Origin of the sequence: Paraburkholderia sp. GAS42 (assembly GCF_050436565.1) — a bacterium.
Classification (GTDB): domain Bacteria; phylum Pseudomonadota; class Gammaproteobacteria; order Burkholderiales; family Burkholderiaceae; genus Paraburkholderia.
The window spans coordinates 1-57,671 of record NZ_JBNDML010000027.1 but is presented as its reverse complement, the minus strand read 5'-3'; the positions used below and the strand labels follow the sequence as shown (position 1 = coordinate 57,671).

Annotated in this window: 46 protein-coding genes and 1 pseudogene (1 of these 47 running past the window's edge); 27 read left to right on the top strand and 20 right to left on the bottom strand. The window is 61.0% G+C overall.

Translation table 11 applies throughout. From position 1 onward, the window contains the following. Together P3T16_RS30150 and P3T16_RS30145 are read left to right on the top strand one after the other, a co-directional pair. Nucleotides 1–900, top strand: partial view of a Gfo/Idh/MocA family protein gene (locus P3T16_RS30150; RefSeq protein WP_429345027.1) — the 3' portion only. Its footprint begins 120 nt before the window's first position; only the last 900 of its 1,020 coding nucleotides appear in the window; its start codon lies beyond the left edge, outside the window; it ends in the stop codon at nt 898–900. A 23-nt stretch (nt 901–923) separates the two neighbouring features. Then, nucleotides 924–1,952 (top strand): alpha/beta fold hydrolase, encoded by a 1,029-nt coding sequence (locus tag P3T16_RS30145; RefSeq protein WP_429345026.1) that lies wholly within the window; start codon nt 924–926, stop codon nt 1,950–1,952. A 333-nt stretch (nt 1,953–2,285) separates the two neighbouring features. Here P3T16_RS30145 and P3T16_RS30140 read toward each other — a convergent pair whose 3' ends face one another. From P3T16_RS30140 to P3T16_RS30120, 5 genes are all read right to left on the bottom strand, one after another. After that, entirely contained in the window at nt 2,286–3,857 is a 1,572-nt protein-coding gene (locus tag P3T16_RS30140) for a UxaA family hydrolase (RefSeq protein ID WP_429345025.1), read from the bottom strand. A 100-nt stretch (nt 3,858–3,957) separates the two neighbouring features. Further along, the gene (locus P3T16_RS30135; protein ID WP_429345024.1) at nt 3,958–4,653 is read right to left on the bottom strand and encodes a hypothetical protein; all 696 of its coding nucleotides are present in this window, start codon (nt 4,651–4,653) and stop codon (nt 3,958–3,960) included. Nucleotides 4,654–4,682: 29 nt separating this feature from the next. Next, a complete protein-coding gene (locus P3T16_RS30130) occupies nt 4,683–5,576 on the bottom strand; it encodes a fumarylacetoacetate hydrolase family protein (protein ID WP_429345023.1) in 894 nt (297 codons plus the stop codon). A 12-nt stretch (nt 5,577–5,588) separates the two neighbouring features. Continuing rightward, complete coding sequence (locus P3T16_RS30125; protein ID WP_429345022.1) at nt 5,589–6,398, bottom strand: 2-keto-4-pentenoate hydratase; 810 nt, start codon at nt 6,396–6,398, stop codon at nt 5,589–5,591. Then, nucleotides 6,395–7,204 (bottom strand): IclR family transcriptional regulator, encoded by an 810-nt coding sequence (locus tag P3T16_RS30120; RefSeq protein ID WP_429345021.1) that lies wholly within the window; start codon nt 7,202–7,204, stop codon nt 6,395–6,397. Before P3T16_RS30120 ends, P3T16_RS30125 begins: the two co-directional genes overlap by 4 nt. An 86-nt stretch (nt 7,205–7,290) precedes the next feature. Between P3T16_RS30120 and P3T16_RS30115 the strand changes: the two genes are divergently transcribed. The 4 genes from P3T16_RS30115 to P3T16_RS30100 all read left to right on the top strand — a co-directional run bounded on the left by P3T16_RS30115 (nt 7,291) and on the right by P3T16_RS30100 (nt 13,074). Then, the gene (locus P3T16_RS30115) at nt 7,291–8,724 is read left to right on the top strand and encodes an MFS transporter (RefSeq protein WP_429345020.1); all 1,434 of its coding nucleotides are present in this window, start codon (nt 7,291–7,293) and stop codon (nt 8,722–8,724) included. 388 nt (nt 8,725–9,112) lie between these two features. Continuing rightward, on the top strand, nt 9,113–10,345 hold the full coding sequence (locus tag P3T16_RS30110; RefSeq protein WP_429345019.1) for a porin: 1,233 nt from the start codon (nt 9,113–9,115) through the stop codon (nt 10,343–10,345). Between the two features lie 68 nt (nt 10,346–10,413). Then, a complete protein-coding gene (locus tag P3T16_RS30105) occupies nt 10,414–11,598 on the top strand; it encodes a fumarylacetoacetate hydrolase family protein (RefSeq protein WP_429345018.1) in 1,185 nt (394 codons plus the stop codon). A gap of 33 nt (nt 11,599–11,631) precedes the next feature. Further along, the gene (locus P3T16_RS30100) at nt 11,632–13,074 is read left to right on the top strand and encodes an aldehyde dehydrogenase family protein (RefSeq protein WP_429345017.1); all 1,443 of its coding nucleotides are present in this window, start codon (nt 11,632–11,634) and stop codon (nt 13,072–13,074) included. Nucleotides 13,075–13,793: 719 nt separating this feature from the next. Here the strand turns inward: P3T16_RS30100 and P3T16_RS30095 are convergent. The 4 genes from P3T16_RS30095 to P3T16_RS30080 form a co-directional block, all read right to left on the bottom strand. Next, entirely contained in the window at nt 13,794–14,663 is an 870-nt protein-coding gene (locus P3T16_RS30095; protein ID WP_007588883.1) for an AraC family transcriptional regulator, read from the bottom strand. A 662-nt stretch (nt 14,664–15,325) separates the two neighbouring features. Then, a complete protein-coding gene (locus P3T16_RS30090) occupies nt 15,326–16,249 on the bottom strand; it encodes a 3-keto-5-aminohexanoate cleavage protein (protein ID WP_429345016.1) in 924 nt (307 codons plus the stop codon). 620 nt (nt 16,250–16,869) lie between these two features. Further along, a complete protein-coding gene (locus P3T16_RS30085; protein ID WP_429345015.1) occupies nt 16,870–18,201 on the bottom strand; it encodes an MFS transporter in 1,332 nt (443 codons plus the stop codon). Between the two features lie 293 nt (nt 18,202–18,494). Further along, nucleotides 18,495–18,866: a tautomerase family protein gene (locus P3T16_RS30080; protein ID WP_429345014.1), complete on the bottom strand. Its 372-nt coding sequence runs from the start codon at nt 18,864–18,866 to the stop codon at nt 18,495–18,497. 559 nt (nt 18,867–19,425) lie between these two features. Between P3T16_RS30080 and P3T16_RS30075 the strand changes: the two genes are divergently transcribed. After that, complete coding sequence (locus P3T16_RS30075; RefSeq protein ID WP_429345013.1) at nt 19,426–20,586, top strand: IS30 family transposase; 1,161 nt, start codon at nt 19,426–19,428, stop codon at nt 20,584–20,586. A 265-nt stretch (nt 20,587–20,851) separates the two neighbouring features. On the opposite strand, the gene P3T16_RS30070 is transcribed toward P3T16_RS30075, so the two are convergent. Then, complete coding sequence (locus P3T16_RS30070; protein ID WP_429345012.1) at nt 20,852–22,078, bottom strand: MFS transporter; 1,227 nt, start codon at nt 22,076–22,078, stop codon at nt 20,852–20,854. A gap of 97 nt (nt 22,079–22,175) precedes the next feature. After that, nucleotides 22,176–22,352 carry a hypothetical protein gene (locus tag P3T16_RS30065; protein ID WP_429345011.1) on the bottom strand — a complete coding sequence of 59 codons (177 nt, stop codon included), beginning with the start codon at nt 22,350–22,352 and terminating at the stop codon, nt 22,176–22,178. An 81-nt stretch (nt 22,353–22,433) separates the two neighbouring features. Between P3T16_RS30065 and P3T16_RS30060 the strand changes: the two are divergent. Beyond that, nucleotides 22,434–22,967: pseudogene (locus tag P3T16_RS30060) on the top strand (peroxidase family protein); the annotation flags it as partial. A gap of 117 nt (nt 22,968–23,084) precedes the next feature. On the opposite strand, the gene P3T16_RS30055 reads toward P3T16_RS30060, so the two are convergent. Beyond that, on the bottom strand, nt 23,085–23,366 hold the full coding sequence (locus P3T16_RS30055; RefSeq protein ID WP_429259591.1) for a XapX domain-containing protein: 282 nt from the start codon (nt 23,364–23,366) through the stop codon (nt 23,085–23,087). 285 nt (nt 23,367–23,651) lie between these two features. Here P3T16_RS30055 and P3T16_RS30050 point away from each other — a divergent pair, with 285 nt between their 5' ends. From P3T16_RS30050 to P3T16_RS30020, 7 genes are all read left to right on the top strand, one after another. Continuing rightward, a complete protein-coding gene (locus P3T16_RS30050) occupies nt 23,652–24,338 on the top strand; it encodes a hydrolase (protein WP_429259592.1) in 687 nt (228 codons plus the stop codon). Between the two features lie 169 nt (nt 24,339–24,507). After that, a complete protein-coding gene (locus tag P3T16_RS30045; RefSeq protein ID WP_013092658.1) occupies nt 24,508–24,675 on the top strand; it encodes a DUF1427 family protein in 168 nt (55 codons plus the stop codon). Nucleotides 24,676–24,703: 28 nt separating this feature from the next. Next, on the top strand, nt 24,704–26,593 hold the full coding sequence (locus P3T16_RS30040) for an amidohydrolase (protein ID WP_429259593.1): 1,890 nt from the start codon (nt 24,704–24,706) through the stop codon (nt 26,591–26,593). A gap of 1 nt (nt 26,594) precedes the next feature. Continuing rightward, a complete protein-coding gene (locus P3T16_RS30035; protein ID WP_429259594.1) occupies nt 26,595–27,041 on the top strand; it encodes a DoxX family protein in 447 nt (148 codons plus the stop codon). 40 nt (nt 27,042–27,081) lie between these two features. Beyond that, nucleotides 27,082–27,996 carry a glyoxalase gene (locus tag P3T16_RS30030; RefSeq protein ID WP_429345010.1) on the top strand — a complete coding sequence of 305 codons (915 nt, stop codon included), beginning with the start codon at nt 27,082–27,084 and terminating at the stop codon, nt 27,994–27,996. Continuing rightward, nucleotides 27,993–28,688 (top strand): YoaK family protein, encoded by a 696-nt coding sequence (locus tag P3T16_RS30025; protein WP_429259596.1) that lies wholly within the window; start codon nt 27,993–27,995, stop codon nt 28,686–28,688. The genes P3T16_RS30030 and P3T16_RS30025 overlap by 4 nt, the downstream gene beginning before the upstream one ends. Before the next feature lie 92 nt (nt 28,689–28,780). Further along, nucleotides 28,781–30,295, top strand: a complete 1,515-nt coding sequence (locus P3T16_RS30020; protein ID WP_429259597.1) for an alginate export family protein — start codon at nt 28,781–28,783, stop codon at nt 30,293–30,295. Nucleotides 30,296–30,414: 119 nt separating this feature from the next. On the opposite strand, the gene P3T16_RS30015 is transcribed toward P3T16_RS30020, so the two are convergent. The 3 genes from P3T16_RS30015 to P3T16_RS30005 form a co-directional block, all read right to left on the bottom strand. After that, nucleotides 30,415–31,845, bottom strand: coding sequence for an ATP-binding protein (locus tag P3T16_RS30015; protein WP_429259598.1), 1,431 nt, complete (start codon nt 31,843–31,845; stop codon nt 30,415–30,417). Between the two features lie 69 nt (nt 31,846–31,914). Continuing rightward, nucleotides 31,915–32,931: an alpha/beta hydrolase gene (locus P3T16_RS30010; RefSeq protein WP_429345009.1), complete on the bottom strand. Its 1,017-nt coding sequence runs from the start codon at nt 32,929–32,931 to the stop codon at nt 31,915–31,917. A 194-nt stretch (nt 32,932–33,125) separates the two neighbouring features. Further along, nucleotides 33,126–35,726: an ATP-binding protein gene (locus P3T16_RS30005; RefSeq protein WP_429259600.1), complete on the bottom strand. Its 2,601-nt coding sequence runs from the start codon at nt 35,724–35,726 to the stop codon at nt 33,126–33,128. Nucleotides 35,727–36,025: 299 nt separating this feature from the next. Between P3T16_RS30005 and P3T16_RS30000 the strand changes: the two genes are divergently transcribed. Beyond that, nucleotides 36,026–36,928, top strand: coding sequence for a LysR substrate-binding domain-containing protein (locus P3T16_RS30000; protein WP_429259601.1), 903 nt, complete (start codon nt 36,026–36,028; stop codon nt 36,926–36,928). Between the two features lie 17 nt (nt 36,929–36,945). On the opposite strand, the gene P3T16_RS29995 is transcribed toward P3T16_RS30000, so the two are convergent. Then, entirely contained in the window at nt 36,946–37,200 is a 255-nt protein-coding gene (locus tag P3T16_RS29995) for a type II toxin-antitoxin system VapC family toxin (protein WP_429345048.1), read from the bottom strand. 88 nt (nt 37,201–37,288) lie between these two features. Between P3T16_RS29995 and P3T16_RS29990 the strand changes: the two genes are divergently transcribed. Further along, a complete protein-coding gene (locus P3T16_RS29990; RefSeq protein WP_429345008.1) occupies nt 37,289–38,995 on the top strand; it encodes an FAD-dependent oxidoreductase in 1,707 nt (568 codons plus the stop codon). A gap of 53 nt (nt 38,996–39,048) precedes the next feature. Here the strand turns inward: P3T16_RS29990 and P3T16_RS29985 are convergent, their stop codons facing one another. Continuing rightward, nucleotides 39,049–39,933, bottom strand: coding sequence for a pirin family protein (locus P3T16_RS29985; RefSeq protein WP_429259603.1), 885 nt, complete (start codon nt 39,931–39,933; stop codon nt 39,049–39,051). Nucleotides 39,934–39,974: 41 nt separating this feature from the next. Continuing rightward, on the bottom strand, nt 39,975–41,555 hold the full coding sequence (locus tag P3T16_RS29980; RefSeq protein ID WP_429259604.1) for a cation:proton antiporter: 1,581 nt from the start codon (nt 41,553–41,555) through the stop codon (nt 39,975–39,977). A gap of 492 nt (nt 41,556–42,047) precedes the next feature. Here P3T16_RS29980 and P3T16_RS29975 point away from each other — a divergent pair, with 492 nt between their 5' ends. Together P3T16_RS29975 and P3T16_RS29970 are read left to right on the top strand one after the other, a co-directional pair. After that, nucleotides 42,048–43,043, top strand: a complete 996-nt coding sequence (locus P3T16_RS29975) for an alpha/beta fold hydrolase (protein WP_429259605.1) — start codon at nt 42,048–42,050, stop codon at nt 43,041–43,043. A 373-nt stretch (nt 43,044–43,416) separates the two neighbouring features. Then, a complete protein-coding gene (locus P3T16_RS29970) occupies nt 43,417–43,743 on the top strand; it encodes a hypothetical protein (RefSeq protein WP_429259606.1) in 327 nt (108 codons plus the stop codon). A gap of 856 nt (nt 43,744–44,599) precedes the next feature. On the opposite strand, the gene P3T16_RS29965 is transcribed toward P3T16_RS29970, so the two are convergent. Both P3T16_RS29965 and P3T16_RS29960 read right to left on the bottom strand, forming a co-directional pair. After that, on the bottom strand, nt 44,600–45,808 hold the full coding sequence (locus P3T16_RS29965) for an acetyl-CoA C-acyltransferase (protein WP_429345007.1): 1,209 nt from the start codon (nt 45,806–45,808) through the stop codon (nt 44,600–44,602). A gap of 152 nt (nt 45,809–45,960) precedes the next feature. Further along, on the bottom strand, nt 45,961–46,728 hold the full coding sequence (locus P3T16_RS29960) for an SDR family NAD(P)-dependent oxidoreductase (RefSeq protein ID WP_429345047.1): 768 nt from the start codon (nt 46,726–46,728) through the stop codon (nt 45,961–45,963). A 367-nt stretch (nt 46,729–47,095) separates the two neighbouring features. Here P3T16_RS29960 and P3T16_RS29955 point away from each other — a divergent pair, with 367 nt between their 5' ends. The 8 genes from P3T16_RS29955 (at nt 47,096) to P3T16_RS29920 (ending at nt 57,555) form a co-directional block, all read left to right on the top strand. Further along, nucleotides 47,096–48,112: an AraC family transcriptional regulator gene (locus P3T16_RS29955; protein WP_429345006.1), complete on the top strand. Its 1,017-nt coding sequence runs from the start codon at nt 47,096–47,098 to the stop codon at nt 48,110–48,112. 554 nt (nt 48,113–48,666) lie between these two features. Next, complete coding sequence (locus tag P3T16_RS29950; protein ID WP_429345005.1) at nt 48,667–50,355, top strand: tannase/feruloyl esterase family alpha/beta hydrolase; 1,689 nt, start codon at nt 48,667–48,669, stop codon at nt 50,353–50,355. A 624-nt stretch (nt 50,356–50,979) separates the two neighbouring features. Further along, nucleotides 50,980–52,338, top strand: a complete 1,359-nt coding sequence (locus P3T16_RS29945) for an MFS transporter (RefSeq protein WP_154564013.1) — start codon at nt 50,980–50,982, stop codon at nt 52,336–52,338. 82 nt (nt 52,339–52,420) lie between these two features. Then, the gene (locus P3T16_RS29940; RefSeq protein ID WP_429345046.1) at nt 52,421–53,185 is read left to right on the top strand and encodes a nitroreductase; all 765 of its coding nucleotides are present in this window, start codon (nt 52,421–52,423) and stop codon (nt 53,183–53,185) included. Nucleotides 53,186–53,199: 14 nt separating this feature from the next. Continuing rightward, nucleotides 53,200–54,852: an AMP-binding protein gene (locus P3T16_RS29935; protein WP_429345004.1), complete on the top strand. Its 1,653-nt coding sequence runs from the start codon at nt 53,200–53,202 to the stop codon at nt 54,850–54,852. A 1,550-nt stretch (nt 54,853–56,402) separates the two neighbouring features. Beyond that, nucleotides 56,403–56,735, top strand: coding sequence for an IS66 family insertion sequence element accessory protein TnpA (tnpA, locus tag P3T16_RS29930; protein WP_429345003.1), 333 nt, complete (start codon nt 56,403–56,405; stop codon nt 56,733–56,735). Next, on the top strand, nt 56,729–57,076 hold the full coding sequence (tnpB, locus tag P3T16_RS29925; RefSeq protein WP_429345002.1) for an IS66 family insertion sequence element accessory protein TnpB: 348 nt from the start codon (nt 56,729–56,731) through the stop codon (nt 57,074–57,076). Before tnpA ends, tnpB begins: the two co-directional genes overlap by 7 nt. A 74-nt stretch (nt 57,077–57,150) precedes the next feature. Continuing rightward, the gene (locus P3T16_RS29920) at nt 57,151–57,555 is read left to right on the top strand and encodes a hypothetical protein (protein ID WP_429345001.1); all 405 of its coding nucleotides are present in this window, start codon (nt 57,151–57,153) and stop codon (nt 57,553–57,555) included. Nucleotides 57,556–57,671: the final 116 nt, after the last annotated feature.

Here is a 57,671-nt window from a genome sequence, read left to right as displayed (position 1 = left end):
ATTGCCGCACGCTTCGGAAGCAAGTTGTATTCGTCGGCCTATGAACTGCTAGAGCGCGAGGAAGTCGATTTCGCATTTGTGTTCGGGCGGCATTCCGAAATGCCGGCGCTCGCTGAGGCCGTGATCGCAAAAAACATTCCGTTCGCGCTGGAGAAACCGTGTGGCACCAACATGTCGCAGGTCACCCGGCTTCGTGCACTGACCGAGGAAGCCAATCTTTATTGCGCAGTACCGTTGATCTTTCGAATGAGCGAATTGCTGAGCTCACTCGAAGATGCCGAGGGGCGCATACCGTCGGATTTCAATTACATGTCCTTCCGTTTCATCGTGGGACCACCCAGTCGGTACGAAGCGGCAGGCGCCGGCTGGGCGCTCGATCCCGAGTATTCCGGAGGCGGATCGACGATCAACGTCGCTACTCATTTCATCGACTTGTTCAGATTGCTCACTGGCAAGGAGATCGCCCGAGTCTCCGCGACAATGAACTCAAGAACGCATCGAGGCGCCGTTGAGGACTATTCCCTGCTGACCATGCAGACCGAAGACGGCGTGATCGGCCTGGTGGAAACGGGATACAGCTTTCCCAGTACCGCCGACGAGCAGCGCGAATTCTCGTTCACTGTGGCATCCGATCGTATGTACGCGAAATCCGGCCCGGACCGAATCGAGATACGCGACAGAAACAATCTTTCCGCAGGCACGCGAAGCCGCCGCCTCCAGCTTGAAACTGACATCTACTACCCCTTGTTCGTCAAGCGGGTACTCGCCGAGTGCCGTACTGGCGCAAGGCCAATCGCGTCATTGCGCGATGCAGAGCTGATGATGCAGGTCATGGATGCGGCCTACGCATCGGCCAGGCAAGGGGGTGCGCTTCAAACTCTCGAGCCGATTCCCAAGTGACGGATTGCCCGGATCGCAAGCTCATGCTGCAAACAAGTCATTGCAACGCGGGCAACTACCCTTCGCCGAAGGAAGGGGATTGGATCGCGCGCGATTTCCGCTTCAACACCGGCGAGGTGATGCCGGAGTTGAGGCTACACTACCGTACCATCGGCGAGCCGTCCGGTGACCCGGTCCTGGTCCTGCACGGCACGACGGGCACTGGTGCCAGTATGCTGACACCTGATTTCGCGGGAGAGCTGTTCGGTCCCGGACAGCCGCTCGATGCCGACAAGTATTTCATCATCCTTCCGGACGCGATCGGAGCCGGTGGATCGTCCAGGCCGTCCGACGGACTGCGCACACGATTTCCGGCTTACAACTATGACGACATGGTGCTCGCGCAGCATAGGCTACTGACCGAGCACCTTCGAATTCGGCACCTGCGCCTGCTGATCGGTAACTCGATGGGCGGCATGCACGCATGGATCTGGGGTGTGCGGTATCCGGACTTTATGGATGCGCTCGTGCCAATGGCGTCGCAACCGACGGAGATGTCCGGTCGCAACTGGATGCTGCGCCGCATGCTCATCGAGATGGTCCGAAACGACCCGGAGTACCGGGACGGTAATTACACCGGCCAGCCCAGTGCCTTGCGCTTTTACAACGCCTTTTTTGCACTGGCCACTAACGGTGGGACGCTTGCCTGCCAGAAGGCGGCGCCGACGATCGACCTGGCCGACAAGTACGTCGACGCAAGGTTGGCTCAGCCGTTCACATTGGATGCCAACGACTTTCTATATCAATGGGGTGCTTCGCGCGGCTACAATCCGGCACCCGGCCTGAAAGACATTAAGGCGGCGGTCCTGGCCATTAACGCTGCCGACGACGAACGCTATCCGCCGGAGACCGGCCTGATGGAGCGTGCGATGCAACTTATTCCCAACGGATGGCTACATCTTATTCCTGCGAGCGAGGACACGTGCGGCCACGGCACCAATGGGCTGGCTCGCTTCTACAAGCGTGAGTTGCACGAACTGCTACAAACGACGCCGCGCAGAATCGGTGAGTGACGCCCTTATGGGCTTACAGATCACCGCGCCTGCTCCGAGACGTCTTTCTCTCCCGTATTGAACGCAGGCAGTCTAAAAAAGACGGTTGCCGCTATGACACTCTCCACGTGGCATCGACCGTCTCCGAATGGCCGAACCCGCACGACGGCCATTGCACCAAACAGACCCGATGCAGACGGTTATACCTCCGGGTGCCCGGCGGCAGATGTGCGATGCGGAGCAGCCTTTCAGTCGCGCTTACTTGCTTACACCCACCGGTCCAGGCAAACACAGCGCGGGGAAGTCACTGTCTCCTTAGCAGCATTGCGAGGCTCGAATGATATGAATGTGCACTCACATGATTGCGCTAATTTGCCAAGGTACGAATTCGTTCTGTCCGTAACCATGCAGCTCACTGCGAGTACGGTTCCCCGAAGCGACATCTAGCAGCAATTCGAAAAGCACTCCGCCCAGTTGCTCGATCGTCGTGCTCCCTTCCAACACCTCCCCGCAGTTCAGATCCATATCGTCGGACTGTCGTTGCCAAAGTGCTGTGTTCGTCGCAAGTTTGACGGACGGCGCGGGGGCGCAGCCGTATGCTGAACCACGTCCCGTCGTGAAACAGATCAGATTCGCACCGCCGGCTACCTGGCCGGTAGCCGACACCGGGTCATAGCCGGGCGTGTCCATAAAAACAAGGCCGCGTGCCGTGACCGGCTGGGCGTACTCGTACACTTCGACCAGATTGGTAGAGCCGGCTTTCGCGATGCCTCCCAGCGATTTTTCAAGGACGGTTGTCAAGCCACCTGCCTTGTTGCCCGCAGACGGATTGTTGTTGATTTGCGCCCCTTGCCGCTGCGCATAGGCCTCCCACCACTTGATGCGATCAACCAGCTTCTGACCCACCTCGGGCGTTTCGGCGCGGCGCGTCAGTAAGTGCTCCGCGCCATAGATTTCGGGCGTCTCCGAGAGAATCGCGGTGCCGCCGTGCTGCACCAGCAGATCAACCGCCGCGCCGAGCACCGGATTGGCGGTAATGCCGGAATACCCGTCCGATCCCCCGCATTGAAGACCGACCGTGAGATGGCTTGCGCTGACCGGCTGCCGCCTCACGTTGTTTGCTTCCGGCAACATGCGGCGAACCAGTTCGATACCCTTCGCGATCGTCAGTGTGGTCCCACCGCTGTCCTGGATCGTGAACGTTCGCAAGCGGTCGTGTTCCCGGAGTCCCTGCGTCTCAAGAAGTCGCGGGATCTGATTTGTTTCACAACCGAGACCGATGACCAGCACGCTTGCGAAGTTCGGGTGGCATGCATAGCCTCCAAGCGTGCGCTGCAGGATCGCCAGACCATCGCCTTCAGAGTCGATCGCGCAACCCGAACCGTGTGTGAGTGCCACGACGCCATCGACGTTCGGGAACGCGGCCAGTTCATCTGGATGAATGTCGCGGCGAAAATGATCAGCAATGGCCCGCGCAACCGTAGCCGAGCAATTTACCGAGGTGAGGATCCCGATGTAGTTGCGTGTGGCAACTCTGCCGTCTGCGCGGACAACGCCCTGGAATGTCGCGGGCCCGTTCGAGCGCACAGTCTGACGCGCGGCCTGCCCGAATGCGTAGTCACGCGCAAAGTCGCCCATAACGAGGTTGTGGGTGTGTACATGCTGCCCCGCGCGAATCGGCTGACTTGCAAAGCCGATTACCTGGCCGTACCGGTGCACCGCCTCACCCTGACCGATGTCACGTGTCGCCACTTTGTGTCCGGGTGGAATCAGTCCCGACACCGTCACTGCTTCCTTGTCGAGCACCGTGCCGGACACAAACTGTTCGAGCGCGATAACAACATCGTCCACAGGATTGAGCCTTATGATACGAGCCGACATCGAGGCGGTGGATGGCTCGGGCGTGTCGGCGATATTCAACGACATGGCACTACTCCTACGTTTCTCAGGGTGAGGGCCGGTCGCGCGTGGCCACGTGGGATTCGCGCGAAGGGCCGTGAAGCGGTGATCGACGACGCTTAACCGCTTAGCCAGCGCTCCAGGGTGTTTTGCAGCGCGTGTACTCAAGTTGATAGAGCGTCGTGTCCGGTGCCGTCGCGCCAGCCTCAGGCAATGCCGCAAGTCCCGAGACAAAACGGCCCACCGCTGAACGGACATAGTCTGCCCGGCACCCTTCGACTAACACGATCCATGTGGGTACCTGCGTGCCCTCTGAACGCGCCTTCTTTTCCGCCGTTTCCACTTTGCTGATTGCTTCGTCTGCAAGGCACAGGTGCACGCCCGTGATCCCTGGCAGATCCGCGAGGGGCGGCAGCACGCGCTGACGCAAACCCTTCACGACGTCTGCACGTGCATCCGAAGGCACGTCGAAGCGCACAGTCACAAGATAGGCACCTTGCCCAACGCCGTCCGAGTAGGCGACGTGACAGATTGAGCGCGCGACGCTCCGGAAAGAGGCGACAACCTGCCTGGTCCACGGCGTCGGCGTATTCAGCCGGGTAACGTAGTCTTGCGCGCCAAGCACCTCAACGGTGTCGGCCTCGTACAGATTGAAGTACTCGGGACCTGCGTCCAGTGCTATGAAGCGCCGACCGCGCCTGAACCCGGGGATGCCGGCGCGTTCCGGCATGTGCTCGCGGTTATGCCACTCGTAGAATTCATCTTTCGCTTCCGGCAGCAGGTCGTGCCAGATTGCGACTACGCCCGTTCCAGCAAGGCTCATATCTCCTCCCGTTGACAAATCGGATCGTCTTAAAGTGCCGATGGATACTCGCCGCGGCCCCAGGCTGCGCCAAGAATGTTCACGTACTGCACAACCTTTTGTGTCTGCTCGCCGAGTCCGCTGCCGCCGAGCGTCATGGTGTCGCCTGCTTTGAGAAAGACTGGCGGTTTCTGACCGAGGCCTACGCCAGGAGGCGTGCCCGTAATAATCACGTCGCCCGCCATTAAAGGCATGAAGCGGCTGAGATACGCCACGATGTGCGCGACGTTGAAAATCATCGTGCGTGTGTTGCCCGTCTGACGACGCGTACCGTTCACGTCCAGCCAAAGGTCGAGCACCTGCGGATCGGGAACTTCGTCGCGTGTTAGCAGCCACGGACCAAGCGGAGCGAACGAGAATCCGCTTTTACCCTTGGTCCACTGGCCTTCGCGTTCGAGCTGATACGCGCGTTCGGAAACATCATTCGCAAGGCAGTACCCCGCCACATGGTCTAGCGCGTCTGCTTCGTCGATCTGCCAGGCGGGTTTGCCGATCACCACGCCGAGTTCGACCTCCCAATCCAGCTTTTGCGCGTCTGCGGGCAAGACGACCGGATCGTTCGGGCCGCTGATGGAGCCCGTATGCTTGTTAAACACGACCGGTTCCCGTGGGATCGGCGTGTCGGTTTCAGCAGCATGATCGGAGTAGTTCAGGCCAATGCACACGAGATTACGGACATTGCCGACGCAGGCGCCGAGACGCGTGCCCGTTTCAACGACTGGCAGACGATCTAAATCGAGTTCCCTCAGTTTTGCAAGGGCGACTGGCGAGACAGTCGTCCCATCAATGTCATCCACGATGCCGGTCAGATCGCGGATCGCGCCGCTCGAATCGATGATACCGGGGTGCTCTTGACCAGGCTGGCCAAAACGGACGAGACGCATCTAGTACTCCTATCAGGACAAAAAAGTAATCGGCAATGTGCCGAGGTCGCCGAAGCCGATACGCAAATCACGACCAACAGGCAACTCCAGAACGCCCGCGTAAGACCCGGTGATCACAGCCTGGCCGGCATGCAGCCCGAGGCCGCGGACGCGAAGGAAATTGGCGAGCCACACAATCGGCGCGAGCGCGCCCCGGTCAGGGTGGCGTCCCGCACACATGACTGCTTCTTCGCCGACGCTGGCTAGGCTGACCTCGAATTCGACGGGGAGATCGGCCGGCGTCGCGCCCTCGATCGAATTAACGCGGGGTCCGATGACAAGGCCTGCATTGAACAGGCCGTCTGCCAGTAGTTCAGGGAACGTCAGCGTTTCGGGATGCGAATAACGACTGCCTAGCAATTCAAGCGCGAGGTGCGTGTGCCCAAGAGCGCCGAGCACTTCAGCCTCGCTATAGACGTCGCGCCGTGGGGGAAGGTCGCGGTTCAGCAGACAGGCCAGTTCCGGTTCCGCCCGCACAACGGCACGCGGAGGCCCACTCATGCGACATACACCGCCTCGATGGATATCAGCGTCATAGATCGGCGCGGCGATGACTTTGCCTTGCTGCGGAAGCGCGCATTTCCATGCGGCGATCCGCCCACCTAGCTGATGGCTGACCTCCTGCTGGATTGCAAAGCCGTCGCGCACATTCGCAGGCAACAGTTCGACAGGCAGCCGCTCGACGAGCTCGCCTTTTTGGCGCGCTGTCACAAGAATGCGTGCTGCCTCTTCTCGCGGACTGGCGATAGCCTCGGCGGCCTGTGTTGCTGCTGGCGCGTTCATGCCGCCTCACTTACGTTGCCACCCGCGCTTTCACGCGGCCATACCGCATCTAGCTTCGAAGCTCCTTCTTTCAATAGCGCGTAGAAGTCGTCGTAACGCTCGGGCCGAACTCGCATCACCGGTCCAGCAGCGCTCATCGTGCCGACCACCGTACCGTCGGTCAGCGACCGCACAGGCACCGCCAACGCGGCCACGCCTGGTTCGGCCTCTTCCACTACAAGCCCATAGCCGCGCTGTCTGGTCAGATCCAACTCGGGAATCAACTGCTCGATGCCGGTAATTGCCCTGGGCCCGCATAAGCTGGCGACAGCTTTTCCGAGTCCACCACGCAATGCACATTCGAGCGCCCGGTCATTTGACATCGACGGTAGCCATACCTTCCCGTTCACCGTTGCATGCACGGTAATAGGGCTATCCATGGACGGCGAATACATGAGACCCGGTGCCTCGCCTTGGGAGGACGCCAGCCAACCAAACGTCGAGTCCCATACGACGATTAGGCGAACCAGTTCCCGGCACTGCGCCGCCACCGCATCGAGGATCGGCTGCACCAGCGCCGGCAAGCCGAGCCCACGCAAGTACCGCTGACCGAGCACGGAAAGCTTCAAAGTCAGACGGTATCGTGATGTGTGTTTGTCCTGTCCAGCCCAGCCCTGCTCGCGCGGCTGCCCAGGCACTCGACGGGGCAGGCCGTTCTCAAATTCGAGTTCAGCGCCGAAGTCAGGCATGCGTATCCAGCCTGCTTCACATGCGAGCAACTCGATGATTTGCAGTGAACGGTCAACTGCGCCCTTGACAACTCTCATAGCGTTGGTAACATTGTTCTTGATGGAACGTTGTTACAACAATAAAGAACGCGAACGGAAAAGTCAATCGAAGACGGAGACAAGTTATGAATCGAAGCACCCCGGCTGAGCCGAATCGCCTGCGCCAATCGAAAACAGCCGCGGCCAGCGGCTGGATTGGATCAGCACTTGAGTACTACGATTTCCTCATTTACGCGACCGCAGCGTCATTGGTCTTTCCGCAACTTTTCTTCCCCTCTGGCAATCCGACGGTCGCGATCATCGCATCACTGGCGACTTTCGGTGTTGGCTATGTCGCCCGTCCGGTAGGCGCTATGGTGCTCGGCCACGTCGGCGATCGGCACGGTCGAAAGACGGTGTTGATTTTCTGCATGTTCCTGATGGGCATTTCGACGATGTGCGTGGGACTTTTACCCACGTATCGGCAGGTCGGCATCTGGGCTCCGGTGCTGCTCGTCATTCTCCGGCTCGTTCAAGGGTTCGCCGTTGCAGGAGAGCTCTCCGGTGCCAGTTCCATGATTCTTGAACATGCACCGTTTGGTCGGCGCGGCTACTTTGCAAGCTTCACCATCCAAGGGTCTCAGGCTGGGCAGCTTCTGGCGTTCGGGGTCTTCCTGCCCCTCGCGCATTTCATGCCGAAGGACCAGTTCGCTTCCTGGGGATGGCGGATTCCGTTCCTGTTCAGCGTTGTCGTTATCATTGTCGGTTACATCATCCGCCGCCAGGTTCAGGAAACCCCCACTTTTGCCCAGGAGCGAGCTCAGGGTCAGGTTCCCGCCTCACCGGTCGCCGAAGTCCTGCGGCAGAATTGGGGCGATGTTTTGCGCGTCGTCTGCATGGCGCTCACCGCCGTCGTCGTGTTTCTCGCTACGGTGTTCGGCACTGCGTACGCGGTACAGCCGGCGTACGGTATCGGCTTTCCTGCCGGCGTCTATCTCTGGATTCCGGTTCTCGGTAACGTCTGTTCGGTCATACTGATTCCTTTCGTCGGCAGTCTCTCAGACAGGATTGGCCGCAGGCCGCCAGTACTTGTCGGCGTCTTGAGCGCCGGCCTGCTTTCCTTCGGCTTCCTCTACGCGATCAGCATTCACAGCCTCTGGCTCTCGCTGATTTTTTCCACGCTCATGTGGGGCATCGCCTACCAAGGCTTCAACGGTGTGTTCCCGAGCCTGTTCCCAGAACTCTTCCGACCGCGGGTGCGCGTGACGGGAATGGCCATCGGACAGAATGTCGGGACGACCTTATCGGCCTTGATCCCCGCACTTTTCGTCGCAGTCGCGCCCCCTGGGTCCACCAACATCCCATTGAAGATCGGTTTTCTGACATTCGGCATTTGTCTCGTCGCCGCGTTCGCCGCGTTCACCACTCGGGAAACGTACCGTATCCGCCTTGACGAGCTCGGCGACCGCAACGCTATTCCCGTACCAACGGCCGAATATGAACGCCTGCGCAGTGAATCGTTGGTCGCGACGAGCAAGAATGCCGCTGAATCCGGGTTTGTCCACAACGTGCGATCTTAAGCCGTCGCCGGCCGGCTGCTCCGCGTAATCGCTCCTTGGGCACAACGCAAATCGGACATCCATGCAAACGTGTAACTCGGCGCCGGACGCCGGTTCGAACGTGCACGAGTTCCTCGCCTCGTCGTGCGCCGACGGATCGTCATCGATTGGCGCAGCTTGGGTCACGCGTGCATTCACGCCAACTCAGGTATGTCGTTCTACTGATTTATCGCGTGCCCGAATTAATTCGCAAGTTCATATATATCCGGGGACGTGCAGGCTGGCGAATGCGGCTTCCATGTAATCGAGAAATCGAGACGTAACCGGCGACTATTAGCAGCGCACTTAAGGCGTCGGTGCCGACCTCGTTAAACAGACGTAACTCGCTTTATCCACAATAGGAGACGCAATGAGGACTTTAGACGTGACCAAGGCCGCTGTCGTCGCGGCAACGGCATTCGCGGCCGCAGCGCCGGCGTTCGCACAAAGCAGCGTCACGCTGTACGGCATCGTCGATGATTCGATCGTTTATCAGAGCAGCCAGACGTCGCTCGGCTCGACGAGCGGTGGTCGCTCGAACGTCAAGATGGCATCGGGCATCTGGGCGGGCAGCCGCTTCGGCCTGAAGGGCGCAGAAGATTTGGGTGGCGGCACCAAGGCCATCTTCCAGTTGGAGTCGGGCTTCAACATCAACAACGGTGCGCAGCAATACGCCAACGCGATGTTCGGCCGTCAAGCCTGGATCGGTCTGACGAACCAGACCTTCGGTACACTGACATTGGGTCGCCAGTACACGTCTTACTACGCACTGATGGCGCCGTACAGCCCGACGAATTGGCTGACCGGCTACTTCGGCGCGCACCCGGGCGATCTGGACGCATTGGATACGATCTACCGCGCGAACAACTCGATCGTCTATACGTCTCCGAAGCTCTACGGCCTGACGGTCAGCGGCTCGTACTCGCTCGCAGGCGTGCCGGACAGCGTGTATCGCGGTTCGACGTGGTCGGCGGCGATCCAGTATCAGCAAGGCCCGATCGGCGGTACGGTTGCGTTCTCGCGCATCAACAACTCAACCGTCGGCGGCGGCGTCTACGGTGCGGATTCGACGATGAATACGGCTGGCCAATCGGGCGTGTCGGCGGTGACGAACGGCTATCAGGGTGCGCAGGCGCAGAATCGCTTCGCGGTCGGCCTTGGCTATGTATTCAACAGCGCGTGGGATCTCTCGGCGACGTACACAAACGTTCAGTACATCCCGGGCGTGCTGTCGAAGTTCACCGACGAGCAGGTTTTCAACACCGCCGGTACCGTGCTGCACTGGAAGCCCGCGACGGCATGGGACTTCGCTGCCGGCTATAGCTTCACGTGGGCGAGCAAGGCGAACGGTGTCGACGACGCAGCGTCGTATCACCAGTTCAACCTGTCCCAGTACTACGCGATATCCAAGCGCACCGGCTTCTACGCGCTCGAAGCATTCCAGCGCGCGAACGGTCGGACGCTCGGCACGCCGACGTTCCCAGGTGGCCCGACCGACCGCTCGATCGCCGCAACGGCATCAATCGGAGACGGCTTCCAGTCGGCTCCGTCGTCGTCGCGCAGCATGTTTGCAGCAGGCGTGGGTATCGTCCACCGCTTCTAGCATCACCAGAGTTTTATCCTTATTCCGGCTACGATCGCCAACACTTTCAATGCACATTGGATCCGTTCATGACCTCATATTCCAGCTATCTGCCTGACGATCTCGACGGTGCCCTGCTCGTTGGCCGCGTGTGGCGTCAAACAAAAAACGGCGCGGGACCGTGCGTCGTTGCGGTTCGCGGCGGCGAAGTGTTCGATATCTCCCGCATCGCACCAACCGTATCCGATCTTTTCGATCGCCAGGATCTCGTAGAACTCGTCCGGCAGGCTTCTGGCGAATCTCTGGGTCATGTCGGCAATCTGATCGAAACCACCGTCGCCGCACAACGGAAAGAGGGTCAACCCTACCTCCTGGCTCCCTGCGATCTGCAAGCCATCAAAGCCTGTGGCGTGACGTTTGCCGTCAGCCTTCTTGAACGCGTCATTGAAGAGCAGGCAGGCGGCGACCCTGCGAAGGCTGAGGAAGTGCGCGCTGCGATCACGCGTCTGATCGGCACCGATCTGTCGAAGATCAAGCCCGGCTCAGAAGCTGCCGTCAAGCTCAAGGAAGAACTGCAGCGACGCGGTGCATGGTCGCAGTACATGGAAGTCGGAATCGGCACCGATGCAGAGGTATTTTCGAAGGCGCAGCCTATGTCTTCAGTCGGACTCGGTGCCGATATCGGCTTGCTGCCTGCTTCAAAGTGGAACAACCCTGAGCCGGAGATCGTCCTCGCAGTCAACAGCAAAGGCGAGGTGGTGGGCGCCACACTGGGTAACGACGTCAATCTGCGCGACATCGAAGGCCGTTCCGCGCTGCTGCTGGGCAAGTGCAAGGACAACAACGGCTCGTGCGCGATCGGTCCGTTTATCCGCCTGTTCGACGGACGGTTCACGCTGGACACGATCCGAGAAACGAGTGTTTCGTTGCGCGTGGAAGGTACCGACGACGGCTTCGTGCTCGAAGGCGTCAGCCATATGCAAGAGATCAGCCGTGACCCTCTTGACCTGGTAAGTCAGACCTGGGGCAAGCACCATCAATATCCCGATGGCTTCATGTTGTTCCTCGGCACGATGTTCTCTCCGATCAAGGATCGCGATGCGCCGGGTGGCGGCTTTACGCATCACCTCGGCGACCGCGTGACGATCAGCGCCCCTCCGCTTGGCGCGCTCGTCAACACCGTGCGGCTGTCGACCCAAATCGCTCCGTGGACATTCGGCGTGCGTGCGCTGTACGCCAATCTCGCCGAGCGCTCGCTGCTGAACCTCGGTTGATCAAGCAGATATTTACTCACTGACGGATTTACGATGACGCAATTCCAGAACTTCATTGGCGGCGAATGGGTCGATGGCAACGACTTCGCTCCTAATGTGAACCCTTCGGACACGAGCGACGTGATCGGCGATTTCGCACGGGCCAGCACAGATCAGACACAGAAAGCAATCGCGTCTGCACGCTCAGCCTTTCGCACCTGGTCGCTCAGTACCCCACAGCAGCGCTTTGACTTGCTCGACCAGGTCGGCGGTACCATCCTTGCGCGCAAAAACGAACTCGGTAAGCTCCTGGCACGCGAGGAAGGGAAAACGCTCGCCGAAGCAGTCGGCGAAGTGGGACGCGCCGGACAGATTTTCAAATTCTTCGCGGGCGAGGCATTGCGGGGCGGCGGCGAGATTTTGCCGTCCGTCCGCCCGGGACTGACGGTCGAAGTCACACGCGAACCGCTAGGCGTCATCGGTCTGATCACGCCGTGGAACTTCCCGATCGCTATTCCCGCCTGGAAGATCGCGCCTGCGCTCGCGTATGGAAACTGCGTGGTCATCAAGCCGGCGGAACTCGTGCCGGGCAGCGTATGGGAACTTGTCAAGATCATCGCCGAGGGCGGTGCACCGGCGGGAGTTATCAATCTGGTCATGGGTAAGGGTTCGATCGTCGGCGAAACACTCGTCAAGTCAGCCGACGTGGATGCCATCAGCTTCACCGGCTCGGTTGGGACCGGCCAGGCGATCGCCGCGAAATGCGTCGCGACCGGAAAGAAGTTCCAGCTCGAGATGGGTGGCAAGAACCCAATGGTCGTGCTCGACGACGCGGATCTCGACGTCGCCGTCGAAGCGTGTATCAACGGCGCGTTCTACTCCACCGGCCAGCGTTGTACCGCGTCCAGCCGCCTGATCGTGACGAGCGGCATCCACGACCGCTTTGTCGGGGCCATGCAGGCGCGCATGCGCAGTCTCAAGATTGGTAACGCGCTGGATGCGTCGACGCAGATCGGTCCCGTTGTCGATGCCAAACAGCTAGAACAGGACGAGCGTTATATTGAACTCGCACGCACCGAAGGTGGCTCGGTGTTTGGCGGGGGTCGTGTTCCCTCGGCAACCGAAGGATTTTTCCTGGCACCCGCTCTCGTGACCAACACGACCCCGGCGATGACGATCAACAGGGAGGAAGTGTTCGGCCCTGTCGCTTCCGTCATCAAGGTCGCGGATTACGAGGAAGCGCTTGCCGTAGCCAACGACTCGCCATTCGGCCTCTCCGCTGGCATCTGCACCATGTCGCTGGCTCATGCGAGCCATTTCAAGCGTCACGTACAGGCCGGTATGGTGATGATCAATACGGCGACCGCGGGCGTCGATTACCACGTTCCGTTCGGCGGGCGCAAAGGTTCGAGCCTGGGTCCCCGTGAACAGGGCACCTATGCGCGCGAGTTCTATACGACCGTGAAAACCGCATACGTCGCTCCCGGGAACGTTTGAGCAAGCGATGAAAGAGTGAGCGAGAACTGGCAGCCTCGTAAGATGTGCTCGAGTCCTCCCTGCATTTAACACGACTGCACGGCCGACGTGAGCGGTACCCGGCGACCCGTCAGCCGATTACCCGACAGTTGACACGCGCAAACAAACAGTTCCATCGAGAAAACGTTCAACGGCAGCAGGTTACCGAGTGGATGGCCACGTTGAAGGTCCGTTGATCGGTATGAAGCAGCCACTGAACGACGATCTTTGCGCCTCCGCGAAAGGCCGTTTATGGCCCAGATTGTGTCAAAACGCACGCCGCTTCGGCTCAGCGCGAAAAGCGGCTTGTCAGAACACCTTATATCGGCCTCGCGGCACTCCGGGAGGGGTAAAGCAACCCCCTAAAACCTAGTGATTTTGAGTTTTGACACGGCCTCGGCCGACTACTGCCCGACGCGGCCGGCGGCAGTCGACCCCTCGCCGCCTTTTATGTTCAAACGCCACGCGGCTGCATTCGAGCGGATTCGCGTTGAAATTGCACAATGCGATAAAACTTGCGGCAGCCGCCGCGTAAGCGCAAAACGGCTGCTTCTGACTAGGTGTATTTCAGCAGCCTGTTAAGGGCGGCAGAGAGGGGGTGGGAAGGGCTACCCTTCCCTTTAAAGAGAAGATTCAATGGCGAATCGACGATTCGCTATTGAGAGCGATCGAAGCCAATTGGCCCTGGGGCCGCGTGGCCATCAGCGCGTCGCAGCCCTGCGGAAATCGGACGGCGTCACGCCGGTCGCCTTCTTGAATGCGGTGCTGAAGTGCTGAGCATGGCTGAAGCCGCACTCCAGCGCGACTTCAGTTGCGGTGCGACGGGGATCCAAGAGGAACTCCTTGGCCCGCTCGAGACGCAGACTGTACACAAAGCGCAAGGGTGTCTGCCCGGCACTTTCCCGAAAAGCCCGCATGAAATGCCGGGGACTAACACCGGCTACTTGCGCCAAGCCCTCGATCGTGAACGGCCTCGACAAGTCGGCCTCGATGTAGTCGATAACGCGCCGCAAGCTGCCAGGTGCGAGGCCACCGCACCGGCGAACGGTGGCTGCCTGGCTGCCGTCGACCCGCGCCAGTAGGGCGAGTGCTTGCATTGCCCAGCCCTCGGCGAACAACCCGTAAAGGCTGTCTGCATTGCGCGCCTCACGGCAAAGCACCGAAAGGCTACGTTGCAGATCTTCGTTGCCGAAGGCAATCAGCGGCCGATTGAAGTGGCAGCCGGCGTCGGACGCAACGGTCGGGTCGAGGAAGACTACCGTGTAGTCGAAGGACGCGGCTACGTCGAACTCGCCTTCGACTGAAGTCGAGGCTGGGAACAGCGCAAAGTTTGTTCCTCGTTTTATTCCCGAGTGAATGCGGCGTCCGTCGAGCTCCAGATGCAACTCTTTGAGGCCGTTCCGAAACCAGAATAGCGCGAGCCGCGGTTGACGAAAACGCCACGAGATCGGCCCGGTCGCTCGGCGCTCGAGGACTTCGAGATGGGTGGTGCGCGAGTCAACAATGGTGCCGGCTACGAGTTCGCCCCCAACCTCGCGATATTCAGCTTGTAAGTCCAGGTGACCATCCATTGCTTACCTCCGCTTCCACCTTGCGTCCGGCCTCATTGTGCGCGCGGACTCTCCCTTTACTCAGCAAGCGAATCAGTCGCTGATGAATGCCCTTATGGGGAGGGTCGCCGACGCATGGACGTCAACCGCGTCGCTTCGTCCCTGCCTATCGTACACCTCAGCTCCTCCTGCTGTGGCGCAACGGCGATGCGATGAGCCGAGACAACGGGCCTGCAAGGGGCCCGTTGCATAGTTCAGATCACCGACGCGTCCGGCGGCCGGCCCACGCTTTTGGCCGCCGGCGCAGTGGCATTCAATGGTGCTATGGCCAGCGCGTTCTGACTTGCTGCTGACGCCATCCAATATGGCGAGTTAAACGTTCGTCGAAATTTAAGTGGCGCGCATAGCCGGCCGTTCTCGACTGGGCGGGAATATGCTCCATGTGCCGTCTTGGTGACGAAAGAAGAACATGGCAACCGGACATGTCCCTCTGAATGTCTCGACGCATACGTAGCATTCGTGCCTGGACCGTCTGTTTCGGAACTTAGTGACGCGAACCATCGTCGAGGGGTCCGGGGCGAGCCAATGATCGATCATCAAGCGCAGCGATATTCCCGCACTAGCCATCGTCTTCTTCCTTTAGTCTGACGCCACAGTCCTGTCGCCAAGGTGCGGAGCAACGTTCAGAACTTGACTTTCCCAATGCCCTTCAATTGCAGGATTTCCCGGGCTTCGTTCGGGCTGGCGATTTCGAGTCCAAGCCCCTCGATAATCTGGCGCGCCTGCCTCACCTGCGCTGCACCGCTCTCGGCCAGCGTACCGCGTCCAAGCCACAGGCTGTCTTCCAATCCGACGCGCACATTGCCGCCCATACTCGCGGACATTGCTGCAAGGCGAAGCTGATCCTTGCCTGCCCCCAGCACCGACCAGCGATAGTCATTGCCGAACAGCCGGTCGGCCGTCCGCTTCATGTGCAACACGTCTTCTGGATGGGTGCCGATGCCTCCCAGGATGCCAAACACCATCTGGACAAAGAACGGCGCCTTGATCAGACCGCGCTCGACGAAGTGCGCCAAGTTGTAGAGGTGGCTCACGTCGTAGCACTCGAATTCGAAGCGCGTGTCGTTGGCGGCGCATTGCGCCAGGGCGTATTCGATATCCTTAAAGGTGTTGCGGAAAATCAGGTCGCGACTGGCTTCGAGCGCTTCGCGCTCCCAGGCATGTTTGAACTCCTTGAAACGCGCCAGCATCGGGAAAAGCGCGAAGTTCATGGAGCCCATGTTGAGAGAGGCCACCTCGGGCGCAAAGCGCATTGACGGCAGAATGCGCTCCTCGATCGTCATGTAGGGCGAGCCGCCGCTGGTGATATTCAACACCGCATCGGTGCGTGCCTTGATCTGCGGCAAGAATTGGCCGAATGCATCGGGGCTCTGGTCCGGCTTGCCCGTGACAGGATCGCGTGCATGAAGGTGAATGATCGCGGCGCCCGCTTCGGCCGCGCCGACCGAGGCTTCGGTGATCTCTTCCGGTGTAATCGGTAGATACGGCGACATCGAGGGGGTATGAATCGCACCGGTCACAGCACATGTGATGATGACTTTGCTCATACTATGAACCCGGAAATTCGCATCAGGTGGCCAGTTCGGCAGCCAGTGCGCCTGGCGAGCGAGTGCTTCGATGCTTGCAAGCTTGAATCTGCTGTTGCCGGCTTAGAGCGGGTTGACTTCATTGACTTGTCTCCTTTTATCTTCGGTATGAGTTTCACGATGCGGCGCAGGTAACCACATTCGGGGCTGAGACCTCACGGGCCAAGGACCGCCCTTGCATAGACAAGATCGCTCCCCTTAGTCCGAGCAGACTGCACCACCCTCTGTTGAGGCTCCTCAGTCTCTCGCAACGTCGCCGCTGGTGATTGCAACGCGGCGCCACCCTTGCTTGGAAGTGCCATGACATGGCGTCGTGCCGCCGGTCCGGGCCAAGCTCGTTATCGGTGGGCCTGCCGCCCAGTGCGACGTATGTAGTGCCCCAAACAGTGCTCACGCGTTGGCACCCGCCAGATCGCTTCAGAGAATTGGCCCTGGCGGAGTCAACGGCCAGGCGGACTCACCGCACTACGCGGGTAACTAAAAAAGATGCTTGACTCCGAGCATCGCACCGGTCTGGCCGACGCCTGCCCCGGGCGCAGTGCCGCCGCCGGCGCTGACCGAGTAATGCGCCATCAAGGCCGCTACCCGACCGCGCTCGCGTCATGACTGTGCAAAAAGGCCGACGTCTTGTGCTTGATCAGAGCAACCGCGACACCGCCGATCACCGCGGCCATTGCAATGGCGAGGAAGTTCTGCACCAGCGGCAGCTTCATCGAGACCAGCAGCCCGATCACGATCGGCGCCGCGATCGCGCCGATGCGCCCGACCCCCGAGGCAAAGCCGAGTCCCGTCGAACGGATCGACGTCGGGTAGAACTGCCCGGCATACGCGTACAGCATGATCTGCGTGCCCAGCGTCGACGCGCCGACGACGGCAACGATCAGAAACAGCGGCTGCGCGCCGTAGCCGAGCAGCGTCAGCGAAACCGCGGCGACCGCGAAGAAAGCGGTCGTCACCCACTTGATGTGCAGCTTGTCGGCGAGCCATCCGCCACCGACGGCGCCGACGACTGCACCGGCGTTGTAGGCGACCAGGAAGTTCAGCGCGGAACCTAGGCTGTAGCCGGCCATGCCCATCAGCTTGACCAGCCAGGAACTGAGCGCATAGAGCATGAAAAGGCAGGTCATGAAGGCGACCCAGAACATCACCGAGCTGAAGCCGCGGCCGTCCAGGAACAGCCTGCCTGCGGTCGGGCCTACGGCCATGTCCTCGGCCGGAACGAGGAACTCCTCGTGCGGCTCGAGCCGCATGTCCGGCCGGATCTTCCGGACCACTTCGCGCAGATGCGTGTCGTCGTGTTGCTTGATCAGGAACGGCAGCGACTCAGGCATGTACTTCAGCATGAACGGGATCAGCACCACTGGGGCGCCCGCGGCGACGAACACCGATTGCCAGCCGTAGGTCTCGATGAACTGCTTGCCGAGCAGCGCGGCGAGGATGCTGCCGGCCGCGTAGCCGCAGCACATCAGCGTGACCATCACGCCGCGCACCTTCTTCGGTGAGTATTCGGTCATCTGCGCCGCCGCATTCGGGATCGCGCCGCCGATGCCGAGCCCGGCGAGGAAGCGCATCACGCTGAAGGTGATCGGGTCGTTGGTGAACCCGGCAGCCGCGGTGAAGACGCCGAACAAGAACACGCAGATCGAGATCGCGCAGCGGCGGCCGATCTTGTCGGCCAGCGCGCCGAGCAGGATCGCACCGAACATCATGCCGAAGAGCGCCGAACTGGCCATGAAGCCCGCGGTCGCGGCCTCGACATTCATCGCCTTCATGATCGACGGAAGCGCGGTGCCGGCGACCGCCAGGTCGTAGCCGTCGAGCACCAGGATCATGAAACACCAGATCAGCACCGACCAGTGAAAGCTGTTGAACTTCGCCTCCTCGGCCAGTTTGTGAACATCTATCCGGTGCATGGTTTCTCCTTGGAGAGTTTGAGCGGAGAGATGCCTCTAGCTCCGAGCCGGCATCAGGTGGCAAGCTCGGGAGCCAGTGCGCCCGACGAGCGAGTGCTTCGATGCTTGCAAGCTTGAATCTGCTGTTGCCGGCTTAGGGCGGGTTGACTTCATTGACTTGTCTCCTTTTATCTTCGGCACGAGGTTCAGGAAGCGGCGCAGGTAACCACATTCGGGGCTGAGACCTCACGGGCCAATGACCGCCCTTGCATAGACAAGGTCGCTTCCCTTAGTCCGAGCCGGCTGCAGCACCCTCACACGCGAGGGGCTTCGGGCAGGCGTTCACCGGCGCGCACGACGTATTTGGCGGGATACAGTGCGACGAGAACCTCGACTTCGTCCTCCGGTGCCCCGGTGCACGCGCTCCAGATGGAGCTCACCTTTTTGGCCAGCGATAGCACGGCGCCGTCGCTGCGCCCATCCCGTATGTGGCAGAAGATCAGCGTTTCGGAAGTGGGCTCTCCCGAACGGTAGGTGTTCTCGGACGTGACTTCATGGAATACGACGCTGATCAAGTCGAGCGGCGAGAGGATGATCTCCTTGATCGCGCTCGTGAACTCGCTGGCGATCTTGGCCTTGACGTCAGCTTCGATTCCGACCTTGCATTCGCAAACAATAACAGGCATGTTGTGTCTCCGTGAAGATGGGCTATTGGAGCCCTCAGTCTCTCGGAACGCCGCCTTTGGTGATTGCAACGCGGCGCCACCCTTGCTTAGAAGTGCCATGACATGGATTTCTGGCCGATACGGCTTGCGTGTGCGTCAAAGACTTTGCCGGAAGCGCCGCGTCTTGGACGTGCGGTTTGACCCGTTCGTGAACGACGGCTCGGTAGATTCGCTGTGGTTTCACACTCCACCGTTGGCGTTCGATGTCCACTTACGCCTCTGCGTTGTCCCTTGTGTGCAGGTGTGATCGTCACAGAAAAGGAAATTTTTCACTTCGATGTCAGCGCGCGGGCGATGTTACGAAAGGGACTGTTTTCGACGCGAGCTGGTCATCCGAATGGCCACGTGTCTATCGCTGTGACTGACGCACCTTGGCCGACTGCTGCCCGAGGCGGTCGGCGGCAGTCGGACCCACTGCAGCCCTTCGACACCGCCTGAATTCAACGGCAGCTCGCCAGGGGCGGATTCAACCGGTGGATGCAACACAATGAACGTCGCATGAGCGGCGGGAGTGTTGCAAATGAAACAGAGGCGCCGGATCTATTACAGCGAAAGCCAGAAGGCGTTGATGTGGGAACGCTGGCGTAAAGGCGAGTCGCTACAGCACATCGCCCAGCTATTCAACCGCAATCATTCGTCGGTACAGGGAATTCTGGCGCAAACTGGGGGGATCCAGCCTGCACCACGCCGGCGATCCAGGCTGGCGCTCACGCTTGCCGAGCGCGAGGAGATTTCGCGAGGCCTCGTCGCGGGCGATTCGATTCAGTCAATTGCCCGGCGACTGTCGCGATCACCGTCCACGATCTGTCGCGAGATCAAGCGCAATAGCGGGCAGGCTGGCTATCGAGCCAGCCAGGCCGACCAGCTTGCACGGGATCGGTCGTTGCGCCCCAAGGTCTGCAAACTGGTCGAGCATCGGATGCTGGCCAGTATCGTGGCCAACAAGCTCCGGTTGCAGTGGTCGCCCCAGCAGATTGCTGGATGGCTCAAACGCGCCTGGCCGGGCAACGAGGACTACCACGTGTCGCACGAGACCATCTACCGCAGTCTTTTCATTCAGGCACGGGGTGCATTGAAGAAAGAGTTGCTGGAGCATTTGCGGCGCACCCGGGCCATGCGTCGCTCGCGCCATCACACTCAGAAAACGGACGATCACGGCAGGATCCGCGACGCGGTATCAATCAGTGAACGCCCCGCCACTGTGGAAGAACGTGCGGTGCCGGGGCACTGGGAGGGGGATCTCCTGTGTGGTAGCGGCGGTAGCCAGATTGCAACACTTGTAGAGCGTCAGACACGTTATGTCATGCTGGTGAGGATCGCGAGCAAGGACAGCGAGTCGGTTGTCAATGCGCTCATCAAACACGCTGGGAAGCTGCCGCAGGAACTGTATAAATCGCTGACCTGGGATCGGGGAACAGAGATGGCCGACCATAAACGGTTCACCATCGCCACCGATATTGCCGTGTACTTCTGCGATCCGAAACACCCCTGGCAACGCGGCTCGAACGAAAATACCAACGGCCTGTTGAGACAGTACTTCCCGAAAGGCATCGACCTGTCGGTCTACTCACAGGCCAGACTCAATGCCGTGGCACGAAGGCTTAACGAGCGCCCAAGGAAGACGCTGGATTACGAAACACCGGCTGAACGATTCCATCGAACTATTGCATCCACCGGTTGAATCCGCCAGGCCAGTCCGGCCGTTCGAGCACCCATCTATTTCACACTTTTTGAACGACCGCTTTCAGAGAACTCGAACAGGCGCTATCGACCCTTTTCAGCCGTTTGGCTTTCTCCATAGCGGCCATTCGCAGCACGATAGCGGGGACGGTTACCATTGCTGGGACGTGCGTACCCGCTACATTGATCATTTTGCTGATTCGATATATCCCCCAGCGCCCACTGCGTGACAGGTATCGCCAAACCGGTTTTCCGCGGGAGCACGATCAATCTCGTAAGCCTTCCCGAACCGAACCTTCATTCCATGCCGGCGCGATCGACCGACTGAGCGATAGAGTACAGGCGAGCAGGACTGCAACCGCAGTAAATAGAGTCAATAGAACTTGTACGCCCCAGTATTCGGAGATTATCCCAGCGACCGCCGAGCCCAACGGATACAGAGAAAAGGCTATCAATCGGCATGAACTGTTGACCCTTCCCTGAAGCTTTTCTGGCACGGACCTGACACGGTAAGCGAATTGCATAACGGCGTAGAGAGAGTAGAACGCTTCGACTAACCCATACACTAAGCCCAGCCTCGGCATATTTGTCGCAATGAACAACGCACCAAAAGCAATCGCATGGAGCCAGGCAGCCAGCACCACTCCTCGGCCAAAACCATGCACCCGCAACCAACGCGTGCCGCAAATGGATCCGAGAACACTTCCGATGCCACCGCATGCGACCATCGTGCCAATCGACGTATCGCTGACCCCCAAACGTTGTCCCACGGTGATTGCCAAAAGCGGCATTGCGGCGTTGATTAAATTCAAGCCCCCCATCATGCATGCAAGCAAAAGAACTAGGCGGGCACCCAAAAGCCATCCAACTCCCTCCGCAATGTCCTTGGTCAACGAACGGCGTCCGTCTACACGCGGAACATTCAGTTCGGTCTTGAGTATCTTGAGGAAGATGAAGGAACAAAGGTAGCAAACTGCGCCGGCGAAAAGCGCTCCACTAATCCCCAAAATTTGATAGACCAAAGTGGCGGCAGCCGGCCCGAGAATCATCGCGGTACCGAAGCCAGCCTCGTTCGTGCTAGATGCCTGGGACAGCAGTTCGCGAGGCACTACGCTCGACAGGACTGCCGCTTCAGCGATATTGAAGAATACAAACAAGATGCCGTCTACTGTGCAGACGAAGTAAATGTGCCACTGATTGACTACACCATAATGTGCCATTATGCCAAGGACGAAGAAGCAGACGTATCGACCGCTCTGACACGCCATCATGATGTGTTTGCGGTTCCATCGATCGACTAGCGCCCCTAACGGCAGGCTCAAGAATAAGTAAGGCGCGGACCTCAAGACACCCACCACCCCTGCGGCAGCCATCGATCCAGTGAACTTCAGGATTAGCAGCGGAAAGACCACGTTCATACCAGCACCAACTAAAGTGGACGCCGATTGCGCTGAAAGCAAAAACACGTAATCGCGAATGCTCCAAAGCTTCATTGAGGATATCCTTGCCGACGACTGGATTGAATGTAGGGAAGTATCAGATCCTAATGTACTGGTGAATGTCGCCTTCTGCCCGAAGATCGTCTTCAGCTTACTGGTCGAGGGCCGGGTTGATCTCGTTATGGGTAAGACGGAATTCCGCCATGCGGGTGCGATGCGTTGATGAGCCGAGATACAAACGAAGTTGCACATTAATCGCATCGCGCAGGCCGGTGTTATTCTGGGAAAGGGAGAATGCTCCAAATGGCAGTTGGTGGGCGCCATTCACTTCCAGCCTGTGCTCAACTGCCTCTAGCAGCGATCCGCCGATTCGGTCAGCGAGGATGCGATTCCCTAGGGCTGTGCTTGCATACCGTTCTCGCCGGGCCGCATGGATGCGTCGGCGGAACAGACGGACATTGAATCGATCAACATGCTCGAACCGGCCGCCGACGGCTTCCGCAACTTCCTCAAGGGCGAGTTCCCCGTGTCCGCCGAGGCGCTGCTCGTCGACAAGGCTCAGTTGCTCATGCTGAGCGCGCCGGAGATGACTGCGTTGATTGGCGGCTTGCGCGTGCTCAACGTCCACACGGGCCGGGACGCGCACGGTGTCTTCACCGAGCGTCCCGAAACGCTCACCGACGACTTCTTCCGCAACCTCCTCGACATGAGCACCGAATGGCAGCCGGTCTCGGCGGCGAAGGACGTGTTCGAGGGCCGCGACCGCAACACCGGCAAGCTCAAGTGGACCGGCACGCGCGTCGACCTGATCTTCGGTGCGCACTCGGTGTTGCGCGCGCTGAGCGAGGTCTATGCGAGCGCGGACGGCGAGCAGAAGTTGGTGCGCGACTTCGTGGCCGCGTGGGTCAAGGTGATGAACCTCGACCGTTTCGAGCTCGCGTGAAGGAGGCTTGGGTCACGCGACGAATGACGTATGTCGTCAACGCGTGACTCGAGGGATTGGGCGAGGTAACCGGAGGGTTCTCTCGGGCATTCGAGGCCGACGCGCGAGAGATGCCGATCAGAATGAGGATGACTGCGGGTCCTTTGCGGCTGCGTTGGAGCCGTGAGCGCCCGGCAGCGAGCCGAACATGTGCTGGCCGCATTTCGCCTCGCGCCATGCGGCACCCAACTTCGAACCGGAGAGCACCCTGCGCGCGAGCGGCAGTATCTGCTCGCCGGCCAGCATGCCCAGCAGGCCCATCAGCGCAATGGTGGGCGGCGCCGGCGATTGCACGCCGATCGCACCGTAGACGACCCCGGCAAGGATGCCGGCCAACAGGGAAAGGATATACGGTTTCATAGTGCGAGCCTCATTGACGACCTGTCCCATGACAGGATCTACCGAGCGAATTCGTGGAAAGCCTAGCGGTTACTCTGCATTAAGAAAATCCCGATTAAGGCTTTTTAAGATTAATTATTCGGCCATAAAATTTAATCCCTTTTTTAGTTGTTGCTGCTCTGTCTTTGCGTGTCAAATAACCGCAGCTGGATGTCGAATCGCCCAGCGCCAATGCACGTCGGACGCCCGCCGGCCAGGCCGGCATGGCGACTTCCTCCTCTGTCCGGTTCAAAGGAAATACCCGTCATGAACAATTCGAAGCTCGAAGTACTCACTCCGCAGAACAGCCAACTGATCATCATCGATCACCAACCGCAAATGGCGTTCGGCGTTCAGTCGATCGACCGTCAGGTGCTGAAGAACAACGTCGTCGGTCTGGCCAAGGCGGCCAAGGTGTTCGACATTCCGACCACGATCACCACGGTCGAATCGCAGAGCTTCTCGGGTTACACGTATCCGGAACTGCTCGACGTGTTCCCCGAGCACAAGGTGCTCGAACGCACGTCGATGAATTCGTGGGACGACCAGAAGGTGCGCGACGCGCTCGCGGCGAATCGCCGCAAGAAGGTGGTCGTGGCGGGTCTGTGGACCGAGGTCTGCAACACGACGTTCGCGCTGTGCGCCATGCTCGAAGGCGACTACGAGATCTACATGGTGGCCGACGCATCGGGCGGCACGTCGAAAGACGCGCATGACTTCGCGATGCAGCGTATGGTCCAGGCGGGCGCCGTGCCCGTCACGTGGCAGCAGGTCCTGCTCGAATGGCAGCGCGACTGGGCTCACCGCACGACCTACGACGCCGTGATGGCGATCGCGAAGGAACACTCGGGCGCGTACGGCATGGGCGTCGACTACGCATACACGATGGTCCACAAGGCAGCGCAGCGCACCGCTACGCAGCACGAGGTGCTGCCGGCCGTACCGGCACGTTAATCGCCTCGTCGTCGCGATCGCCGGAACCGGGGCGATGCGTTCCGCGTAAAGGCGGCGGTAGCGCATGCGATCTGCCGATCGCTGCGCTGCAGTGCATCCCCCGCGAGGTACTCGGGTTGAACCGCGAGGTCTCGCATCAGCATTCCACACTCACAGAGAGACTGATCGTATGGAATCTTATCTGCTGTCCCTCGCTGCAGGGATGCTGATAGGCGTGATCTACAGCGTGATCAAGGTCCGCTCGCCCGCGCCTCCGCTCGTTGCCCTCATCGGCCTGCTTGGCATGTTGATCGGCGCGCAGGCCGTTCCATCCCTGAGGCAATTGTTGGGCTTTTAACCGAACTGACAGAAACGAGGAAACGCAAATGGGCGCAACCGCTACCCATCCCGATCTGATTTTGCATAACGGACGGTTCACGACGCTGGATCGTTCGAACCCGGTCGCTAGTGCCGTGGCGATTGCCGACGGCCGCTTCGTCGCGGTCGGCAGCGATGCGGACGTCATGCCGCTTGCGGGCCGTGCGACTAAAGTTATCGATCTCGGTGGCCGGCCCGTGCTGCCTGGCCTCATCGACAATCACCTGCATTTGATTCGCGGCGGTCTGAACTACAACATGGAGCTGCGCTGGGACGGTGTACGCTCGCTCACCGTTGCCATGGAGATGCTCAAGCAGCAGGTCGCGATCACGCCCGCGCCGCAATGGGTGCGCGTGGTCGGCGGCTTCACCGAGCACCAATTCGAAGAGAAGCGGCTGCCGACGCTCGATGAGCTGAACGCCGTCGCGCCGGATACGCCCGTGTTCATCCTGCATCTGTACGACCGGGCGCTGCTCAACGCCGCCGCATTGCGCGTCGTGGGCTATACGAAGGACACGCCGGAGCCGCCGGGCGGCACGATCATGCGCGACAGCGCAGGCAACCCCACCGGGTTGCTGCTCGCGAACCCCAATGCGTCGATCCTCTACGCGACACTCGCGAAAGGCCCGAAGCTGCCGATAGAGTATCAATACAATTCGACGCGCCATTTCATGCGCGAACTCAACCGCCTTGGCGTGACCGGCGCGATCGATGCCGGCGGCGGCTCGCAGAACTACCCGGACGATTACGAAGTCATCCGCAAGCTCCACGATGCCGGCGAAATGACGGTGCGCATCGCGTACAACCTCTTCACGCAAAAGCCGCAGGCCGAAAAGGAAGACTTCGTGAACTGGACCGGATCGGTCAAGTATCACGATGGTTCGGACTACTTCCGCCACAACGGTGCGGGTGAAATGCTGGTGTTTTCGGCGGCCGACTTCGAGGACTTCCGCGTGGCGCGCCCCGAACTGCCGCCCGGAATGGAAGGCGAGCTCGAAGGCGTCGTGCGGGTACTCGCGCAGAACCGCTGGCCGTGGCGCCTGCATGCGACCTACGACGAAACCATCAGCCGCGCGCTCGATGTGTTCGAAAAGGTCAACAAGGATATTCCGCTCGACGGTATCAACTGGTTCTTCGACCACGCGGAAACCGTTTCGGAGCGCTCGATGGATCGCATCGCAGCGCTCGGTGGCGGCATCGCGGTTCAGCATCGCATGGCCTACCAGGGCGAGTATTTCGTCGAGCGCTATGGCGCCCAGGCGGCGCAAGCCACGCCGCCCGTCGCGAGAATGCTCGAGAAGGGCATCAAGGTCTCGGCTGGCACCGATGCGACCCGCGTCGCGTCGTACAACCCGTGGGTGTCGCTCGCATGGCTCGTGAGCGGCAAGACGGTTGGCGGTCTGCGGATGTATCCGCAACGTAACCTGCTCGATCGCGATACGGCGCTGCGCATGTGGACGGAGTACGTCGCCTGGTTCTCGAACGAAGAGGGCAAGAAGGGGCGCATCGTGCCGGGGCAGCTCGCCGACCTGATGGTTCCGGACCGTGACTTCTTCTCGTGCGCGGAGGACGACATTGCCGGCACCACCGCATTGCTCACGGTGGTCGGCGGAAAGATCGTCTGGGGCGCGGGCCCGTTCTCGCAACACGATCAGCCCATCCCGCCTGCAATGCCGGACTGGTCGCCGGTGCGCCAATACGGCGGCTATGGCGGCTGGGGCGCGACGCAGCGCGACGGCGCGCCGCTCGGGCGTGCCGCTGCCGCGGCGCCGTGTGCCTGCGCGAGCGCCTGCGGCGTGCATGGCCATGCGCACGCGAGCGCGTGGGCCAGTGCGTTGCCGACTTCGGATGCAAGGGGTTTCTGGGGCGCATTCGGCTGCTCTTGCTGGGCGATCTGACATGACGACATGGAACGGCAGCACCAACCCCGCATGGGTTGATGCGCTGCTATCGCAGCCGTGGGTGGGACCGCTCGTGCGCCTTGCGCTCGTGTCCGCCTACCTCATCGGCGGTGTCACCAAAGCACTGAACTTCGAGGGCGCGGTTGCGGAGCAGGCGCATTTCGGCCTGCACCCGGCCGCTCTCTGGGCAGCGCTCGCGGTGGCGGTCGAGATCGTCGGCTCACTGTGCGTGGTATTGCGCCGCTTCACATGGATCGGCGCTGGCGGCCTCGGCATGCTGACCGTCGTCGCGATGCTGGTTGCCAACGACTTTTGGAACCATGCCGGTGCCGAGCGCTTCATGGCGCTCAACAGTTTTTTCGAGCATCTTGGACTGATCGCGGGCCTGGTGCTCGCGACCCTGCTCGGCGATATGCAGCGTCCGGTCGGCGAGAACCGCGCCTGACCGATTGATCAGTACGATGAAATATCAAGGAAATTCCGCTATGAAAGCAATTCGCACTGCCTTAGTTTCACTTGTGATCGCGGGCGGTCTCGCCACCGCGCCCGTTTCTTTCGCGAAGCCGCCCGTAATGCCGATCGAATCGCCGTCGGTCGCAGTCGGTCCACAGTACGACACGACGCACGTATACGTAGCGCCAGAGAACTTCGATCGCTTCACCGACAGTTTCGTGGCGACGTTCGGCGGCAGCAAGTCGAAACAAGGGGTGTTCCAGGTCACGCCGACACCGAGCCAGACGATGTCGCAGCTCGTGTTTACCCCGGCAGGCACGATATCCGTATTCGGCTTCAAGACGCCCATGCCGTATCCGTTCGGCGCGGAGCGCACGGGCTACCTCGTGACGGATATGGACGCGGCGGTGAAGTCGGCGCGTGCACTCGGTGCGGATGTGATCGTCGATACGTTCCCCGACCCGATCGGCCGCGACGCAATCATCACGTGGCCGGGCGGCACCAACATGCAGCTCTACTGGCACACCGAGGCGCCGCATTACGACAAGTTGCAGACCATTCCCGAAAATCGGGTCTACGTGTCGCCGCAAAGCGTGCACAAGCTGGTTCACGATTTCGTTAAATTCTCACACGGCAAGGTGGTGTCCGATGACCTGAAGGCGCCGGGAGTCGAGATCGGCAGACCCGACGACACCTATCGCCGCATTCGGATCGAATCGCCGTTCGGCAAGATGACCGTGCTCGTGACGGACGGCCACTTGCCTTACCCGTACGGGCGCGAAGTGACCGGCTACGAAGTATCGAATCTGGCCGATACGCTTCAAAAGGCGAAGACCGCTGGCGTCAATGTGCTGGTGCCGCCGTTCACGTCGGCTGGCCGTGATGCCGCGATCGTGCAGTTCCCCGGGGGCTATATCGCCGAAATTCACGCGGTCGCGGCGCAATGAAGTCTGAGGACTCGATCCTTGCCGCGATCGCCGGCTTTGTCGATACGCTGAGCTTCGTTGCATTGTTCGGTTTGTTCACCGCACACGTGACGGGCAACTTCGTATTGATAGGCGCCGGCATCGCCGGCTCCGGGCAGGGCGTTCTGCTCAAGCTGATCGTGTTCCCCGCGTTTATCGGCGGGGTCGTTCTCAGCAGCCTGCTCGTGCGTTGGCTCCCGCAGGGACAGGCACGTCAGGGCGCACGCTTGCTTTATGCGGTGCAGGCCGTGCTGATAGTCGGCTTTTGCCTCGCCGGCGTATGGGCGACGCCGATCAGCCAGCCAGATAGCCTGCCTGTCATCCTGGCGGGCGTCGTGGGGGCGTTCGCGATGGGTGTGCAGAATGCGCATCCGCGCCTAGTCCAACGCCCTGGTGTGCCCAACACCGTAATGACGGGCAATGTCACGCAAGCCGTTCTGGATGTGATCGACATGCTGTCGCCGGACACGGCCGACAGCGTGCGTGCAGCGGCGTGCTTGCGCTTCCGGTTGATGATGCCTGCGATTGTCGCGTTTGCCGGTGGTGCGGTGGCCGGCGCACTGGGAGTGGTCTACATGGGCTTCTGGGCGCTGCTTGCGCCGGCGTGTGCTCTCGCCGGGCTGGCGGTGACTACGGGAGAGCATGAGCGCGCGATTGCAGCGGGGCGCTCATGAATCCAGGCGGCGAAGAACATCATCCTGCTCAGGCTGGGCGCGTGCGCGGGACGAGCAAACACAAACACGAGCCGACAAAGGCAAGGAAATCCATGGTATCGAGCAAGATGCGCGGGCGTCGATTCGAGAAGGCAGCGCGCTGGACGGCCATCGCCGGGCTGCTGCTGGCGGGCGCCGACGCGGCGTTCGCAGACACAGCTGCGCAACCGGTTGCAGGTGCGAGCCTCGCGGCTGACGCAGCCGGCGCGAACACAGGCACCGCATTGAATGCCGCCACAATGACCGATGCATGCAACGTCAAACGTCCTGCCGTGATGTTCAACCGCTGGCAGGAAGACTGGTCGGTGCTTGCGAACCCATGCGTTCCGCGCAAGCCGCTCGACAGCCTCAAGTACATTCCGCTCGGCGGCGACCCCGCGTCATATCTGTCGCTTGGTGCGAACCTGCGTGAGCGTATCGAAACCAATGACGCCCCGCTGTTCGGTGTCGGCTCTGCGCAGTCGGATACCTATCTGCTTCAGCGCATCGAAGTGCATGCCGATGCACATCTCGCCGAGCACTGGCAGTTCTTCGTCCAACTTGAGGATGCGCGAGCGTTTGGCAAAAACGTGGTCACGCCGGTGGACAAGAATCCGCTCGATCTCGAGCAGGCATTCGTGGCCTACACCGGAGCGCTCGGCGGCGGTACGTTCAAGTTTCGCGTTGGCCGCCAGGAAATGGCATTCGACTTGCAGCGTTTCATTGCCGTACGTGATGGCCCGAACGTACGACAGGCCTTCGATGCCATCTGGGCAGACTACGAATACCAGAAGTGGCGCTTTATCGCCTACGCAACGCAGCCCGTGCAGTACCGCAACGCGACCGTGTTCGACGAGGTGTCGAACCGCAATCTCACTTTCAGCGGCGTGCGTTTCGAGCGGCAATCCGTCGGGCCGGGTGACATGTCCGGGTACTGGTCCCGCTATAACAACACCAACGCGCGATACCTCGACGCTCAGGGTTCTGAGCACCGCGACGTCTGGGACCTGCACTATTTCGGCACGCGCGGCGGCGTCGATTGGGATGCGGAGGCGATGCTGCAGACGGGAACGGTCGGTAATAGTACGGTTCTCGCGTGGGCGGTTGGCTCGCTCGCAGGTTACAAATTCGACATGCCGTGGACGCCGCGCGTCGCACTGCAGATCGATGCGGCGTCCGGCGACCGGCACCCGCATGATGGTCGGCTCGAGACCTTCAATCCGCTATTTCCGAACGGCTATTACTTCACGCTGGCAGGCTATACGGGCTACGCGAACCTGATCCATATCAAACCGTCGATTACGCTCAGGCCTTCGGCCAGTCTCACGCTGCTTGGCGCGCTGGGCTTCCAGTGGCGCGAGACGACTGGCGACGCCGTGTACCAGCAGCCGAATCAGCCTGTGCCGGGCACGGCGGGCAAAGGCAGCCTGTGGACAGGTATGTACGTGCAATTGCGCGCGGACTGGACGATTGCGGCCAACCTGGTAGGTTCGGTCGAAGCCGTGCACTTCCAGGTGGGAAACTCGATTCGTAAGGCGGGCGGCCGCAATGCCGACTACGCGGGCGTCGAACTCAAGTACGGGTGGTAGGACTTGCCGGCTATCGTGCCGATCCCGGCGGCGTCAGGAGCGTTGCGGGGATCGCGCCCTGTGTCTACGTCGTTCAGGCTTTGACTACGGCTGGCCCGATCGACGAACGGGTTCGTTGTTCAGACGCTTAAGGGCAACAGCTCGCCGAGAAAGCTAACATCGCCTTCGAGAGGTTTTTGAACTGCCCTCCTGGCGGCGTGCTCATCCGACGCGCACTGGAATTTCTCCGCGACGTACGTCCGGGTGCATTCGAACAGGCTATACATCGCCTCCGGCCCGTCGATACAGACGTTGACAAGCGACTTCGAGACAAGCTCATCGATGTTTTCAATCAAGCTGCCTGTCGTCACTGCCATGTCGTTGTCGACTCCACGCAGCGAATCGAAGCTAAACGGTCCGACGAACCGGGAAAGTTGAACGAGCAGGGACTGGGCCGAGTCGCTCAACAGGTCGAAGCTGACATCGAGGGCTGCCCGTAGACAGCGATGCCGCGCCGTCGCAGTGCGGTATCCCCCGGATAGGAACGACAGTCCATCGCTCAGAAGGCGTTGCACGCCTTCGACGCCCAACAATTCCGCCCTGCCGGCGGCCAACTCGATTGCGAGTGGAATACCATCCAGGCGCTGACAAATCTTTGCGATGCTCGCTATCTCGCCGATGCGAGGGACAAACCTCGGATGCATCTGCTGCGCATGGTGGACAAACAGCTGGACAGCCGGGCTGTCCAACATCTCGTCGCAACGGTCCGTAAGTTTGGGAACGCCAAGCGGGTTCACCCGGAAAACCGTCTCGTTGCGAATCTTCAGGGGCTCCCGGCTCGTCACCAGGAACTGGATATTCAGGCTTGCCGCCAACAATGCTTCCACGATTTGTGCAACCACTGAGATGACGTGCTCCGCACCATCGAGTATCAACAACCACGGCGCATTCGACAGCGCTGCGCCCAGACGCTCGGAAGAGACGACGTCCTCCGGCATGTCGACACCGCAACCGTACGCGATGGCACTCAGCACCTGGTCGATCGTGGCTGCGGATGAAAGATCGACAAAGGCCACCGTCGCCGGGCATGACGGCGCTATCCGATAGGCGAGTTCAAGTGCAAGACTCGATTTTCCGACACCACCTGTGCCCGTCAGCGTAAGCACCTGGGAGTCGACCAATGCCTCGGCTGCCTTGGCCACGACCACGTCTCTCCCGACGAGATTCCCGACGCGGCGCGGGAGCGGCCGCGGACTGGCGGCAGTACGGAGTTTCGGCTGTACGTCCCGAGACGGGGCCAACCGGTAGCCACGGCGCGCGACCGTGACGATGAGGTCCCGGTCATCACCCAGCGCCTTGCGCAGCGCAGAGATGTTGACGTCGATATTGCAGTCTTCGACGACGGTGCCGGGCCAGACCGTCTGCATCAGCTCGGACCTCGACACCACTCGACCGTTTGCCGAGGCGAGCGTCGCCAGCAGGTCGAAGGCGCGAGAGCCCAGTCGCACATCCTCGCCATCGCGCCGCAAGCGTCGCGCGTCCATATCGAGTTCGATCCGGCCGATTTTCATAAGGTCGCCTCCAGCAAGGGAAATAGGCACGCGTGTCTTCGCCAGCGGTGAGTGGTGAAGTTATGTCGGCTACCGACGGAGTGCGCGCTTTATAACGCTGCTGGCGTGTCTGAACGCAGCGTCTGTCGGGCAGGTGTCAGCCAACCCATCGAAAACCATGAAGTCATGAATCGTGCCGATATAACGAGCGGCGTTCACTCTGACGCCTGCGCGCATGAGCTTGCGGGCATATTCTTCGGCGTCGTCTCGCGTAATGTCGTTCTCTGCCGTGATGACGAGTGCGGCGGGCAGGTCTTCGAGTTCGTCGGGTTTCGACTTTATCGGCATCGCCGCCGCGAGTGACCGCGATCTCTCAGGAAACTGTGACTCGATGAAACGCTCCAGCGCCCTGGCCGTCATACCGGGCCCCGTCGCGAACTGACGATATGACTGCGTGGTGGCGTCTGCCGACAGGATGGGGCAAAACAGCACTTGCAGGCGCAGACTCGGGCCATGCCGGTCTCTCGCCCATCGCGCCACGACTGCAGCGATGTTTCCGCCTGCACCATCGCCGGCCACCGCGATCGCGCGACCATCGAGCTGCAGCACTTCGGCATGTGCAACGACGTATTGCAGCGCGGCGTATGCCTCTTCGTTCTGTGTCGGGAACAGGACCTGAGGCGCTGGTGAACAACGGACGAAGACAACCGCCACCTCTGCTTCAGCCGAAAGGCGTGAGACGAGCCTGCGGTGGGTTGCGAAGCTCGCCATGCGCCAGGCGCCGCCCGGATAGTAGAGCACGACGGGCAGTAAGCCCGGCGCGCCGGCCGGTCGCACGATGTGCACGTCAATGGTGCCCGTCGGTCCGGTCTTGAAGGTCAGCGCTTCGATGGTGACGGCATACTCGTCTGCGCAACTGTCGTCACTGTCGGCGCGGCCGGGAAACGATGGCTGTTCGGCGAGCAGCGAATCCGGATGCATGCCGGCTTCGGCCACCAGATCGAGAAACTGCTGCGTCTCGGGGTCCAGCACCGGGTGGGATGACCATGGCGTCGCGAGACGCGGTGACGCGGAATCGACGGTACTTGCAGGCGGAACGTGGTCCATGAAAGCCGACATATCAGAGTTGAGCGGTTGGGGGACTCCCAGTCGCGCCTCACACAGTGTCGACTGCACCTGTTGAGCCTGAAACGATGTCGAGTCCCGGTAGCCGCTATTCTCCAGCCGGTGGGTCCGGACCGTTCAGTTAAAGTTTGCTAAGAAGCGTTAGCCAGGGATGCAATCCCGGCAGCGCGCCAGCATCACGTTTCGCCGCCGCGAGCCCCACCCGTGCAAGCAGCGGGCCACTGCACGCCTGAGCGCGCGTATTCATGAAGCGTCTCGCTCACCCAGCACGGCTCTGCAACGCGATCCGCCAGAATCAGCGCATTCATGGAGACTTTGCACCCGGCGCTGGCAAACGCTTCCAGTTGCGGAACGGTTGCCCTCGATAGGGTCACGGGCTTGCCGGCAAGGATGTGTTCGAATCCTTCGCCGTAGACGTCCCAATGCGCCAATCCGCGCCGGCTCGTGCACTCGCGAAGCATGCGCGTGAGCTGCCGGGCGAAGTCATGCTCGCCTGCCCAGATCATGATGGGTATTGAACCGAGTGCGAGGCCGTAGACGAGCGACAGGTCGTGCTCGATCGAAGCGACGAGTTCGGCGCAGTCCCTTGCCAGCCTCACGGCGCGCTCAGTCTCGCCTTGCAGCCAGAGAATTCGCATGTACACCGTCATGCTCGCGATGCGGCCATCCATTTGCGCATCGTTTGCCTTTGAAAGGTTTTCCCGCGTGGGGCCAGCTTCGAGCGCGATGACCCTCTCGATCAGCGTACGCGCTTTCGCCTGATCGCCGAGGTAATGGTGTGCATAGGCGAGATTGCGGCCCGACATCTGATTGAGCGTCGAGTCTGCGGAACGATCCGCGAACGCCTGCATCGCCTCGGCCAGTGCGAGACCTTCCAGGTATCGACCTGTGACAAGCCGATGTGCAAATACGCCCCACAGAATGCGGAATTCCAGCGCCTCGTCACCCAGTCGTCGGCTCAGCGCGTAGGCACGTTCAAAAGCGCGTGCCATTTCGATGGTTGGCCCACGCGTATGCCAGAGCGAGTGTCCGTAGGCCACCAGCAGTTCGGCGTGCCGCGTGCTGCCGGCCTGCTCGGAGCGCTCGGAGCGCTCAACCGCTGCAATGGCGTGTTCGGCCATGCTGAGGAACTCGTGTGGCAGCGACAGATGGAGCCAGAGCGGCGCCGTGGCGATAACGAGGTCGATTTCGAGCTCCGGATCCCCCTCCTGATGGGAGGCCCACTCGAACGCCGCGCGGATATCGTCGATTCGCTTGCTGAGCTGGGCCAGCCATTGCGGTTGTGCCTTGCCCTCCCAGGCGGCGCCCAGGTCCGCGAAGGTCTCGCAGCAATGTATGGTATGGAGGCGCCTGGTCGCGTTCGCTTCGCCGGCTTCCAGCAATCGAAGGTGTGCGTATTGGCGGGTCGTGTCGAGAAGCCGATACGGGTTGTCGGCGTCACCGATATCGCGTGCGACAAGCGACTTGGCGACAAGGCCGCTGATCGCGTCGAACACCGCCAGTTCATCGATCTGCCCACAGCCTGCCACGGCAACGGCTTCACGCATGCCAAACGAAGAGCGCATCACCGACAGCCGGCGCAGGACGTGCTGCTCACGCGGGTCCAACAGCTCGTAGCTCCAGTCAAGCGTCGCTTTCAACGTCTGATGCCGCGGCAGTGCGGTTCGGCGCCCTTGTGTGAGCAGCGCAAAGCGGTCGTCCAGGCGCGCGGCGATCGCACGCACGTCCATGTGCGCGACGCGCGCCGCGGCAAATTCGATCGCCAAAGGAATTCCGTCCAGGCGCCGGCAAATGTCGGCCACGGCGCCGATGTTCGAAACCGTGAACTGAAAGGCGTCGTCGGCCGCCTTTGCGCGGTCGTGAAACAACGAGATGGCCGGAAAACTTCCGGCCGCCTCGATGCCGATCCGCGCACCGACGTCGGGAAACGGCAGGGCCGAAAGCCGATGCACCGACTCGCCATCCGCGCGCAACGGCTCCCGACTTGTTACCAGAAGGTGCACACCCGACGTGCCTTGCAGCAATTGTTCCGCGACCTGCGCGACCGCCTCGACGACATGCTCACAATTGTCGAGCACCAGGAGTATTGGGGTGTCGCCCAGTGAGGCAATCAGGCCGGGGACTGGATTGCCGCTGAATACGGCGACGCCGAGCGTCGACGCCACGGTACTGGCGACGCTCGCCTTGTCGGAAACGGGGGCGAAGTTGACGAATAGTGCGCGGATACCGGTACGCCCGGAAAAGCGATACGCGATAGCCACGGCGACCGTGGTTTTGCCGATGCCGCCGGGACCGGCGATGGTCAATAGCCTGCGTTCGGGAAGCTGGTCGGTCAGGCCGTCAATGACATCCTCCCGGCCGACGACCCGGGCGAGGGTCACGGGCAACGCTCGCGCACTTTCATCGGGGGTACTGGTCGGCGCAGTCGGCGCGGGGGCGGTGACTTGCGTAGCCCTCGTGGAATGGACCGGCACCGCCAGCCGATAGCCTCGTCCATTGTCGTTGACGATGTACCGGCTTTCCGATTGTCCATCGCTCAGCGCTTTCCGAAGGGTGGAAACGTGCACACGAAGCGCGCCATCGTCGACCACGCTTTCTTTCCAGACCTCGTCGCGCAGTTGACGCGTTGAGACCAGTTCGCCACCGTGCTCGGCTAGCACGATAAGAATATCGAGCGCACGACTGCCGATGCGGACTTCGTCACCATTTCTGGTGAGGACACGCTGCGGGAAATCGATGCGGAACGGGCCGAATGTCAGGCTATACCGGGTAACCATCAAAGCACCATGCGGGTCAACGGTACGATTATCCGTTGCGGTCAAAACAAGCTGTCCGGCAAATCCCATCCCTGCAAAGTCGGATACACGCGGGTGATTAGAATCGCTCTATCCCCGTGGCTTCGGTCGCGGACTGGCCTCCTGGATCGAAGGCGCGATTCTACCCGTTCATATCCTGGCGAAAAACTGCGGCTAGCGAGAAAGATATTTGAAAAAAGATCAAATATTGGCGATCGGCGTGTCAGAATCTCGACCCTAAACCTGTTCAAAAACGACACGATTTTGTTCCGAAAACAAGTATGAAGAGTACATTCGATGAGTTAGAGGCATTCGTTTCCGTGGTCGACACGGGATCCATCACGGCAGCCGCGAATCAGCTCAATCTAACCATTTCGGCAACGAGCCGAACGTTGGGGCGGCTCGAAGACAAGCTCGGGACGACGTTGTTGCGCCGGACGACACGCCGGCTGGAATTGACGGAAGAAGGACAAGCGTTTCTCCGCGACGCGAGGGCGATTATTTCGCTTCTGGAGAACGCGGAGGAGCAGATGGCAACCCGCCGCGAGCGACCGTCGGGGCGCTTGCGTATTGACGCAGCGACGCCATTCATGCTGCACGTCATCGTGCCGAACGTGCCGGGTTATCGAACTCGCTATCCGCAAGTGGAACTGGAGCTCAATAGCAATGAAGGGATCATCGATCTGCTCGAGCATCGCACCGATGTTGCCATCCGGATCGGCCAGTTGAAGGACTCGACCCTGCACAGCAGACCGGTGGGCAGCAGCCGTATGCGTATTCTCGCGAGCCCGGAATACTTGGACGCGCATGGCCAGCCGAGGCGGGTGGAGGATCTAAGGAAACTTTCACTGCTGGGATTCACTCAACCAGAAGGGTTGAATGTCTGGCCCATTCTCGGGCCCGACAATGCGCCTTACCGCATCTCGCCCGCCGTTCACTCCTCGAGTGGCGAGACGCTTCGGCAGTTGGCCCTGGCGGGTGCCGGCATTGTGTGTCTATCCGACTTCATGACGGCGCGCGACCGTCGCGAAGGGACGCTGGTGCAGCTTCTGCCTCGCCAGACACTGGATCTCCGGCAGCCGATCAACGCGGTGTACTACCGCAATACTGCGATTTCGTCGCGCATCGGGTCGTTCGTCGATTATCTGGTCGAGTCAGTGCGCGGTTCGGAATTCGAATGCTAGTGATGCCCGCGTGACCTTCAGGCGGGTAGCAGCCGCAATGGCTCGGTAATGGCCTGCGCAACCAGTAACCAGTCAAACGGATCGCGGTGAATATCGGCCAGATCGCGAACTGCCGCAGCGTGCGCCGCCGTCATGGGCAGTTCGCGAAAGCCCGCTTCTTCAATACGGGCTACTAGCTCGTTCACATCTGCGTCCAGCTTCGCGATTCCTGACTTCATTGCGATTTCCCAAATGCTCGCGTCGCTGACGAAAACGGTTGCTGCTCTCTTCAGAACTATTCAGCGTCGCGACAAGAACTTTTGGGCTCCCTATCGCTAACATTCTGACTCTAACTCAACTTGGTCGACAGGCGAGGCAAATATGATCGACGCAGGTAATACGGACGCAGGCCCAGTCGACGCTGAACCTCCATTTTCGTCCCTTGAGTATCGGCAGCACCAAATGTTTCCGCGCCTTTCTGATGCGGAGATCCGTAGTGCGAGCCGCTATGGCCGCCCCAAGGCGTTCAAGGTTGGCGATTCGATTTTCCGGACGGGGCGCGTTGCCGAAGGGCTATTCATCTTGCTGCACGGGAGTGTCCGGATCTATTCGTGCGATCCGCAAGGACGTACCACGGTCGTGACAGACCATCATTTCGGCCATTTCATGGCCGAAATGGCGCAACTCACCGGCAAACCGTCGCTGGTGGACGCGATTGCCATGACTGACTGCGAGACGCTCGTCCTGAACTCGGAGCAGTTGCGGGCGCTGATCATCGCGGACGCCCAGTTGGGCGAGCACATCATGCGCGCATTGATCCTGAGGCGTCTCGGGCTCATCGAGCAGGGGCTCGGTCCGATTATCGTCGGCAAGGGTGACGACGCGAGGGTGGTCCGCCTGCAAGGCTTTTTGCGGCGCAATGCCTATCCGGCTGCGGTGATCGATGCACACAAGGATTCGGACGCCGTGCAACTGCTTGCCGGCCTCACCTCGAAGGCCGAGGATTTTCCGCTTGTCTTCTGCCCGGACGGGTCGGTCCTGAGGGCGCCCGACGAAGTGGAGCTCGCCACCCGGCTCGGCCTCGTGCCGACGTTCAGTGCGTCGCAGCGTTACGACATCGCAATCATCGGCGCGGGTCCGGCGGGCCTCGCGGCGGCCGTTTGCGCAGCTTCGGAAGGGCTTTCGGTCGTCGTTTTCGATCGGCGCGCGCCGGGTGGTCAGGCCGGTGCGAGCGCACGTATCGAAAACTATCTCGGCTTTCCGACTGGCATATCGGGGCAAGCCCTTGCGGCACGCGCGTTACAGCAGGCATTGAAATTTGGTGTTCACGTGGCCATTCCCAGTGCGGTCGATCGGGTCGAGGGCGCGGCGGGCAACTTCATGCTCGCGCTATCCGATCGACAGTGCGTTCGTGCGCGGACGGTCGTGGTCGCGAGCGGAGCGGTGTATCGAAAGCCTTCCGTGACGGGCTTTGAACGTTTCGAGGGCAGAGGGATCTACTATTGGGCGTCGCCCATCGAGGCGCGTCTCGTCAGCGGGAAAGACGTTGTGCTGATAGGTGGGGGTAACTCGGCTGGGCAGGCTGTCGTCTTTCTCGCCAACTTTGCGAAAAGCATACGCGTTCTGATACGTGGAGACGGTCTCGAAGCGACCATGTCCCGTTACCTGATAGACCGGCTCAGCGCTCTGCCAAACGTGTCGATTTGCGCAAGATGCACGCTCGAATCACTGGAAGCGAGCGACGGTGGTCTTGAGCGAATTCGCGTCTTTCATCACGACAAGGGCAGCGAGCTCATAGAGGCGCGGCATCTTTTCCTGTTCATCGGCGCGGATCCAAAAACGGACTGGTTGACATCGTTGGGCGTTCAGCTGGACGAGCGCGGCTTTGTCGAAACGGGATCGTCCGATGCGAGCGCAGGCACTCGGCGCCTCCCGCTCGAGACGAATGTGCCGGGGCTCTTCGCGATCGGTGACGTCCGTTCAGGCGCGCCGAAGCGGGTGGCCGCAGCGGTAGGGGACGGCGCAGCAGTTGTCAGCCAGATTCATGCGTGGCTCAGTCGAGACGAGGCGCGCGTCAAGGTTTCGTGAGGCGCGCAATGAGGAGCGTTACGCGCCAGACGCGGGCGCTCGCCAGACAATGCTCAATGTGCGCCACGCTCGGGCTGGGGCGTCCACTCGTGCTCTTCGCCAGGCACTTTGCCGAAGGTCTGCGCAGCCCAGGCTTGCCGCGCAGCCACGATCTTCTCGCGCGAACCGGACACGAAATTCCACTCGATGAAGCGTTCGCCCGGCAGGTGCTCGCCGCCGAGGAGCAACACGCGCGCGCCATGCGCGCTGGCGAGTTCGGCCGTTGTGCGCGGCTCCAGCACGGCCATCGTTGCAGGAGACAACGGCGTCCCGTCGATGCTCAGATCTCCGTCGACGAGATAGACGCCGCGCTCCTCGTGCTCGGCATCGAGTGCGAGGCGGCCGGCAGCCGCGAACTCGGCGTGGACGTAGAGCGTGGGTGAAAACACTTCGACCGGCGAGGTCTTGCCGAAAGCCGTGCCGGCGATCACGTGTACGGTTGCCCCGTCGCGCGTGAACGTCGGCAGCGTATTGGCCGGGTGATGAATGAACGCGGGCGTGGCGTCTTCATGTTCGACGGGCAGCGCGACCCAGGTCTGAATGCCGTGGATTGCCTGACCAACCGGCCGGTCCTCCAGCGGCGTGCGTTCTGAATGGACGATGCCGCGCCCGGCCGTCATCCAGTTCACGTCGCCGGGTACGATCTTCTGCCGGTAGCCGAGGCTGTCGTGATGCACGAACGAGCCTTCGAACAGGTACGTGACGGTCGCGAGGCCGATATGCGGATGCGGGAGCACGTCCACGCCGCTGTCAGCGGGCAGCACAGCTGGCCCCATATGGTCGAAGAAAATGAATGGTCCGATGAGGCGCGCGGCACGAGCGGGAAGCACGCGACGCACGATCAGGTTGCCGATGTCGCTTTCGCGCGGCGTGAGCATAGCCTTAATCGTAGTGGGCATGATCAATATCTTTCGTTGACGGTCGACGCGGATGCAAGCCGTTACGGCTCGAGCAGCCGCAACAGCCGCAGTTCCTCGAAATCAAGCTCGGATTCGATGCGATGCAGGACCGCGTCGTCTACCTTGCCGTCGCGATGTAGGCCGAGCAATGCCCCGCGCGACACGCCGACGAGTTCGAGTTCGACACGCAGGAAGTGCGCACGGTGTTCGATGCGGTCCGCGCCCAACTGGTAGGCGCTTTCGTTCGCGGTGACGCGAATCCGGTATTCGGCTAGCAGCCGTTCGACCGTCGCGCGTTCGATGCCGGACGAGCGCTCGTCGATTTCCTCTAGCGCAGCAAGAGAGGCGCCGAACGTATGGGCGCGCGCCTCATGCTCGGACATGGTGTGACGGGCTGTCGGGCGCAGTTTCAGCAGCCGGATCAGCGGCGCCAGGCTGCCGCCCTGCACGACAAGCGTCGCGATGATCAGCACAAACGTGCTGAAGACGATCAGGTCGCGGCCGGGGAAATTAGCTGGCAGCGCGATTGCGGCCGCCAGACTGACTACGCCGCGCATACCCGCCCATCCGAGCACAACCGCTTCCTTGAAGGTCCACGGCTGGCGACCCGAGCGTTTCGCGCGCAACTGGTCGGGCAGCCAGATCGCAGCAAACACCCATGCAAGACGCGCAACGATGGCTGCGGCAGTTGCTGGCAATGCGACACGCAGCCCGGCCATCAACACGGCCGATTCGTGATTCACCCGTGAGAGAAGCGCATGCAGTGTGAGGCCGATCAGGATGAAGACCAGCGCCTCGAGCACGAACACGACCGCTTCCCAGGTCGCCTTGGCTTTGATGCGCATATCGGCGTCGAATACCCGATGCTGGCGGATGCCGAGCACGAGACCGCAGGTCACGACGGACAGCACACCCGATCCGCCGACGGCCTCCGCGATACCGTAGCTGGCCCACGCCATCACGAAGGTCACGACGATGCCGAGCATCGCATCGCCCAGACGCGGCAACACCCAACACATGGCCTGGCCGCACACGATGCCGACCGCGACGCCGATCAGGGTCAGCGTAAAGAACAGCACTGTTCCGCTCGTGACCGTGATCGTCGCGGCTAGCGCTGCCGAGACCGCCATCTGATAGAGCAGCAGGCCCGACGCGTCGTTCACGAGGCTTTCGCCTTCCAGCACGGCCACGAGCCTGGCGGGTAGCGGGTGGCGCTGAAGGATCGCTTTGGCGGCGACCGCGTCGGGTGGCGAGACGATCGCACCGAGCGCGAAGCATGCCGCCCATGGCAGGTTCGGGTTGAAGGCATGCACGGCGACAGCCACCGCGACGGTGGTGAACGTCACGGCCCCGAGCACGAGCGAAACGATCGTGCCGATGCCGCGTCGGAATTCCTTCCACGCCGTATAGAACGAACTCGACATCAGCAGCGGCGGTAGCACGGCCGTGAGCAGCAGGTTCGGGTCCACGTCGGGTACGCGCCTGCCTGCGACTGCGATCACACACCCGCCGAGCAGCAGGACGACGGCAGGCGGGATCGCGATGCGCTCCGCGAGCCACGTCAGGGCGCCCGCGCCGCAGATCAACAACAGGAGGTAGTGAAAAAACTCGACGTTGTTCATCCGCTAGAGGTCCGGGGATTGAACGTCGATCACGCCGTAGACGACGCCGGCAAGAATATCGGCAAGCAGCGAAAGGATGTCCGGATTCATGATGCGAGTCTTGGTTGGTGATCGTGGCGTGACGGGAACTACGCGAAAAGGCTCGCGGAAAAAGTATAGGTTCGTCTGGATCGGGAAGTGTCCGATTAAGAATATTTAATCTCTGGCGCATGCGGCATATCCGTTCGATCGGGCTTTGGGTCGTGCGTGAGCGCGTCGACGCCGCCGAATCGTGCCCATAACTTTTGCGCCTCGCTGTGCGCAAAGGCATGACGGGTTCATTTCAGGACTTTTGAGTTTGCGCCAAGGACTTTGGCCGCTTGCGTCTTTAGAGTGACAGCCGGCATGTGGCGTTTCTCAGCGAGTTCTCGCTCCTCGCCGCAACGCTATCCATCTCAACACGCAAGGTCGTCGCCACGCCCGCGCGCGGCGATGCAACGACGGAGATCCAGCATGAACAAAAAGCAAATCGATTCGACCAGGCCTTCGGCGTCGCGCCGCAGGCTGCTTTCGGCAAGTGCGGGCATGGCTGGCGCCGTGGCCGCCATGTCGGGCCTGTCCGCGAACGCAGCCGCGTCCGTGACGGGCGGCTCGGCGCATGCGCACGGCACCTCGCATCTTCACGGCGGCAGTTACGTGAGCGCGAAGGACGGCACGCAGATCTTCTTCAAGGACTGGGGCACGGGCGTGCCGGTCGTCTTCTCGCACGGCTGGCCGCTCTCGGCTGACGCATGGGACGCGCAGATGCTCTTCCTGGTGAATCGTGGCTACCGGGTGATCGCGCACGACCGCCGCGGCCATGGCCGTTCGGGCCAGCCGTCCGAGGGCAACGACATGAACACCTACGCCGACGATCTAGCGGCTGTGCTCGACGCGCTCGACGTGAAGGGCGCGATGCTCGTGGGCCATTCCACGGGCGGAGGCGAGGTGGCGCATTACATCGGCCGCCATGGCGAAAAGCGCGTGGCCAAGGCCGTGCTGATCGGCGCCGTGCCGCCGCAAATGGTCAAGTCTGCGAACAATCCGAACGGTCTGCCGATGTCGGTGTTCGACAACATCCGCGCCGGGGTGGCGGCGAACCGCTCGCAGTTCTATCTGGACCTGGCCACGCCGTTCTACGGCTTCAACCGCCCCGACGCAAAAGTCTCGCAGGGCCTCGTGCAGGACTTCTGGCGCCAGGGCATGGCCGGTTCGATCAAAGGCCAGTACGAGTGCATCAAGCAGTTCTCTGAAGTCGACTACACCGACGACCTCAAGAAGATCAGTGTGCCCACTCTGATCCTGCACGGCGACGACGACCAGATCGTGCCGATCGACGATTCGGCGAAGCTCTCGGCGAAGATCGTCAAGAACGCGACGCTCAAGGTCTACAAAGGCGCGCCGCACGGCATGTGCAGCACGCACGTCGATCAGGTCAATGCCGAGCTGCTCGAGTTCCTCAAGTCCTGAGGCGCTACGACGAGATCTGCGTGACTCGCTTGCGAGGCAACGCGCGTCGGTTCGGAACTCTTCGGCCTGTCACAAGGACCTTCAGCCGCGCGCCGCCTAAGCTCGATGCCAATCGCGGCCACCATGCCCCGCCGTGCGGCGGGGCATGCGTGAGTTCTCCCCGCTGCGGTTCATACGCGCACTGCAGCGCGCGACCCTGTCGGGCATACGCTGGCACGCGCACGGCTTGGCATGGCGCAGCAACGTGCCTGCGTCGGACCTGAACGGTTTGCTGGGGCGCTCCCGGCTGTAGTCGCCTCGCGTTTTGGACGAACGCGAAACAGGCTTTTTGCGCCTGGCGCCCGGTTTTGAGTGGCTTCGAAAAGGGAATGAAATGGGTTTGAAACTGCAAGGCTCGCACCCGCATAGCCTCGAGATCACGCGTCTGGCTGCCGCCGTTCGCGCGAACGCTGACGATGCGCGTGTCTGGCGCTGGTACGCCGACCTCATGGAAGACGGGCGCGTGAGTTGCACGCGTACGCGCAAGGGATGGCTGATCACCGTAGACGGTCGCTGCACGGTGGAAGACGAGTCGTTCGATTGCGCCGTGCGTCGAGCGGAGCAGACATGGAGTGACATCGCGCGGTCTCAGGTCAAGCTGCTCCGCCGCGGCAAGACCGCTGTGAAGACGATCGGCTCGAGTTTGCCGCAGCTTAGGTGAAGCGGCGAGGCAGCGTTGCTAAACCTAAAAGTGGTCGAGGCATCGTATCAGCAGATTTTCGCGAACGAACCTGCCGTCCTTGGATTATTCGCGTCCTCCCCGCTCGCCAATACTTCGATACGCGTCACCGGCCCCGTGATGTCCCCCGGAAGCGCTCGCTGACCCGTGGAGCAGGCAGTGTGACCCCGCCACAATGCGCCCACCTGTGTCGCTGACGCGGTAGCACCGCACGTTTGTCTGTCGATCGTCAACGATCTGAGTCTTCGAGTTAAAGGTCCGTCCTTGGCCGGCAGTACGCATTCACGCAGCCTGCCGGAAAGCTACCGTTGATGAACCCAACGTCCGCTCAGGAGAGCATTCGTCGAACTGGTGCTTGCGGCCAGAAGGCGCCATTCGTGAGTTAATTGATTGGCCGCTCGAACGGCGGCTCCTATCGCGGAAGCTGCCGATCCGTGGCAACGGGCGCCACGCATCTATTCGAGGTGCCCGCCCACCGCAGGGGTTCAGCGCATACTGTATCGACGCCCGGCTATCTGTTCGGCTGGCTTTGCCACAACATCACAATAACCTTGATGGCGAGGCAATCGCGGTCGGCCCATGCCGCGAGCAAATCTCCTACCAAAGATTTCACCGGGACACGCAAGCACCGCCCGGCGATGGCACCCGACGCTGGCCCCGCCTGAGCATTAGAAGTCGATGCGTTCCGGCCGGAACAACCGGTGCTTCCGCGCATCGCCCAAGCATCCGAGCGACCTTCGCCGGCGATCAGACAGTCAGTATCTTGAGAGCGAATTCAAGCCCGATATGCTGCGCGAGCGGTGGGTTTCCGGTGTTCCCTAAGCGCCGATCATGTTGCTTAGACGATCTCAATTGCCAGCGCTGTGGCCTCACCACCACCGATGCACAGACTCGCGACGCCTCGCGTCTCGCCGCGCTGGCGGAGTGCGCTCAGGAGCGTCACGACCAGGCGCGCGCCCGTTGCGCCGATCGGGTGACCCAGCGCGCAAGCACCTCCATGCACGTTCACGCGCTCGTGCGGAAGCGATAGTTCGCGCATGGCGGCCATGACGACCACGGCAAATGCCTCGTTAATTTCCCACAGGTCTACATCGGCCGCCTGCCACCCCATCTTGGCTAGCAGCTTCTGGATCGCACCCACGGGCGCAGTGGTAAACCAGGCCGGCTCCTGAGACTGTGTGGCGTGCCCGCGGATAACGGCCAGCGGTGTTAAACCACGCTCGTGCGCGGTGGACCGGCGCATCAGCACCACGGCCGCTGCTCCATCGGCGATCGAGGCCGAACTCGCCGCTGTGACTGTGCCGTCCTTTCCAAAGGCGGGTTTGAGGCTGGGGATCCTGGCCAGTTCTGCCTTCGCTGGCGCCTCGTCCTCGGCGACGAGTTTCTCGCCGCTGCGGCCCGGCACGGCAACTGGCGTAATCTCCCACCGCAACAGGCCGTCACGCTGCGCCTGTTGCGCGCGCAGCGTGGAGGTGGAAGCAAAGGCGTCTTGCGCCTCGCGCGTGAAACCGAAGTGGCGCGCGCAGTCCTCGGCGAAAGTGCCCATAAGACGGCCGCGGGAGGCGAGGCTGTAGTGATCCTCCAGGCCATCGAAGAACATGTGGTCCAGCACCTGGCCGTGTCCCAGGCGCTGGCCCGAGCGGCCCTTGGGCAACAGGTAGGGCGCGTTGCTCATGGATTCCATGCCGCCGGCCACGATCACCTGCTGACTCCCACTCAACAGCAGATCGTGCGCCAGCATCGTTGCCTTCATACCCGAGCCGCAGACCTTATTGATCGTGGTGCACCCCGCCGAGAGCGGCAAACCGGCGCTCAGCGCCGCCTGGCGTGCGGGCGCCTGCCCCAGGCCCGCCGGCAGCACGCAGCCCATGAGTATCTCGTCCACCCCCTCTGGCTGCAGCCCTGCGCGATCGAATGCGGCACGGATGGCGCTGGCGCCGAGTTGCGGCGCCGTGAGCGACGCGAAGTCGCCCTGGAAGCCGCCTAGCGCCGTGCGTGCGGCACCGACGATAACGACGGGATCATCTGAAGTCGAAGAAATGGGCATACGAGTCTCCATTCGCCGCTCCGCGGCGGCGTTGCAAGGGGTTCGGAAAGTTTTGCAGTTCACGGGTCATCTGAGCCCTTCCGGGTTCGGCGACTCGACGAACTCAAGCAAGGCGGTAGCCGGAACAATGACGTGCGCTCAAGGCGCCGAGTTCACCTTGCCGCCATACGGATGGCGCCATCAAGGCGGATCACCTCGCCGTTCAGGTAGGTGTTTTCGAGAATGTGCAGCACAAGGCCCGCGAATTCTTCTGGCCGACCAAGGCGCGCGGGAAAGGGGACCATCTTCCCAAGAGCGTCTTGTACCTCGGTGGGCATGCCTTTGAGCATCGGCGTCTCCATGATTCCGGGCGCGACCGCAAGTACGCGAATGCCATTGCGGGCCAATTCCCGCGCGATAGGCAGCGTCATCGCCACGACACCGCCTTTGGAGGCCGCATAGCCTGCTTGCCCAATCTGGCCATCGAACGCGGCGACTGAAGCAGTATTGATGATCACCCCTCGCTCGCCATCGGTCTCGGGCGTGTTTCTGGCCATGCAGGCTGCGGCCAGCCGTACCATGTTGAAAGCGCCGATCAGGTTGACCTGAACGGTGCGCGCGAAACTCTCTAGCCGGTGCGGGCCTTCGCGTCCAAGCACTTTCTCGGCGGGGGCAACGCCCGCGCAATTGATCAGCCCATGCAACGCGCCGACGATGTCGCAAAACGCGTTCAACGCACGCTCGGCGCTCGTTGCGTCGGATATGTCAGCCTTGGCGAAGTGAGCATTGCGGCCGAGTTCCGCCGCCAGCGCAGTGCCGGCGTCCTGGTCCAGGTCTACAAGCAGCACCGAGGCGCCCCCCTCCACCAGACGGCGCGCCGTCGCGGCGCCCAGCCCTGAGCCGCCACCCGTGATGACGAATCCTTTGTGTTGAATCTGCACCGCTGTCTCCCAAAAGCAAGTATCCGGACGCGCAACGGCCAGGCCCGTGCTTCGCCGGAAGCTCTGGATTCCGAAGCCATTGATGCCGCTTGCATGGTTCATGTGATATGGCCGCCATGCTGTATGACCTTGTCCAACAGTGCCACACTCGCGACAACGAACTGAACGGCCATGGTAAGCGGCAGGCGAGCGTACGCACATGCCCATAGACCTCTTCATGCGTGTGCCCGTCGGACATATCGGTCGGGGCATGGGTCGCCCGCCAGCGTTCTTCGGCCGATGACTGCCCGCGTTCAGTCGGGTAGCAGGTTTGACTTGCGCCCGGCAGCGATTAACATCACCACACTTTCTGTGGGTACGCCTGACTATGAATGACACTCAAGACAAGGGCACAACCTCTATCAGCCTGGTACGCGAGGCAATCCTCGCGGCGAGCCAACGGAATCTCGATGTGTCGGCCGTCCTCCAGCACGCTGGAATCGCGGCGGAATTGTTGAATGCGCCGAGAGCCCGTGTGCCGGCGTTGGCCTTTTCGCGTCTGTGGGCGGCTCTGGCCGACTTGATGGACGACGAGTTCTTTGGCCTCGACAGCCACGCACTGCGCCGGGGTAGCTACGCTCTGATGTGTCACGCGGTGCTGCATGCGGACAATCTGGAACACGCGCTGCGTCGCATGCTGAAGTTCCTGCGAGCGGTTCTCGACGACATTCACGGGGAGTTGCGCTGCGAAGGCGAGCATGCGGTGATCATCCTGCATGACGATGGGCGGACACGCCGGCTCTTTGCCTACGGGACGTGGTTCATCCTCGTGCACGGTCTTGCATGCTGGCTCGCACGCAGACGGATCCCACTGATCGAGATGCGGTTTCGCGCCTCCCCACCAATCGATGACAGCGACTACCGCATGCGCTTCTGCGAGGATGTGACGTTCTCCGCAGAGGAGACCCTGATCCGGTTCGATCGCAGTTTCCTCGGCCTCAAACTGTCCGGCACGGAAGCGAGCCTGCGTGTGTTCCTGGAGAACGCACCAGCCAATATCCTGGTCAAGTATCGCAATGAATCGAGCACTACGGCCCAGGTCAGGCGCCGACTAAGAAACCAGGCCCCCGACGACTGGCCGGACCTCGACGCGCTATCGCGGTTACTGAATCTATCCGCGGCCACGCTGCAACGCCGCCTGCTGGCCGAAGGCACGAACTACCGGCAACTGAAAGACGAATTGCGCCGTGACATCGCAATCGAGTTGTTTTCCAGCAGTTCTCTCACAGTCGCCGAAGTCGCTGCGCGGACTGGCTTTCAGGAAACCAGTGCTTTTCACAGGGCTTTCAGGAAGTGGACCGGGGCCAGCCCGGGAATGTACCGCCACGGCAAGGCCAACTCTTAACGTTAGAACTCGTACCGTTGTCATAGCGGAATTCGAGCGTTCCGACTTGCTTGTACGTCTGACCTGTCGAAACGGCTCGATCCTCGTTTCCGAACGAGCGTTGCGCAAAAGCATAGCTGCCGAGGCAAGGCAAAGTAAAGCCGGGCAACCGATGAATCGCATACAGGCGGGCAGCGCCCCAGCGGCATTGCACTCATCCTCACTTGAATTCTCGGGATGATGGGTCGCCAACGCATGAAGCACAACGAAAGCCCAACGTGTCCACAGACCTCATGCAAACTGAAGTCGGCGGACATGGATTGGCGTCCCAGCCAGGCTGACACTACAGTCGCGTCCGGCAAATCAGAACAAGCCTCGCACCCGGTTGCGCAGAGTATTCATAGCTGGCTCCGCAAGAGCCCCGCACTTGATCGCCGCCGCAAAATAAGTGAAGCGTCATCGCTTACTGGGGCACCAGTTTTCCCGCCAGCGCGTCACCGAATCGGCGGCGGCAAATAAAAATTGCCCTCGATGAGCAGCGCATTGCGGTAGCAAAAAAATATATGGAGACGAGAATGAGAACCCGGTTCAGAATTCGCCGAAGCCCGGCTATTGTGAGTGTTCTATTCGCAGCATCAGCCGTTACCGTATCTGGCTGCGGCGGCAATGACGCGGCACCGGCAAACGCCGCTGTCGTGACGCCAGCCGCGAAGTGTAGTGCGTTGGCTGGTATGACTGTTCCTGCCAGCTCTATTGGGTTGCCGACAACCGGTGCCACTGTCGTGTCAGCGACGCTCGTTTCTGATACTGATTCTGCTAACAGCAATGGTGAGTACTGCAAAGTGCTCGGAACTATCCATCCGGTCGATTTCAATGCGCCCGATATCCGGGTGAAGGTGGACCTTCCGACTAACTTTAACGGAAAAGCTGTTCACTTCGGTGGCGGGGGATTTGACGGCACCATCGCCAATACCGAGGGCTCACCATTTGACGGGTTCTTATCCGGGGCAGAGCCCGCAGGCGTCAGTACGCCGTTGCGCAGGGGTTATGTGACTGTCGGGAGCGACAGTGGGCATGAGGGAACCATCCTAGACGGTTCCTTCGCAACAAACGATGAGGCACTCGCCAACTATGCTGGCGACCACATCAAGAAGACGCATGACTTCGCAGCCTACATCGCAAAGGCAAGATATGGCTCGGACTTCGCGCACAGCTACTTTATTGGTGGTTCGAGTGGCGGACGACAAGGTTTGATTGCGGCACAACGGTTCCCGCAAGACTACGACGGTATCATTTCGACCTATCCAGCTTCAGGAATAACAGGACTATGGCTCCAGATGGGCAGGATCTCGCAATCCCTGCTGGCACCCGGAGGATACGTCACGCCTGCTAAAGGCAAGGCCGTTCTCGCAGCGGTCATGAAGCAATGCGACGCTCTGGATGGCGTCGCTGACGGCATTATCAGTAACCCTGCAGCATGCGCGTTCGATCCAGCAGTGATTCGCTGCTCCGGCGGGGGCGACACCGGTGACAGTTGCTTGTCAGACGCACAAATCAATACGCTAACCACCGCTGGCACACCGCTTAACTTTAGCTTCAATCTGGCAAGCGGAATACAGACATTTCCAGCATATAACGCATTCACCGGGGCGGATTTTTGGTCCACTAGCTTGGCCTGGGGCACTTCCGCTGCCGATGCGATGGTCGAGCCTGGGGTGATCGGCAAGAGCGCATTTTATTACACGTTTTCAAATGACATGCTCCGGTTTGCGGTCGCTCGCGACGCTGGATCAAGCATTCTGAATTTTAATTCTGCCAACCCGGGATCATTAACTTCGCGCGTCCAGGCGGTGAGCGCACTCATGGACAGCACCAGCACTGACTTGAGTCAATTCCAGAGCCGCGGCGGCAAGATCATTCTCCAGCACGGGCAATCAGACCAGTTCATTCCGGCGCAATTGTCGATTGATTACTATAACCGGCTGGTATCCCGATTCGGGCAGGGGCCACTTAGTCAATTTCTGAAGTTCTACCTGGTTCCGGGCGCGGCCCACGGCTTCGGCGGACAATTCAATGGTTCATATGACGGTCTGACGGCGTTGGACAACTGGGTGACGAAAGGAATTGAGCCCAAAGATCTGACTATCACCGACCTGACTCCGACAACAGCCGGACGTACCAGGCCCATGTGCGAATACCCACAGTGGCCCAAATACATCGGTGGCGACCAGAATCTGGCGGCGAGCTTCTTGTGCTCGAATTAGTCCGGTTCGCCGTGCGCACCCATTGGCCGTGCCGGACGGCCACCTTCCACCCGGAATTTCCAGCGCTGACGCGACTGGGTGCGCACGTTCCGGCCCGATGCAAAGCCCCACCCCGTTAACGACCTGCAACGGCATCCGGCTTGCGGCCACACTGAGCGGGCTCACCGCATTTCGTTGCGCAGGAACTTTGCGTCGATCCGCTGCTCGCGGATCCTGCGCTATATAGCGCGCGGCTCGACTATCCCGCCGAGCTGATCCGCAGCGTCCATCTTTACGCCCGTACTCAGACGAATAACCAGTGCGCTGCGGACAGTCGCAACGGGGGCATGGTTTGTCCGAGGGACTGCGTCAATCCGTCGTCACGAGAAGCGATTTCTCCAACTGGAAATCGGTGCCCTCGCCTAACAGAGATTGGGCTACCGCCGGCGGCGCAACGCCGGAAACGCTGGTGTTCGATGACCTCATCCAGGTTGAAGTTGATGGACATGGACTGCCACCTGCGTCCGCCTGACACTGGTGGCAGCACGACAGCAGCGGTTGATTGGGGCGCGATAAAGGCGCCCCATCGATGGCGCCCACAGCTCGCGCGGATTTCACGCACGAGATTAAAACCAAGGAGACGACATGAACCAGATAGACGTGTATTCACTCGCCGGCCGGGCCAGATTCAATAGCTTTCATACCCTTGTCCTGTTCTGGTGTGTCTTGATGTTGATACTCGATGGCTACGATCTTGCCGTCGTCGGCGCGGCGCTGCCATCGATCATGAAAGACATGCACATCGGCGCGACCAGCGCGGGCATCATGGCTGGTTCGACACTTGTTGGGGTCATGCTCGGGGCCATTTTCCTTGGCACGCTGGCGGACCGTTTCGGACGACCAACGATGATGTGCGTTTGCGTGGCCCTTTTCAGTCTTTTCACGGCGTCCGCCGGGTTGACGAGCGATCCAATCAGTTTCAGCGTGACGCGCTTTGTCGCCGGCCTAGGCATCGGCGGAGTCTTGCCGATTGTCACCGCGCAGATGGCGGAGTTTTCGCCCAATGCGTTGCGTACCCGATTGGTCACGCTGGTGTTCGCAGGCTATTCGATTGGCGGGATTCTGGTGGCGCTGACTGCAAAGCAGCTTATCGACAGCTACGGCTGGCAATCCGTCTTTTTTGCCGCGGGCCTGCCTGTCCTGTTGATCCCATTCATCATCAAAACGATGCCCCATTCAATGATTTTCCTGCTCAAAAGCGGCCGGCACGACGAACTGCGCACAGTCATGAAGCGGCTGGTGCCCGACTATCCGCTGAGCGGTCGAGAGCAGTTTGCAGGTTCCTTGTCAGACAAAGCCAGCGACGCTTCGGTGCGACGACTCTTCCAGGATGGGCGGGGCTTCAGTACCACGATGATCTGGGTCGCGTTCATGACGGGCCTCTTCATGGTCTACGCGCTCAGTTCGTGGTTGACCAAGCTGATGGCCATGGCTGGGTATAGCCTGGGTTCAGCTTTGAACTTCGTGATCGTCTTCAACGTCGGCGCGATCGCCGGTGCGATCTTCGGCGGTTGGCTCAGCGACAAGGTCAACATCAAGCGGGTGCTGATTGCGTTCTACATCGTCGGGGCGGTTGCGCTGTCGCTGATGGGCTACACGAAGTCGACCGTATCGTTGTTTGCCGTCGTATTCGTTGTCGGCGCATCGACGCTCGGTACGCAATTGCTTGCCTACGCTTATGCGGGTGACTTCTATCCACATGCGATCCGGTCTACCGGTGTTGGCTTTGCTTCTGGCGTGGGCCGGATCGGCGCGATTGTGGCTCCGGTGCTCATTGGTTGGCTCGTCTCCCTGAAGTTGCCGCTGGAACAGAATTTCATGGCAATCGGCCTGGCTGGCCTCATCGGCGCGGCGGCGGTGACGCTGATCAACCAGACACGTGCCGATTCGCATCGCTCAAACAGCGTGCCTGTTGTCGCGGTTCAGGGCGGCGCGGGGCGCTGACATTTCCGCCATATGCAGCTTCGTGGCCGAGATTCTTGCGAACAACGCGGCTCGTACGGGCGTTACCCTCAACAAACGCTACATGATTCAGTGCAGCGCAACTTTCAATCCCGGCATCGAAATGGACCGTCTATCTCCTCCTCCCTTGAGCTCGTTTGCCGACGTGAACCGAGCCGTCGATTGGGCGCTCGTCACGCGGCGCAGCGTCCGTGCTTTCCTGCCCACGCCGGTTCCTCGCGAGCAGATCGAGTCCATCCTCGACGTGGCTCGCTTCAGCGCAACCGGCGTCAACATCCAGCCCTGGCATGTGCATGTCGTGACAGGCGCCATGAAGTCCCGCCTGTCTGCCGCCATCAACGAGATCAATGACGATCCCGTTCGCAGCTCCGACCTGGACGAGCCCTATGACTACTACCCGCGCGAATGGATCGCACCGTATGTGGACCGCCGGCGTGAGGTTGGTTGGAACCTGTATGGCCTGCTGGGCATCGAGAAGGGTGACAAGGAGCGGATGCACGTCCAGCACGGTCGCAACTACAGCTTCTTCGATGCACCGGTGGGCCTGTTTTTCACGGTTGACCGGATCATGCGTGAAGGAAGTCTGCTGGACACGGGCATGTTCCTGCAAAGCGTCATGATCGCCGCCCGCGCGCGGGGCCTCGACACGTGTCCGCAGGCGGCTTTCAACAAGTTCCACCGTGTCATCGCTAACGAACTGTCCATTCCCGACAACCACATGTTGGTGTGCGGAATGAGTCTGGGTTATGCGGATCCCAACTGCATCGAGAACACTCTGGTCACGGAGCGCAGTGCGGTCGGCGATTTCACTACTTTCTACCAAGAATGAATGGAGACAAAGTCATGAGTGCAACGGCCTATTCTCGAGGACTTGAGAAGAACGCGGCAAACCACGTTCCATTGACGCCCTTGACCTTCCTTGATCGAACCGCCGACGTCTATCCGAATCGAACCGCGATCATTCATGGCGACTTCCGGCAGACATGGGCGAAGACGCGCGAGCGTTGCTATCGCTTCGCGTCGGCGCTCGTTCAGTTGGGCATCGAACCGGGCGACACGGTGTCGATCATTGCGCCGAACACCCCGGCCATGCTTGAGGCCCACTTCGGCGTACCGCTCTCGGGGGCGGTTCTCAACGCCATCAATTGCCGACTCGATGCTGACGGTGTCGCCTTCATTCTGCGCCACGGCGAATGCAAGCTCCTGCTCGTAGACCGCGAATTTGCACCGCTCGTCGAGAAAGCATTGCAGTCAGTTCCCAATCCGCCGCGTGTGATCGACATCAACGATCACGAAGCGCCCGATGGCCCCACCATCGGGGAAACTGATTATGAGTCGCTGCTGGCGAGCGGTGATCCGGCATTTGCGGGCCGCCGCCCGCTCGACGAGTGGACGCCCATTGCATTGAACTACACGTCCGGGACGACCGGGGATCCGAAGGGCGTCGTTCCGAGCCACCGCGGCACCTATCTGATGAGCCTGTTGCAGATGACGAACTGGCCGCTCCCGCGTGCGCCGGTTTACCTGTGGACGCTTCCCATGTTCCACGCGAACGGCTGGTGCTTCACATGGGCGATTACTGCCGCGGCGGGAACGCACGTCTGTTTGCGCAAGGTGAATGCCGCGAATATTCTCTCCGCCATCGTCGAGTACGGTGTCGATCATTTTTGTGCGGCGCCGATCGTGCTCTCAGGCATTGCGAGCATGCCTCAATCGGAAAGGCAGCCGCTGCCGCGCCGTGTGCGGGTTCTTACCGCCGGCTCGCCGGCGCCGGCAGCGGTTCTGGAGGCCGTCGACGCAATGGGTTTCGACGTCGACCACGTCTTTGGCATTACCGAGATCTCCGGCACGCCCATCAGCTGTGCCTGGCACGACGAGTGGGATACATTGCCGCCCGAGCAGCAAGGGAAACTGCAAGCGCGACAAGGTGTACGTGCGGCAGCGTTCGAGAACATGTCGGTCGCCGATCTTGCGACGCTCGAACCAGTGCCCGCCGATAGCAAGTCTTGCGGCGAAGTTCTCGTCCGGGGGAATACGGTGATGATGGGATATTTCAAGAATGCCGACGCAACGGCAAAAGCTTTCGCCGGCGGCTGGTTTCATACCGGAGATCTTGCTGTCGTTCATCCAGATGGCTACATCCAGATCACGGACCGCTCCAAGGACGTCATCATCTCGGGCGGAGAAAACATTTCGTCCGTCGAGGTGGAGGAGGTCATTTATCGCATGTCAGGCGTGCTCAACGCGGCCGTGGTCGCTCAGCCGGATGACAAATGGGGCGAGACGCCTTGTGCGTTTGTCGAACTGAAGCCGGATGCCTCTAACATAACGGAGAAGGATGTCATCTTGTTCTGCCGGGAGCGACTGGCGCATTTCAAATGCCCGCGCCGCGTGATTTTCGGGGAATTGCCCAAGACCGCTACAGGCAAGATCCAGAAGTTTCGTCTGCGGGAGCAAGCGGGCAGCCAGGTAGCGATCACGAGGTTGGCGGGATGAAGCTGTTGGTGCGCTGAGCGCGCCACGCGCTGTAAAGTGCGACTACGGTCAAGTGCGGCTGTAGTCGCGCGTATTCGTGCGGGTTCATCATGGAGCAGCGCAGTGCGTACACGCCGTGCCATTTCCGGCCGGTCCGCCAGGAAATACCGCACATCGATTCCAGCAGGGGGGTGCTCTTGACGCGCGAGATTGACCCGGAGCGACGGAATGGCGCCGCCCGCAAATCCGGTCACGAGAAGCAATCGCTCTGCTCGGGACGTAGGGCAAGCGCAGTTTGATCTTATAGCGGCCTTGCATCATCAGCCGCCAACGAAACCGGGAGCCGATACCGTTCGAAGCGACAGGCGACAGACACGGCTGCATAACCCCGAATCGAATCTATGTGCCACACAAAACCGAGACACCCCCACCTGCCAAACGCGGTGTGACGGGCGGCTCCCCGTCCAATAGCTGACATTGAGACGATGAAAGCGGGAGGGGCGCCTATGGGTCGAGAAGACTCATTCATTGACAGTGAGACGTGCCATTCGCCGACGCCAGTTTGCGAATGGCTGCAAACCAACGTGCAGCCGACGCACCGCTCCCTATCGCCGAACGTCAGCTGTGGCCGAAGAAGCGACGAGCATGGTTGCGCCGTATGCGTCCCCTGCTGGAGTGGACCGGCCGTTCAAGTGTCCATCCGAGCATCCGCTCGAGGTCAACCGCGGTCCGATGCTGAACGGCCAAACCGGCCGGCTTCGCTTTGGCCTTTGAGAGCGGGCGCGGATACGACGGCTGATCGTCGGCCACGGCGATCGCACGGATTCGCCACGATTTAAGGTGGTTTTACCGTCGGCGACCCATTCGTCGCATGCGATGTTTTCTGAAAGATTGCGGTGGCAGGGTCAACTCTGCGATAGGTTCTCGGGCTCGACAAACAATAAACGGCCGCCCCCGTGCGATGTTCGCAATGAACCGGTCAAGGCCTGACCTCACACTGGACCGACTTGCGCGCCGCTTTCTCATCTTCGTCACCTTCCTCGAACACAGTCATCGGCGTCGTTCTGCGCAGCTACCCTCCCCGCTCAGTTTCCTTCGTCCAGAATTTTTGCTTCACTCCGAATTGACCATCGTGCCCATCCTGGTTTTGGCAGTCCGCTGGCTATCGCCTGTCCAATAATTCCGTGCGTCCACGGCACGCGGACGCCTGGAAAAATTGGACGCTGAGCGTCTCGGACAAGCAATCGAAAAGTAGTCCCTTCATGACAGGTTTCCGCACTGCGCGCGTCAACTGCGCTGTGCTGCGCTACCCTCGCACGCTGCATACACTCCAGCGCCCTGGGGCGGGCAATCGCTAAATGAGCGAATCGCAGCATTTCCATGCGCACGACCGCCGGGGGCTGAGTTCGCGTATCCGTCAGCGCATCCCGTCTTGAACACACGTAAGCGCGGTGCGAAGGTGATGCCATCGTAACGACGGAGCAATGCGATGGACGACGCAACGGGAGAGGCCGTACCGACGGGTGCACGACGCCCCCGGGCAACGCGAAGCATTCTGGCGCGAGAGGGTCATGGCATGGACCACAAGCGGACTGGGCCTTCGACGTTTCTGTCGTGAGCAGGGGCTCGCCGTCAGTACCTTCGGCCTGTGGCGCAAGAAGCTCTCTGGCGAGACACGAGCAGACGCGCACCCGCTCGCGGTCACACCGGACGCGGCATTTATCGTTTCCCATCCGGACACCGCACCCGCCATTCAGGCGCCGCCATCGACGGTAGACGCTCCGTCGTCTTCACGTGATCGGGTGACGTTGTCGCTCGCCGGTGTTCGCATCGAGCTGACCGGCGCTCATGCCGAGCGCGTTGTGCGTTTCGTGCTCGGACAGCTTGGAGGTGCACGGTGCTGATCGCAGCCGATGTCCGTGCGTATATCTGCCGTGGGCCGGTCGACATGCGCAAATCGATTGATGGGCTGTCGTATCTGGTCGAACCACTGCTTGCCCAGAACCCTGTCTCGGGCAATCTGTTCGTGTTCGTCGGCCGCGATCGCTCGAAAGTCAAATGCCTATACTGGGATCGCACCGGCTTCGCACTCTGGTACAAGCGCCTTGAACGGCGCCGCTTTCCGTCACCGTTGGCGCTCGCGCAACGCGGCTTCACGCTTGCCGAACTCAACGCCTGGCTCGAGGGCATTGAGATCCCGGCGCGCGAGCCGCATCGCGCCGTCGCGGTGACGCGCGTGAGCTGAATTGGCTGTCGCCTGCGCAGATACAACGCTCCCCGATCTTGTAAGCGTAGCGCGAGTTGGGCATCATGATAGCCATGCCGCCCACCGCCATCACTGTCGCGGAACTGCCGGTCGAGCCCGATGCGCTTCAAGCCTTCGCGCTCGAGCAGAACCGGCTGGCGTGCGCGCTGTGGGAGCAGCTGGAAGCGCTGCAGCACCAGATTGCCCAGGCGAACCGCGCGCGCTTCGGCGTCAGTTCCGAGCGGCTGGCGGGCCAGGCGGAACTGTTCGATGCCACCACGGCGTTACCCGTTCCGCCCGGGCCCGCAGAGGTTCCGGTCGCGGGCCACACCCGCAAGGGGCGTCCGGCCCTGCCGAAGGACCTGCCGCGCACGCGCATTGAATACGATCTGAATGACGAACAGAAAGCCGCATTCGATTCGCTTGAGCGTTTCGGCGAGGAGCGCAGCGAGACGCTGCACTGCCGGACAACAACGTGATTCATGCCGCTAGCGGCATGAAACGCATTATGCCGACTTCCGGATTATGCCGCGTCATGAATCCACAGGCGCAGCAGTTGGGCGGATCCCTGTTCCGGGTCGCTCGGATTGTCGGC

What these genes read in the sequence shown, in the direction of transcription:
- P3T16_RS30145 (WP_429345026.1), top strand. Translation starts at nt 924, where the DNA reads ATGCTGCAAACAAGTCATTGCAACGCGGGCAACTACCCTTCGCCGAAG.
- P3T16_RS30140 (WP_429345025.1), bottom strand. Translation starts at nt 3,857, where the DNA reads ATGTCGTTGAATATCGCCGACACGCCCGAGCCATCCACCGCCTCGATG.
- P3T16_RS30135 (WP_429345024.1), bottom strand. Translation starts at nt 4,653, where the DNA reads ATGAGCCTTGCTGGAACGGGCGTAGTCGCAATCTGGCACGACCTGCTG.
- P3T16_RS30130 (WP_429345023.1), bottom strand. Translation starts at nt 5,576, where the DNA reads ATGCGTCTCGTCCGTTTTGGCCAGCCTGGTCAAGAGCACCCCGGTATC.
- P3T16_RS30125 (WP_429345022.1), bottom strand. Translation starts at nt 6,398, where the DNA reads ATGAACGCGCCAGCAGCAACACAGGCCGCCGAGGCTATCGCCAGTCCG.
- P3T16_RS30120 (WP_429345021.1), bottom strand. Translation starts at nt 7,204, where the DNA reads ATGAGAGTTGTCAAGGGCGCAGTTGACCGTTCACTGCAAATCATCGAG.
- P3T16_RS30115 (WP_429345020.1), top strand. Translation starts at nt 7,291, where the DNA reads ATGAATCGAAGCACCCCGGCTGAGCCGAATCGCCTGCGCCAATCGAAA.
- P3T16_RS30110 (WP_429345019.1), top strand. Translation starts at nt 9,113, where the DNA reads ATGAGGACTTTAGACGTGACCAAGGCCGCTGTCGTCGCGGCAACGGCA.
- P3T16_RS30105 (WP_429345018.1), top strand. Translation starts at nt 10,414, where the DNA reads ATGACCTCATATTCCAGCTATCTGCCTGACGATCTCGACGGTGCCCTG.
- P3T16_RS30100 (WP_429345017.1), top strand. Translation starts at nt 11,632, where the DNA reads ATGACGCAATTCCAGAACTTCATTGGCGGCGAATGGGTCGATGGCAAC.
- P3T16_RS30095 (WP_007588883.1), bottom strand. Translation starts at nt 14,663, where the DNA reads ATGGATGGTCACCTGGACTTACAAGCTGAATATCGCGAGGTTGGGGGC.
- P3T16_RS30090 (WP_429345016.1), bottom strand. Translation starts at nt 16,249, where the DNA reads ATGAGCAAAGTCATCATCACATGTGCTGTGACCGGTGCGATTCATACC.
- P3T16_RS30085 (WP_429345015.1), bottom strand. Translation starts at nt 18,201, where the DNA reads ATGCACCGGATAGATGTTCACAAACTGGCCGAGGAGGCGAAGTTCAAC.
- P3T16_RS30080 (WP_429345014.1), bottom strand. Translation starts at nt 18,866, where the DNA reads ATGCCTGTTATTGTTTGCGAATGCAAGGTCGGAATCGAAGCTGACGTC.
- P3T16_RS30075 (WP_429345013.1), top strand. Translation starts at nt 19,426, where the DNA reads ATGAAACAGAGGCGCCGGATCTATTACAGCGAAAGCCAGAAGGCGTTG.
- P3T16_RS30070 (WP_429345012.1), bottom strand. Translation starts at nt 22,078, where the DNA reads ATGAAGCTTTGGAGCATTCGCGATTACGTGTTTTTGCTTTCAGCGCAA.
- P3T16_RS30055 (WP_429259591.1), bottom strand. Translation starts at nt 23,366, where the DNA reads ATGAAACCGTATATCCTTTCCCTGTTGGCCGGCATCCTTGCCGGGGTC.
- P3T16_RS30050 (WP_429259592.1), top strand. Translation starts at nt 23,652, where the DNA reads ATGAACAATTCGAAGCTCGAAGTACTCACTCCGCAGAACAGCCAACTG.
- P3T16_RS30045 (WP_013092658.1), top strand. Translation starts at nt 24,508, where the DNA reads ATGGAATCTTATCTGCTGTCCCTCGCTGCAGGGATGCTGATAGGCGTG.
- P3T16_RS30040 (WP_429259593.1), top strand. Translation starts at nt 24,704, where the DNA reads ATGGGCGCAACCGCTACCCATCCCGATCTGATTTTGCATAACGGACGG.
- P3T16_RS30035 (WP_429259594.1), top strand. Translation starts at nt 26,595, where the DNA reads ATGACGACATGGAACGGCAGCACCAACCCCGCATGGGTTGATGCGCTG.
- P3T16_RS30030 (WP_429345010.1), top strand. Translation starts at nt 27,082, where the DNA reads ATGAAAGCAATTCGCACTGCCTTAGTTTCACTTGTGATCGCGGGCGGT.
- P3T16_RS30025 (WP_429259596.1), top strand. Translation starts at nt 27,993, where the DNA reads ATGAAGTCTGAGGACTCGATCCTTGCCGCGATCGCCGGCTTTGTCGAT.
- P3T16_RS30020 (WP_429259597.1), top strand. Translation starts at nt 28,781, where the DNA reads ATGGTATCGAGCAAGATGCGCGGGCGTCGATTCGAGAAGGCAGCGCGC.
- P3T16_RS30015 (WP_429259598.1), bottom strand. Translation starts at nt 31,845, where the DNA reads ATGAAAATCGGCCGGATCGAACTCGATATGGACGCGCGACGCTTGCGG.
- P3T16_RS30010 (WP_429345009.1), bottom strand. Translation starts at nt 32,931, where the DNA reads ATGGACCACGTTCCGCCTGCAAGTACCGTCGATTCCGCGTCACCGCGT.
- P3T16_RS30005 (WP_429259600.1), bottom strand. Translation starts at nt 35,726, where the DNA reads ATGGTTACCCGGTATAGCCTGACATTCGGCCCGTTCCGCATCGATTTC.
- P3T16_RS30000 (WP_429259601.1), top strand. Translation starts at nt 36,026, where the DNA reads ATGAAGAGTACATTCGATGAGTTAGAGGCATTCGTTTCCGTGGTCGAC.
- P3T16_RS29990 (WP_429345008.1), top strand. Translation starts at nt 37,289, where the DNA reads ATGATCGACGCAGGTAATACGGACGCAGGCCCAGTCGACGCTGAACCT.
- P3T16_RS29985 (WP_429259603.1), bottom strand. Translation starts at nt 39,933, where the DNA reads ATGCCCACTACGATTAAGGCTATGCTCACGCCGCGCGAAAGCGACATC.
- P3T16_RS29980 (WP_429259604.1), bottom strand. Translation starts at nt 41,555, where the DNA reads ATGAACAACGTCGAGTTTTTTCACTACCTCCTGTTGTTGATCTGCGGC.
- P3T16_RS29975 (WP_429259605.1), top strand. Translation starts at nt 42,048, where the DNA reads ATGAACAAAAAGCAAATCGATTCGACCAGGCCTTCGGCGTCGCGCCGC.
- P3T16_RS29970 (WP_429259606.1), top strand. Translation starts at nt 43,417, where the DNA reads ATGGGTTTGAAACTGCAAGGCTCGCACCCGCATAGCCTCGAGATCACG.
- P3T16_RS29965 (WP_429345007.1), bottom strand. Translation starts at nt 45,808, where the DNA reads ATGCCCATTTCTTCGACTTCAGATGATCCCGTCGTTATCGTCGGTGCC.
- P3T16_RS29955 (WP_429345006.1), top strand. Translation starts at nt 47,096, where the DNA reads ATGAATGACACTCAAGACAAGGGCACAACCTCTATCAGCCTGGTACGC.
- P3T16_RS29950 (WP_429345005.1), top strand. Translation starts at nt 48,667, where the DNA reads ATGAGAACCCGGTTCAGAATTCGCCGAAGCCCGGCTATTGTGAGTGTT.
- P3T16_RS29945 (WP_154564013.1), top strand. Translation starts at nt 50,980, where the DNA reads ATGAACCAGATAGACGTGTATTCACTCGCCGGCCGGGCCAGATTCAAT.
- P3T16_RS29940 (WP_429345046.1), top strand. Translation starts at nt 52,421, where the DNA reads ATGATTCAGTGCAGCGCAACTTTCAATCCCGGCATCGAAATGGACCGT.
- P3T16_RS29935 (WP_429345004.1), top strand. Translation starts at nt 53,200, where the DNA reads ATGAGTGCAACGGCCTATTCTCGAGGACTTGAGAAGAACGCGGCAAAC.
- tnpA (WP_429345003.1), top strand. Translation starts at nt 56,403, where the DNA reads ATGGCATGGACCACAAGCGGACTGGGCCTTCGACGTTTCTGTCGTGAG.
- P3T16_RS29920 (WP_429345001.1), top strand. Translation starts at nt 57,151, where the DNA reads ATGCCGCCCACCGCCATCACTGTCGCGGAACTGCCGGTCGAGCCCGAT.